Below are 55963 nucleotides of genomic sequence, written 5' to 3' on the forward strand. Positions count from 1 at the left end.
GCCCTCGGGGTGCTGGATGACCGGTTCAACCTCCGGGCCCGCTGGAAGGCCGCCGCAGGAGTGCTGGTGGCCATCCCCCTGGCGGCGGCCCACAGCCGGGAGCTCCTGCTGAGCGGGCGGAATGTGACCCTGTTCGGGCTCGACATCCCGGACCATGCCTACGTCTTCTTTCCGCTGCTGCTCCTCTGGTACTGGGGCATCCCTCAGGCCATCAACCTGATCGATGGACTCAACGGCCTGTCCCTCGGCTTCTCCTGCCTCGTGCTGGGGGCGCTCGGCCTGAGCACCAACAGCCCGCTGGGAGCGGGCTCGGCGCCGCTCTGGGGCGCCCTGATCGCCCTGCTGCTGCTGAACTATCCCAAGGCCCGGCATTTCATGGGGGATGCGGGTTCCCTGGGCCTGGGCAGCCTGTTGGCCATCCTGGTGATGGACCGGGCCCTGCTGTTCCATCGCGGGCTGGGCTTCTGGCTCATGGCCTATCCCATCCTGGACGTGGCCACGGTCGTGGCCATCCGCCGGTATTCGGGGCGCCCCCTGGGGCAGGCGGACCGCAGCCACCTGCACCACTGGGTGCTGGAGCATGCGGGCGGCAGGGCGTGGCTGGCGGTGCCCCTCCTGCTGGGCCTGGCCGCCCTCCCCATGACCCGCGACCTGCCCTGGGTGCATGCCAAGGCGGTCTCCATGCTGGGCCTCGGCGCACTGGTCCTCCTCGCCCTCTGGGTGTTCGTGGACAAGGCGATTCTCAACCCCCTCTCCGCCTTCGTGCCGCGGAAACCCCGCCATGCGTTCCTGAACGAACCTTCCGGCACACAACCGTCGGCCTTTCTGAACCAAGGATCCGGCACCCATCCAGCGGCCTGATCGCGTGCTAGCGTAGGGGCGAGGTTCTTTCGAACCTGCGATCAGGGGTTTGTTTATGCGTTCGAGGATGTTCCTGGGCTTGGTTTGCGTCTGCACGGCCGTTTTCGCCCAGCTCCCCCAGGGTTTGGACCTGCAGGCGCTCAAGCAGGCGGCGGCTGCGGCCGGCGTCCAGGGGATGAGCTCCCAGGGGGAGGTCACTCCATCCAAGTCGGCCGCGAGTCTGCCGGTCACCCAGGCCAACCCTGAGGAAGCCGCCCGGGAGCGGAGCGAAGACGAGAAGCTTGAGGCGGACATCAAGGCCCTGAAGGCCCGGGAGAAGGGCCCGCGCCGCTTCGCCTCGGACCTCTTCCTGGTGCGCCAGCGCGGTACGGCCGCCACCGAAGGCGGCATCGCCGAGGATTACGTGCTGGGCACCGGCGATCGGCTGAATCTCAATGTCTTCGGCAGCGCCACCTTCGACCTTCCCGTACAGGTGGATGGCCGTGGCGAGATCGTGATCCCCAAGGTGGGTACGGCCAAGGTGGGCGGCCTGACCCTCGGCAAGGCCAAGGCGGTGGTGCAGGGTCTGGTGGGCCGCAGCTTCTCGCGCTCCACGGTGGACCTGCAGGTGATCCAGCTGCGGGAGGTGCGGATCTTCGTGCTGGGTGAGGTCTACAAGCCCGGCAGCTACCTGGTGTCGAGCCTCAGCTCCCTGGTGAATGTGCTGGGCCTGGCCGGGGGGCCCACGGCCGTGGGCAGCTACCGGGACATCCGCGTCATGCGCGGTGGGAAGAAGGTGTTCAGCCTGGACCTGTATCCCCTCCGGGCCGAGGGCCTGGGGAACCCCAATGTGGCCCTGCAGAGCGGCGACACCATCTTCGTACCCCTGGCCCAGAACCAGGTGCTGCTGGAAGGGGCCTTCCAGCGGGTGGTGGGAGCCGCCGCCAGCCAGGAACAGGACGAAGGGCAGGGCCCGTTCCAGGCCATGGATGCACAGGAAGAGTTGCGCGCCCGGCTGTTGCGGGAGAAGAAGGCCGTGGAGACCCAGCTCGGGCTTGTCAGGGCTGAAGGGCGCAAGGCCGAGGACAAGAGGGAAACGGAGGGCAAGACGGATGTCGCGCCGGCCCCTTCGCTCGCAGAGCAGGCGGGCCTGGAGGATCGCCTCCAGGCCATCCAGTTCCAGCTGGAGGACCTGCGGTCCGCCCCGGTCTCAGATCACCGCCTCCGCCTCAACCCGGCGAACGGTCAGCCCCTGAAGGCCAAGGATGCAGCCACGCCCGATTGGTTGCGCCGGTGGACGGAGTACGGCACCGCGCCCCAGATGCAGTTCGAGATGCGCGAAGGGGAGACGGCCCAGGATGCCCTCCGCTGGGCGGGAGGTTTTGCCTCCGAAGCTGGGGCGGGCACCCTGACCCTGCGTCGGAGAGAACTGGATGGCATGATGACCGGGCGGGACATTCCGCTTGGGCAGGCGTCCGGGCTGGCCCTCCAGCGCGGTGACGTCCTGTCGTCGCTGCCCCGCCGCGAGCGGAGGGGCCCCGTCGTCGAAGTGGCCGGCTGGGTGCGCGTGCCCGGGGTCTTCGCCCGGACGGAGAACCTGCGGGTGGGGGACTTCCTGAAACGGGAGAACCAAGTGCTGCCGGATTCCTACCTGGGCCGGGGCGAGGTCGTGCACACGGGTCTCGACGGCACCCAGCGTCTGCAGGCCTTTGATGTGGCGAAGGCCCTGGCGGGGGATCCGGCCCACAACCTGCTGCTGGAGGACCGGGATCGCATTGAGCTCTTCCGCCTGGATGAGCTGCGCCTGCCCAGGACCGTCTCGGTGGTGGGGCCCGTGGCCCGCCCTGGGACCTATGGCTTTCTGGCGGGCATGCGCGCTTCGGACCTGATCTTCCGCGCTGGGATTCTCCAGAAGGACGCGGACGGCCTTATCGCTGAGCTGGCCCGCAGCCAGGATGGCAAGCCCAGCGAGGTGATCCGCCTGGACCTGGTGAAGCTGTTGTCCACCGAGGCTTCCAGCCCCGTCGCCCTGCTGGACGATACCGTGAACCCCCTGATCCGGCCGGACGACCAGCTGAGTCTCTTCGCCCGTCCGGATTTCAAGATCCATCGGACGGTTCGCGTCTCGGGCCAGGTGGCGCGTCCCGGCTCCTATGCCCTGGATCAGGACCGGCCGAAGCTGTCGGACCTGGTCAAGCGGGCGGGCGGCCTGACGGCCGAAGCCATGCCCAAGGCCGGCATCTTCATCCGGCGCCTGAGCCGGGATGTGTCCCGGCAGAAGGCCGCGGCGGCGACGGGGGTCACTCAGGACCCCACGGCCCAGGGGATCAACGACATCCTGGACCGGCTCAATGAGACCAAGCGCCAGCCCCTGACGGGCCAGCTCCTGAGGAACCCGATCATGCACGGTCTGGTCGCCGGGGATCTCAACCGCCTGGTGGTGGACTTCGACCAGGCCCTCAAGGGGAATGAGACCTACGACGTGGAACTGCAGGACGGGGACGAGATACTCATTCCCAGGCGGGTGGATGCCGCCTACGTGGTGGGGGAGACGGCCAGTCCCTTCGCTTCGTTCAAGGTGGTGCCGGGCGAGAAGGTGTCCGACCTGCTCAGGCTCGCCGGCGGGACCACCCGCAATGCGGACACCTCGAACATCCGCCTGCTCAAGGCCGACGGCCGCATTCTCGACAGCTGGGTGGAGGGGAAGCTGGTCGAGCCTGGCGATACGGTCCTGGTGCCCCAGCGCTTCCGCCGCGATACCAGTTGGCAGGAGAACCTGCAGGCTCTGACGCCGCTGGCCCTGATCCTGAACGCCATCAAATAAGGGCGCCTGGTACACTGAGGGGCCCCGCGACCGCGGGGCCCTTTTCTGCCGTGAGTGCCATGATCCTGCGCAAAGAATACTGGTTTGAAGCCGCCCACTTCATCTACAACCATCCCGGCAAGTGCCGGAACCTCCACGGCCACAGCTACAAGCTCTTCGTGTCCCTGGAGGGGAAGGTGAACCCCGGGACCGGCATGATCATCGACTTCGACGACCTCTCGAAGGTGGTGGTCGAGAACGTGATCTCGAAGCTGGACCACCGCTTCCTCAACGACCTCATCCCCCTGTCCACGGCCGAGAACATCTCGGTGTGGATCTGGGAGCAGCTCAAGCCCGCACTGCCCCAGCTCTGCCAGATCGAAGTCTACGAGACCACCGACAACTGCGTGATCTACCGCGGGGAATGACATGAAACGCGCCCTCGCCCTCTCGGCCCTCGTGCTCCTCGCCGGCTGCGACGCCATCAACCCGGCCCTGCAATACCAGGAGGCGGCTCGGCAGCTGCGTTTCTCGCTGGACCGTGTGGAGCCGCAGATCGAGCTGGCCTTCCCGCTGGAGCAGTCGCGGCTGCGGCTGCGGCTGGATGTGGGCGTGGACAACCCCACGGACCAGCGCCTCCGCACGCGGCGCGTGCGTGGGGATCTGCGCCTGGCGGCCCAGGGCGGCGACCACGCCCTGGGGGCCATCGGCTTCCCCGAGGGCATGGACCTGGCGCCGAGGGGCCGCAGCACCCTGCATGCCGAGGTGGTGCTGAGCTACGCGGACCTGAAGAGCGCCTGGGGGCCCCTCACGGCCGCCGCCACCCGCCGCGAGCCCGCCACCTGGAGCCTGAACGGCGAGGCCCGCTTCGAGGTGCTGGGCATCGAGTTCGGCGTACCCTTCCGCACGTCGAAGGCCTCCGGGCGATGAGCTTCGGGGCCGCATGATCCGCGCCGTCGTCTTCGATCTCTGGAACACGCTGGTCTTCAGCCCGGCGGGCAGCCCATTCCAGCGGTTGAAGGGCCTGCTGCGGCCGGAGCAGGAGCACCTGCACGCGGCGCTCATGCGGGATGGCATGATCCGGCCCTATGCGTCGGTGGAGGCCTTCCTGGAGGCCTGGCGGGAGCCGGCGAGGCTCGATCCGGAGCAGATGGAGGCCATGGCCCAGGCTTTCCGCGAAGCGGGCGAGCAGGCGGAGTGCTTTGCCGGCGCGCCCGAGGCGGTGGCCGCGGTGCGCGACCTGGCCCGGGTGGCACTGTTGTCGAACACCCAGAGCTTCGGCCTGGAGCTGCTCGACCGCCTGGGCATCTCCGAGCGCATCCGGTTGCAGCACCGCAGTGCCGACCTGGGTGCCCTCAAGCCCGAGGCCGCGGCCTACGAGGCGGTACAGCGACGGCTGGGCCTCTTCCCCGGCAACCTCGCCATGGTGGGCGACAGCTGGACGGATGACGTGCAAGGCGCGCTGGCCGTGGGCTGGACCGCGATCTGGGTGAACCGCGACGCCAAGCCGAGGCCCGAGCACGACCCGGATGCTTCCCTCTACGAGGTGCGCAGCCTGGACCGCGTGCCCGAGCTCATCGAGAACCTTCAGCTGGGCATGCGCTGTCCCACCTGCCTGGGGTGAACCCGCTCCGGTGCAGTGCGGGCTTCATGCGGGGCGTCAGGGCCGGGGCCAGGTCCAGCCCAGATCAATGAACCAGCGGAAGCCGATGCGCGCGTCGCCCTTCACATTGAGGTAGGCGTTCTGGCGCTGGGCGCTGACGCCGGCCTGGACACGCAGTACCGGGTCCGGTCGCCACTCCACGAGCTGCTGGAGGCCGAGGAACCGGTTGCGCACCGGGGTGGCGCCGGGGTGGTCCTGGAACCAGTCGGCCAAGTCATCCGGGTTTGCCGGGTCGATCCGGTGGTCAGGCTCTCGAAAAGGGCGGTCGCCCCAGAGCAGCCAGGTCCTCGTCGCCCACCGGGGCGTCCAATCGACCTCTGCGCGCAAGGTGACCGTCCGTGCTTCGCCGGCGGTGGCGTTGCCCAGGGGATCCCCCTCGAGGTAGAAGCCGGAAAGGTACGAGCCGTGCTCAAAGCTGCGGTGATTCGACATGCCAGGGTTGTCGGGATTCAACAGGCTATTGGCGCTGTCGAGGTACTCGATGCCAAGGCGCATCCGGTGCCAGCGGACCAGCAGGCCCACCGCATCGTTCGGGACAGGCGAGGTTGGCAGGACATACCTGGCGCGCTGGTTCCACGGATAGGCCGGGGCATGCCAAAAGCTCTTCCAGTCACGTTCGAGATCCTGGGAGAGCGCGTACCCAGGGCGATGGAGCAGGATTTGGGTGCGGGTATTGACGGCCTTGGCACCGCGGGACACGTAGAAACGGACATCCTCGGCTCCGAACAGGCGCTCGAACGGGCTCAACCGAACCCGGATTCCGACATCCGAAGTGGAGGCGCTTTTCACCCGTCCCGTACTCAGGGGCGAAAAGGATCCGGGGCCAGCATTGAAATCCACGTCCCCCTCAGCATAGGAGTCCTTCAGGCCGAAGAACGAGGCGATCCAGTGACGGGCCTGGTACCCGTCGGTGAGGGATTTCCCCTGGACACTGCCCCCGAACAGGTTGATGTAGTTGAGGTACAGCTCGGTGCTCTCACCCAGCTGGGATTCCAGCCGGAGGCCGGACAGGAAGGGGCGCTGCGGATCCCCCAAGTCGGCGATGGCACGCTTCCGGAAGGAGGGGTCCTGGCTGGCTTCCCCGACCACCTTGTGGCCTTCCACCTGGCCCAGGAAGATCTGTCCTTTCCAAGTGCCGAGGGGCATGCCGAACACGCGGATGTCCTTGAAGGGCGTCTCCACTCGGAATCTGGGGAAGGGGCGTGCGGCCTCGCCGAGGACATAGCCGCCGTTGAGGCCATAGCCCCACACGAGGGGCTCCTGCTCAAGGGCGGTGCGCCAGCCACCCTTGGAGGTGTAGGCGAAGTGGAAGCGCTGGATGATCAGCCGGGATTGGCCTTCGGCATCCCGCCAGGCGTTGACCTGTCCGGCCATATCCCAGCGGGTGCCGCTCCAGCCGGCCTCCAGGTGCGTGCCCTGGCCGGTGAGGGCGTTCCCGAGGCCCAGGCTGTCCACGAAGGTGGCCGGCGCTCCGTGTTTGTCTCCGGCCCAGACGCCTCCCCCGTACCAGGCGCCCTGCCGACCCGTTCCCAGGGGCTCTTGATGGAACCAGCCAGGCGGAACCTGGGCCACCAATGGCAGGCAGGCCAGAAGGCAAGGCAGAACAAACACTGGTCGGTCGTATCTCACGCGGGAACCCAACTCTGATGGCGCCCGGGAAATCGAAGGCCTGGCCGCCTGCAAGGCGGAGTTTCCGGCTCCGCATTCCGCGAGTCTATACGAGATTCGCATGTCAGCAGACTCGGGGGATCGGGAACGCCGACGCCGGGGATGACGCCTCCGATCAGGCGGTGGCGCTGTCCTGGCCGGCCAGTTGCACGTCCATCACCACCGCATGCCGCGGCGTGTCCTGGCGCTCGATCCACTGGATGCGGGCGCCGAGGAGGCGGGCCAGCTGCAGCAGGCCCTCGCGCGCCTCCTGGTGCAGGGCGCCGGACAACTCCGGATGCAGGGTCAGGCGCACATCGGCCCCGCGCAGGCGGTCGCCCAGGCGCACCAGCTCGCGGTAGGCCTTCAGCAGCGACGTCTCGGGGCTCGGGTGGCGGCCCGTGCCGTTGCAGGCGGGGCAGGGCTGGGTGAGCAGGCGTTCAAGGGAAGGCCCCGTGCGCTTGCGAGTGAGCTCCACCAGGCCGAACTCCGAGATGCCGCCGGCCCGCGCGTGGTTGCGGTCCCGCTTGAGCTCCTCCTGAAGCCGCGCCAGCACCTCCTCGCGGTGGCCCGAGTCCACCATGTCGATGAAGTCGATGACCACGATGCCGCCCAGGTTGCGCAGGCGCAGCTGGCGCACGACCTCCGGAATGGCCTCAAGGTTGGTGAGGTAGACCGTCTCCTCCAGATCCTTCTTGCCGACGAACTTGCCGGTGTTCACATCGACGCTGACCAGGGCCTCGGTCTGGTTCAGCACGATGGAGCCGCCGTGCTTGAGGAAGACCTTGGGTTGGCGCGCCGCCTCGATCTCCGATTCGATGCCGAAGGCCTCGAAGATCGGCAGGTCCGAGGTGAAGTGCTTCACCCGGTTGGCCCACTCCGGATGCAGCTTCTCCACGAAGGCCAGCACCTCGCGGTGGGCGTCGGGGTCGTCCACCCAGAAGCTGGAGACCTCCTCGCGGAAGATGTCGCGCAGCACCTTCTGGAGCAGCCGCAGGTCGTGCCAGACCAGGCCCGGAGCGGGCACGGTCTCGGCCTTGGCCTGGATCTCCTGCCAGGCCTGGCGGAGGAAGGCCACATCGCCCACCAGGTCCTCGTCCTTCTCTCCGATGGCGGCGGTGCGGACGATGTAGCCCTCGCCGGGCTGGGCGTGGCTGCGGATCAGGTCGCGGAGGCGCTCCCGCTCCTCGGGATCCGTGATCTTGCGGGAGATGCCGATGTGGTCGATGCCCGGCATGAACACCAGGAAGCGGCCGGGAAAGCTCAGATGCCGCGAGAGCCGCGGTCCCTTGGAGCCGATGGGGTCCTTCACCACCTGGACCAGCGTCTCCTCGCCCTCCTTGAGGGGGGGCAGGGGTGGCGGGGGGGGCGGCAGATCCTCGGCGACCTCCTCGCCTTCCTCGTCGGCGGACAGGTCGGCCCCCAGGCGCTGGGCCACAGGATCGTCCAGGTAGAGGAAGCCGTCCTTGGCGCTCCCGATGCCCACGAAGGCGCTCTGCATGCCGGGGAGCAGCTTGGCCACCCGGCCCTTGTACACATCCCCCACCTGGCTCTTGTTCATCGTCCGCTCGAGGAACAGCTCGCAGAGCTGGCCGTTCTCAAGCAGGGCGATGCGCGTCTCCAGGGGGGTCGAATTGACCACCAGGGACTTGCGGACTTCCATGGAACCAACCTTTCAGAACTTTGCAGGGGGGCTCCGTGCCCCGGCTGCGGGCCCCAGGGCCGTACCAGGCCGCAGGGTAGGTCATTTCTACCATGACCCTTGGATGCCGCGCCAACGGTCGAAGGTTCCTGGGCTGGATTTAATTGTTTCAGGGGGTTCTTTATTTGTTTGCATCACACAAGATGTGTCCAGATGAGCAGACCCGGAAGGGTCAGCGCCGCATCGACCGCCAGGGCCCCCAGGACCCCCCGTGCCGTCAGCCGGGGGAAGCAGGCCAGGAGGATCAGGGCCGCCCCGCTGGCCGCCAGGCCCGGGCGATGGGCCGACCCGGCGCGCAGCACCGCGCCCGCGGCCAGGACCGCTGCCACGATCGCAGTCCACCGGGCGCCGAACATCACCGGGAAGCTGCGGATGCCGGACTGGCCATCGGGGGCCTCATCCTTCAGGTCGCACAGCAGGCACCCGGCGGCCAGCAGCAGGAACAGGGTCAGCGCGACGGGTTCGAGCAGGGCGCGCCACCCGAACCAGGACTGGGGTTGGAACGGCAGGGTCAGGCCCGCCCAAGTCCAGGCCAGGGGCACCCCCAGGGCCTTGGCGAAGGGGAACCGCTTCCAGCGGCGGTAGCCCAGCGCCGAAGCCCCGAGGAGCAGCACCAGCGCGACACTCTGCGGGGGGAGGCGGGGGATCAGGCCGACCCCCAGGAGGGCGGACAGCCCGAACCCGACCGCGAGCAGTGGTCGGAAGGGGGCGCCCTCCGCGCCCGCCGGACCGTCGAGCAGGCGATCCAGGGAGTAGGCCGCGGCAATCCCCAGCAGGAGGAACGCCAGGCCCGGCAGGAACAGGGCCCGGCCGGTGGCCCGCTGGACGACGGTGGGGATCGACCCGCCCAGGGCGACGGGCAGGGCGTAGTGGAGCCACCGCACGCCCGGGGCCGCGCCGGGGCGGCCCGCCCACCGCGGGATCATCCCGCCTGGCCCGGTCGCGGGAGGGGCGCCCCGGCGTCCCGGGCCAGGGCCCGCTCCGAGTGGCGCAGCCGCTCGGCATGGGCTTCCAGCAAGTCACTCCGGGTGAGGATGCCCACCACCCGCTGGGCTTCGTCGAGGATCAGCAGGCGGCCGACCCGTTCGCGGACCATGTGGTCGGCGGCCTCCCGCAGGGAGTTGCCCTCCAGGGCGACGGCCAGCGGGCGGCCGATGAGCGACCGCAGCGGCGCGTCCGGAGTGCGGGCGGGGTCCAGGAGGTCGCGGCGGGTGAGCACGCCGAGGGCGCGCCCCTCCCCATCGATGACCGGGAAGCCGTGATGGGCCGCTCCGCGGGCGTCCGCCTCCAGCCAGGCCCTGGCTTCCCGGAGGGTGTCGTCGGCGTTGAGGGTCAGCACGTTCCGCGAGGCGAAGTCCCGCACCAGCAGCTGATCCAGGTAATCCGAGGCGTATTCCTCGGGAACCCGGACGCCGCGGCGCGCCAGCTTCTCCGTCATGATGCTCCGCCGCATGATCAGGGCCGAGACCAGGTAGGCCGCCGCACACCCGCCGAGCAGGGGCAGGAGGCCCAGCGGCTGGAGGGTGGTCTCGAACACGAAGATGGCGGAGGCCAGCATGGTGCGGGAGGCCCCGGCGAAGATGGCCGCCATCCCGACCAGGGCGCAGATCCGGGGATCCACCCCGAGGTGGGGGAAGAGGGCCGCGAGGAGTCCTCCGGTGAGGGCCCCCAGGGCTCCTCCCAGGGTGAAGAGGGGCGCAAGGGTGCCCCCGGAGGTGCCGCTGCCCAGGGCGATGGCCCAGGAGAGGAACTTGGCCACGAAGAGGGTGAGGAGGGTGGTCCCCACGAGCTGGGCGGAAAGAACTCCCTGGATGTTCTCGTAGCCGACCCCCAGCGTGCGGGGCACCCACAGGCCGATCAGCCCGACCGCGAGGCCGCCGAGGGCGGGCCACCACATCCAGTGGATGGGGAGGCGCTCGAAGGTGTCCTCGAGGTGGTACACGGCCTTGGTCACGCCCACCGAGGCCAGGCCCATCAGGGCGCCGACCGCGATGTAGATGCCGAGGGCCGTCCCCGTGGGCGAGGCCAGGATCGGCATCGAGAACACGGGCGCGGACCCCACCAGTGAATAGCGGACGGCGGTGGCGGCCACGCTGGCCAGCACCACCGGGATGATGGACCGGGGGTGGTACTCGAAGAGCAGCAGTTCGACGGCCAGCACCACCGCCGACACGGGGGAGCCGAAGGTGGCCGCCATGCCGGCGGCGGCGCCGGCCGCGAGGAGCGTCTTGCGCTCCAGGGCGCTCATCGCGATGAACTGGCCTACCAGCGACCCCAGGGCGCCACCCGTGGCGATGATCGGGCCTTCGGCGCCGAAGGGCCCGCCGGTGCCGATGGCGACGGCGGCGGACAGGGGCTTCAGCAGGGTGATCCGGGGCGGGATCCGGCTCTCGTTGAGGAGGATCTGCTCCATCGCCTCGGGGATTCCATGGCCCCGGATCGCGGTGGAGCCGTAGCGGGCCATGAGGCCGACGACCAGCCCTCCCGCCACCGGCACGAAGAGCGCGCCCCAGCCCAGGTGGTGGCCGGCCGGGGAGGTGAAGCTCGAGGAGAAGCGGTGGTAATAGGCCAGGTTCGTCACCAGTCCGATCAGCCGCAGCAGGCCCTCGGCGATGAAGCCCAGGGCCAGGCCGAGGGCGGTCGCCAGCAGGCCGAGGAAGGCCACCCGGCCGTCCAGGACCGCGGTGATGCGGGGCGTGCGCGCCTCCCCGGGCCGGAATGGCTGGCCAGTCCCGGCCGCCGCTCCCTCGCCCGGGGGGACCTGTGGAGGAATCCGGACGGGCTCAGACGGGGCCATGGCCGGCCTCCTTCCGGCTCGGGCGGCCGCGCTCCTCGAAGAACATCGGGGGCGGCTCCGAGCTCGGGGGCGCCAGGGCCTCTAGCAGGCCCGCGAGTTGGAGCAGCTCGTTCGCCTGCAGCGCCGCCATCCGCCGGACGAGGGTGTCCTGCACCGGCGGCGGAGCCTCCTGGAGCAGCCCGCGCCCTTCCGGGGAGAGGCTGATCTCCAGCCGGCGGCGGTCGTGGCCCGCGACCGCCTTCACCACCAGCTGCTTCTCCTCCAGCTTGCGGACCACCACCGAGACGGAGCTTTGATCGGTGAAGGTGGCGTCGGCGAGCTCGCCCAGGGACAGCCGCCCGTCCTTCCCAAGGACATGGAGGACGAAGACCTGGGCGCTGCTCAGGCCATGGTGCTTCCCGGTGGCGGCGGAGGCGAGCCGCAGCTCGCGCACGATGGACCGGAGGGCATCCAGGACGCGCCGGACCGTGGGGTCGGAGTCGAAGAGATTATTTGGGATCCCATTCATTTATGCAGCATAGCTTTCTCCCGGCCGGTCGGCAAGGCTCGGCCAGGTGCCACTGTTCCGGCCCGGTCAGTCCGGGAAGGCTGCCACGCAGAGGGGGGTGCGCTCCTGGCGGCGGCGCTCGGTGATGCGGTTGTGCTCATCCACGAAGACCACCTTCGGGGCCACCGTCTCCGCTTCCTCGGCGGTCATCCAGCCGTAGGCGGCGATGATCACCAGGTCGCCCTTCTGGACCAGGTGGGCGGCGGCGCCGTTGATGCCGACCTCGCCCGAGCCCGGCACGCCCGGAATCACATAGGTGGACAGGCGCGAACCGTTGGTCACGTCGTAGATGTCGATCTTCTCGTTCTCCATGAAGCCGGCGGCCTCAATGAGCAACGGATCGAGCGTGATCGATCCCACGTAGTCCAGATCGGCCCTCGTCACGGTGGCGCGATGGATCTTACCGAGCAGGAAGTGGCGCAGCATGCATCCTCCGGTCCAGGCTCCCGTCGGAGTCCCGGCCAACGCATAAGAATGGACCCAGGTGTACCCCGGGTCCATCCTCGATTTTTACCTGGTCGGGCAGGGCTCAGTTGAACAGCACCACGTGGAGGTTCAGGCCGAGCCTGGGCGGGGCCACGGGGGGCGGCGCCATGGGCAGCTGGAACGCGCCCTCCAAGTCCAGACGGGCCCGGGGGTCGCGGACCTGGCGCAGCACCCAGCGCCCCTCCAGGAATACATAGCAGCGGGAGGGGTCGCCGGGGACCAGGGCCACGTAGCGGCGCGTGTCGCCGGGACGCCAGTAGCCGTCCATCCAGGCCGGGGCGCGGTAGTGCCGCGGCCGGTCCCGGTCCCGGTCATCGTCGTCGTAGTAGCGGTGGCGCTCGTATTTGCGGGCTTCCTTGTCCCTTTCCTTCCAGTACTTGCGCTCGGCCTTGTCGCGCTCCTGCCAGTACTTCCGATCCTCGCGGCGGTCGTCACGACGGTCATCGCGCCTGTCCTCGCGTCGATCCTCCCGACGGTCCTCCCGCTCCCCGTAGCGGCCCCGGCGCTCATCGTCGGGGCGGGCGGCGGCAGGCAGGGCCGGCAGGAGGAAGGCGGCCAGCAGGGCGGCACTCAGGATACGGCGGTTCATGGAGCCTCCTCAGTTCAGTTGAACAGCACCACGTGGAGGTCCACGCCGATGCGGGGCAGGGGCACCGGCGGCGGCACGGGGGCCAGCCGCAGGGTGTCGCGGACATCGGCCTGGAGGCCGATGTTGAACCCCTTGCGGAGCTCCCAGCGGCCATCGATCAGGAAGTAGGCGCGGTCGGTGTAGCGGGGATCGACCGCGATGTAGGGACGCTCGGGAACCCGGGGGCCGAACTTCTTCGCGAGGCCGGGGGGGAGGCCGCCCTTCTTGGCCAGGCCGGGCGGCACGCCATCGCCCCCGCGGGCATGTCCCGGAGGGCCGCCGCGGTCCCCCTTGTCATGGCCACGCCCCTGGGGCATGGCGAGAAGGGCGGCGGAAATCAGGATCGGGACGAGCATGGAACCTCCCGGGATGGGCCCGCGGTGACTGGACGGACGGGACCCAGCCATTCTAACCCTGCGAGGGAGGGAGCACCCTCCACCCATGGGAGGAGGCTCTCCTAGTCCGAAGGGTGGGGCCGTTCGCCGGAAACCCGGCTCAGGCGCCCTGGCCTCCGCCGGTCCCGATTCCGTTCGGCGCGGGAGACAGGAGCACGTTGTCGATGAGGCGGGTGCTGCCCACGTAGGCGGCCACGCACAGGGCGACCGTGCGGTCCACCGGGCCCTGCAGCGGCTCCAGGGTCTGGGCGTCCACCAGCTCCAGGTACTGGATCGAATCCGCCCCGGTCATGTGCGAACGCGCCAGGGCCACCAGCTTGGCGGGCGCCGCTTCCCCCTCCTCGAAGGCCGCCTTCGCGGCCAGCAGGCCCTGGCTGAGGGTCAGGGCCCGCTGCCGGGCCTCCTCGTCCAGGTAGGTGTTGCGGCTGCTCAGGGCCAGGCCGTCCGCCTCGCGCACCGTGGGCACCACCACCACGTCCACGGGCAGGTTCAGGTCGCGGGCCATGCGGCGGATCACCGCCGTCTGCTGGAAGTCCTTCTGGCCGAAGAAGGCCAAGTCCGGCTGCACGATGTTGAAGAGCTTCGCCACCACGGTGGCCACGCCCCGGAAGTGGCCGGGCCGGTAGCGGCCGCAGAGCGTGTCGGCCAGGTGGCCGGGCTCCACATGGGTCTGGAAACCCGTGGGGTAGATTTCGGCCACCTCCGGGAGGAACAGCACCGTGGCGCCGGTCTCCAGGCAGAGGTTCTGGTCCCGCTCCAGGTCCCGCGGGTAGCTGGCCAGGTCCTCGCCGGGGCCGAACTGGTTCGGATTCACGAAGATGGACACCACCGTGGCATCGCAGCGCGCGGCGCTCTGACGGATGAGGGCCCCGTGGCCCTCATGCAGAAAACCCATGGTGGGGACGAAGCCGATGCGCTTGCCCTCATCCCGGAGGGGCCTCAGAAGCGCGCGGAGATCAGCAATGGTACGAACGACTCGCATGGACAAAAGCGGGATCCTTCAAATATCGCCTGCCAGTCTACCAAGGGCGCGATCAGGGATGCCACTGGGTCAGGACCGGACGAACGGCTTCTGGAAGGGTATAGGATTCCCGGCCATCGGGGAACCCTCCCGACCGCACATCCCCGGCCCAGGTCGCCAGGGCATCACGCAGGTCTTGGAATCCTTCGGCATAGCGCCGCACGAATTTCGGCGAGGAACCCGGCAGCAGGCCCAGCACATCGTGGAAGACCAGCACCTGGCCCGCGCACTGGGGGCCGGCCCCGATGCCGATGGTGGGAATCTCGAGGGTCTCCGTCACCTTGGCGGCCAGGTCGGCGGGGATGCCCTCCAGCACCAGGCTGAAGCAGCCGGCGTCCTGCAGCTTCTGGGCGTCCTCCAGCAGGCGGATGGCGTCGCCCTTGTGCTTGCCCTGCACCTTGAAGCCGCCCATGGGGTTCACGCTCTGGGGGGTGAGCCCCAGGTGGCCCATGACGGGGATCTCGGCGTCGATCAGGGCATGGATCATGGGCAGGCGCTTGGCCCCGCCCTCGAGTTTGACGGCCTGGGCCCCGCGCCGGAGGAAGCCCCCGGCGTTCCGCAGGGTGTCCTCCACGCTGAGGTGGAAGCTCAGGTAGGGCAGGTCGGCCACCAGCATGGCCGTGGGCTGGGTGCGAGCCACGGCCTCCAGGTGGTGGTTCATCATGGCCATGCTGACGGGCAGGGTGTTCTCGAAGCCCAGGCACACATTTCCCACGCTGTCGCCCACCAGGATCAGGTCCACGCCCGCCGCATCCGCGATGCGGGCCGTCGCGGCATCGTAGGCCGTGACCATCACGAGCTTCCGTCCCGCGTGGTGCCAGGCGTGCAGCTGGGGGAGGGTGACGCGGGGGCGCGCGTCCGCAGGCAGGTGGCTCATGGGGTCTCCGCTGGAAGGTCGAAGCCGTGGGTCTCCATGAAACCACCAAACAGTGGGAAAAGGACGAGTTGGATTTTCATTTCTAAGGTGTCGTCCTCGTCACGCCGATCCGGTGTCTGAAAGCCCAATTGGGCGAGGCCAGGGTATCGGAGCCTGGGGAGTTTTCTGTTTGTAATGAGAGGATATAAATGCCTAGTGATTGATTCAAGTGGTTAAAAATAAATGATATAGAAATATATTTTCCCATGTGTTTTCCAATGGAACTCCGGGTGTATTGAAGGTGCGGTGTTTAACCATTCCGAATGGTTGCGACTTTGGTCGGAGCGGGCCGAATCCTGTCTTTTCACACCGGTGCCCTCAGTGACCTGACCCAGAGCAGCAACCTCGCCGGATGGATGGAATGGGCCGTCCGACGCAAGCCTCAACCCACTCTTTACGGGAATGGAATGTCAGTGTGTCTCTCAATCTGTCAGCCCCTGGTATCCGCCACTTCGTCCCATGCGACCTGCCATCGGCGCCTTCCTCAGGTGTTCGTCCTTGGGTTGGCCCTCCTTCTGGGCGCCTGCCGTGCCCCGGGCATGAAATTCAATACCCAGACCTGTGACAAGGAAACCCATACCCAGGTGAATGGCCAGGACGTCACCCTGCATCCCTTGAACCCCGAGACCCTCAAGGCCTACGGGGCCCGAGCGGTCTTCGTGGAGATCAAGGAACTGCTGGCGACCAAAGTGGAGCCCTACCGCATCGGTCCCCAGGACATCCTCATGGTCACGGTCTGGGATCATCCGGAGTTGACCCTGCCCCTGGGCCAGTACCGCACCGACGTCGCCACGGGCATGGTGGTGAACGACTCCGGCTTCATGTTCTATCCGTACGTCGGCAGGGTGAAGATGGCCGGCCTTACGGTGGAGGACGCCCGCGACGCCCTCACCGCCAAGCTGGACGAGGTGCTCCAGCGGCCCCAGGTGGACCTGAAGGTGCTCGCCTACCGTTCCCAGAAGGTCTTTGTCAGCGGAGAGGTGCGCAATCCCGCCGTCTACAACATCACTGACGTCCCCTTCACCCTGGCGGAAGCCGTCAACCGTGCTGGAGGCTTCCTCCCCACGGCGGATCAGAGCCACGTGCTGGTCTCCCGCGGGAACCGCACCTGGTCCCTCGACTTCCTCGACCTGATGACCCGGGGCAACCGCATCGGCCAGATCCTGCTCAAGGATGGGGACTCGGTGCATGTGCAGAACCGGGACGAGGAACCCGTCTACCTCCTGGGCGAGCTGCGCAATCCCCGTTCCGTGCCCACCTACCACGGCAAGCTGTCCCTGGCCCAGGCTCTCTCTGATGCAGGTGGCATCAACAGCACCACGGCCGAGGCCCGGTCCATCTACGTGTTCCGCCGCGGTAAGACCGAAAACGCGGTGGATGTGTTCCACCTGGACGCCTACAACCCCGTGGCCATGGTGCTGGCGGACCGCTTCGCCCTCCAGCCCCGGGATCTGGTCTATGTCGACGCAGGCCCCCTGGTGCGCTGGAACCGCGTGGTGAGTCTGATCGTGCCCACGGTCTCCGCCCTCACCTCCACCGCCTCCGAAGTCAAGTACCTCAGCCAGTAGCCCATGCCGATCGCCATCCGCCGCATCCTCGTCCTGTGCGAAGGCAACCACTGCCGGAGCCCCCTGGCCGAAGCCCTGCTCCGGCGGGCCCTCGGCCCCGTCAGCGACGTGCGCTCCGCTGGGCTCAGGGCCCTGGTGGGAGAGCCGGCCCATGAGGAAACCCAGCGCCAGGGTGTGGAACTCGGGCTCGATTTGAGCGCCCACCGCGGCCGGCAGGTCACGCTCGATCTGGCCAAACGCGCGGATCTCATCCTGGTCATGGATCGGGCCCAGAAGGCTGCTTGTGAAGCCTTGGCCCCCAGTGTCCGAGGGCGGGTCTTCCTGCTGGGCCAATGGCTGTCACCTGATCGGCCGGAGATCCCCGATCCCATCCGCCGCAGCGCCGAAGACCACCGCAGGATCGGCGACCACATCCAGGGGGCCATCCAGACCTGGCTCCCCCGTCTGGCCAGAAGGAACCCATGAACGCCATTGATCCGTCATCCATGCCCTCCACCGGGGACTTCAGCGGTGCCAATGACGGGGAGGAGATCTCCCTGGAGGAACTTCTCGGCAACTTGTGGGAGGGGCGCAACCTCATCCTGGGGATCACCCTGGTGGCTCTGCTGCTGGGGGGCTACTACGCCTGGCGCAAGAGCCCGGTCTACCAGGTTCAGGCCATGCTCCAGGTGGAGGACAAGAAGGGCGGCAAGGGCGCCCTCGGCATGGAGGCTCTGTCCAGTCTGCTGGACCAACCCACCGTGGCCCAGGCCGAGGTCGAGATTCTCAAAAGCAACTTGGTGCTGGGCCGCACGGTGGAGGCTCTGGCCCTGGATATTGTGGCCCAACCGAGGTTCAACCCCCTGGTGGGGGATGCCCTGGTGCGGGACCGGGCTGACGCCCCCACCCTGCGCATCGAGCGCTTTGAGCTTCCTGCTGCGGTTCAGGGGAGACCCTTCCGCGTCATTGCCGGGGAGAACGGCGCCTTCCGTTGGGAGGATCCAGACGGCAAGGTGCTGGCCGATGGCCACGAAGGCGAAGAGCTCAAGGCTACCTGGCTGGGCCAGCCCCTGGTCCTTCAGGTGCGTCGCCTCGTGGCCCCTTCGGGTCAGCGCTTCAACCTGACCCGGCAGCCCTTCCTCAGGGCCATCGAGAACTTGCGCCTGGGCCTGCTGGTCGCCGAGAAGGGCAAGCAGACCAACATCCTGGGCCTCAGCTTCGAGGACCGCAGCCCCACTCGGGGAGCTGAGATTCTCAATGAGATCGTGGCCCAGTACGTGCGCCAGAACATCGAACGCAAGGCCGAGGAGGCCTCCAAGACCCTGGCCTTCCTCCAGGAGCAGCTGCCTCAGCTGCGGGCCAAGCTGGATGCATCCGAGAACCAGCTGAACCAGTACCGCATGCAGACCGGCTCCGTGGACCTGCCCGAAGAGGCGAAGCTGGTGCTTAAACAGAGCGTGGATCTCGAGGGCCAGGTTCTGGTGCTCAGACAAAAGAAGGAGGAGCTGCTGCGCACCTACAAGGAGCGCGCGGATGTGGTGGCGACCCTCGACCAGCAAATCGCCAAGCTGAGCGCCGAAGCCCGCCAGATTGATGGTCGGGTCCGCGGCCTCCCCCGTACCCAGCAGGAGCTGGTGCGCCTCATGCGCGAGGCGCAGGTGGGCACGGATATGTACACCGCCCTGCTCAACAACGCCCAGCAGCTGCAGGTGACCAAGGCCGGCGAGATCGGGAATGCCCGGATCGTGGACCACGCCCTGCCCAGCCTTGAACCGGTCAAGCCTCAGAAGCTCCTGGTGATCAGCCTGTCTGCCCTGCTGGGTCTCTTCGGCGGCATCGGCCTGGTCATGCTGCGCCGGACCCTGCTTCGGGGCGTGGAGGATCCCCGGCTCATCGAAGGCCGCCTGGGCCTGCCGGTGGTGGTGACCGTGCCCCACAGCGAACAGCAGGCGCTCATCCACCGGGACATGGAGCGCCGGAAGCAGGGCCTGCACCTGCTGGCCCAAGCCAATCCTGACGACCTGGCCGTGGAGAGCCTGCGCAGCCTGCGCACCAGCCTCCATTTCACCATGATGGACGCCAAGAACCCCGTGGTGCTGATCACCGGACCGACGCCGACCATCGGCAAGACGTTCGTGAGCAGCAATTTCGCGGCGCTGCTGGCCCAGGCCGGCGCGCGGGTACTGCTGGTGGATGGCGATCTGCGCAAGGGGTACCTGTACCGCCCCTTCGGCCTGCCGGAGCGTGGCCGGGGTCTCTCCGAGATCCTGTCAGGCCAGGTCGATTGGAGAGAGGTGCTGCACGCGGCCGTGCTGCCGGGCCTCGACCTCATCACCACCGGGGCGCTGCCCCCCAATCCGGCCGAATTGCTGATGACCAGCCGCCTGTCGGGATTCATCCAGGAGGTGTCCGCTGCCTACGACCTCGTAATCATCGATGCGGCCCCTGTCCTGGCGGCGACGGATCCCGTCATTCTGGCCAAGCACGTGGGTACGGTCCTCCTCATCGCCAAGGCCCGGGCCCACTCCCTGGAGGAGCTCCGCATCGCCCTCAAGCGCTTCGAAAGTGGTGGCACCAAGGTCAAGGGCTGCATCTTCAACGATGTGTCCGCCGTGTCGGTGGGGTATCAGCGCTACCGGTACGCCTACCATTACGAGTACACCAAGTAGCCCGCCCATCGCCTGAGTCTGTGATTCGGGGCTCCGCCTGGACTATGGGTACGCTGCCTTCACTCGCCGTCGGGCACGACCGGCAGGTTCATCTGGGTGGGGGTCCAGTCGTGGAGGGGGTCGGCGCGCTCGGGGAGGACCCAGCGGAGGCCGGCGGCTTCGACGGTCTGGCGGAAGCGGTGGAGGTCCTCGCGGCCCAGGAAGGCGGTGCCCTGGGTTTCGGGCAGGCGGGACCAGAGCTGCTGGAAGCTGGGGAAGGCATCCTGCAGGCGGGCCTTGGCGCCCAGCTTCTCGCCCCGCTGGAGCAGGAGCTGCGCCCCTTCCGTGCTGGCCTCCACCACCTGGGCTGGGAACTGGAGGTCCCGGGCGGCGGCCAGCACCTCGCTCCAGGCGTGCAGCGCCTCCTCCGCCACGGCCTCGGTGGGCGGCACCGTGGACAGCAGCAGCGCGTGGGCCCGGTGCCACTCCAGGTCCAGCCAGCGGGAACCGGCGCCTTCCACCGGGCCCTTCAGGTTCTCGAGGATGGCCCAGCCCTGCTCCGGGGCCTCCTGCCGGGTGCGCTGGGATTCCCGCGCCAGGGCCTGGGCCAGGCGGAGCCGGGCCAACCGGTGGCGCCAGAGCAGGCCGGCGGCCTCGAACTGGTCCGCGGCGGCCTTGAGCAGCCGGGCCGCATCCCGCCAGGCGCCGCGGAAGCGGGCGACCTCCCCCTGGAGCATGGTGTGGTCGCCCTGCTCCTCCGGCGCGAGGTGGGGCTGGCTGGTCCCGGCGGCCTGGAACTGGGCATGGTCGGCCGCCACGGGATCGCCCATGGCGGCGAAGGTGCGGGCCCGCCAGATCTGGATCATGGCCACCTGGCCAGCGTCCCCGAGCCGCTGGGCCTGGCCGAGGGCCCGGTCCAGATGGGTCTGGGCGGGGCCCAGGAACTGCTGGAGGCTGCGCACGGTGCCGAGGGCCAGGTGGCACTGGCACTGGAGGGCGAGGTCGCCCTGCAGACGGGCGGTCTGGAGGGCCTCCTGCAGCAGGCTGATGCAGGGATCCGCCTGGCCCTGGCCGAGGCGCACCTGGGCCAGGGCGATCTGGGCCGGTACGAGGCCGCGGAAGTCCTGGCCGTGCTCCAGGAGCCGCTGGGCTGATTCGAGGAGGTCCGCCGAGCGCTGGAACTGGCCCTGGGCGGCCAGGGCCCGGCCCAGGGCGGTGAGCAGGGCCGCCTGGTCCTGGGGCTGGGGCCGGCCGCCGCCACTCTGGCCTTGGGGGTGCAGGCCCTCCTCCAGGGCGCGGATCCCCTTGGTCAGGTGGCCCTGGAGCAGGTGGAGCTGGCCCAGGGCCAGCCGCAGCCGGGGCTGCTCGGGGTGGAGGGGGTGGTCCTTCAGGTGCTCGGCGGCGGCCATGACCGCCTCCTGCGCCTCGGCGGCCCGGCGCAGCTGGAGCAGCAGCATGGCCCGCTTCCGCAGCACCCGGGCCTCGGCCAGGCGGATGCCCTCGTGGAAGGCGGCCCGGCCCAGGGCCTCGAGCGCGTGGTCGAGGGCGGCGAGGGCGCGCTCGGCCACGGAGGGCGCGGATCCTTCCCCTTCGGCGGGAGGGGCCTGGGAACCCGCGGCCCAGGCATCCGCCAGGTGCTCGTGCAGGCGGGCCTCGTCCCAGGGGCGGGGCTGCAGCTGGAGGGCCTGGTCCACCATGCGCTGGGCCTCCAGGGGTGGCGCGGGCGGATGGTGGTCCAGGGCCTCCAGCACGGCGGCGAGGGCCGTGGCTTCGTCCGAGGCCAGGGCCTGGAGCGTCACCGAGTGGGCCACGGGACCGCCCTGTTCCTGGATGACGGCCAGGAGGGCGCGGGCCAGCCGCTTGAGTTCGGCCAGGGGCGTGTGGGCCAGCACCAGCTCCCGCCAGCGGGGATCGGGCAGCAGGGCCTGGCCGCCCTGGAGCTGCACCAGCCGTGAGCCCACGGCGCCCTGCTGGGCATCCTCCAGGGCATCGCCCGCCAGGCCCAGCAGGCGGCCGAGGGAGCTGGAGGGCATGGGCCGCTCGGCCAGGGCCAGCAGGCGCACCAGGGTGGCGGCCGCGGGCGTCAGGCGCTGGAGGCGGCCCAGGAAGACCTGCTGCACGAGGTCGGCCTGGGCTTTGAGGGTCGCGGGGCGGCCGGGGGCAAGGATCCAGTGGTCCTGGTCCCAGGCCAGGGCGCCCTCCTGCTGGGCCAGCTCCAGGACGTTCCGCAGCAGGCCGGGGTTGCCGAGGCTCTGGGTGAGCAGGTCGGTCACATAGGAGGCGGGCAGGGCATGGCGGCCCAGGAGGTCGTCGAGGATGCGGCGGAGGTCCTCGTCCTCCAGGCGGTTGACGCCCACCAGGGCGGCGGAGGCCTCCTGCCGCAGGTCGGCGATGAGGGGCTTCAGCCCGGCGCCCTGGGCCCCGGTGGTGAGGGAGAGCAGCCAGGGCAGGTCCGAGCGGTGGACCAGCTCCCGCACCAGGGCGAGGACTTCGGGGGTGCTGCGCTCCAGGTCGGACAGGTGGATGAGACGGGGATGGAGGAGGCGCGCGAAGTCGAGGGCTTCGAGGGCAGCCTTCACCTCCTCGGGCTCGGGGCCGGCCTCCTGGCGGTTCAGGCCCCGCCCGCCGGTGAGGAAGGCGAAGGCCTGCAGGCGCAGGGACAGGGCCCGGGCGGCCTCGGGGCGCTGGGCGTAGAGGTCGGCCTCGCTGCCGGCGAGCAGGGCCTCCAGCAGCCGGCCCAGGAAGCGCCCGGCGGATTCGTCCGTGGAAGCCTGCAGGTGGTGCACCCAGATGCCCTCGCCTTCGGCCACGGCGCAGGCCCAGGCGGCCAGGTGGGCCTTGCCGACGCCCTCCTCGCCCTGGAGGAGGACGATGCGCTCCATGGGGATGGGGGCATTGAGGCCCAGCATGAGGGACTTGAGGTAGGGCAGCTCCTGGACCCGCCCCCGGAGGGGCCGGGAGATGAGCTCGGACAGGTCCCGCGCCTGAGTCCAGGGCCGGTCCTCGGACAGGGCCGGGGTGGGCACGGTGGCGGGCAGGAGGGCCGTCAGGGCGAGCAGGTCCCGGGGGGCCTCGCCGAGGGTCCGGGGGATCTGGAGGAGACCGGGGCGGAGGGTGATGGCCTCGGGGTGGAGGAACCGGGGGTGGAGGTCGCGCTCCAGCTGCTGCGCCAGGTGCTGGACTAGGGCCTGGCGCTGGGCGGGGCCCCAGCCGGGCCAGAGGCGGGCGAGGGGCGTGCCCTGGAGGGCCTGGAGGTGCCAGGCCTGCTCGCCATCGAAGCCGAAGTGGCCGAGGACGGGATCGAGGGGATCGGCGTCGAGGAAGCGGGCCAGGAAGGTGTCGCGCAGCTGGTCGAGGTCGCGGTCCGGGGGCAGGGGCGACCAGAGCTGGGCGAGAAACCGGGCCCCGTCCAGTTCCCGCCGAAGCAGCTGGAAGGTGCAGCCGGGCCCACGGCCCAGGTCCATGAGCCAGGCGTACCGGTGCGTCCCGAGGAAGCGCGTCACATCCACGGATGCGGCTTTCGCGCGGATTCGGCGGGGCGGACGGGCATGGCCGAGAGTGTACCCCAGCGCGGCCCGCGGCTACCGGCTGAAGAAGGGATCCAGGATGACGGCGGCGGTGAGGACGAGGGCGAAGAGGTTGATGTTCATGAACACGCGGCGGTAGAGGGGGGCGTCCTGGCCTTCCTTCAGCAGCGGCAGGGAGCCGGCGATGAGCCAGGCGGCGCCGAGGCCCAGCATGACTTCCGACGGCCAGGAGACCAGCACCCGGAACAGCGGCAGCAGGCCGCAGGCGGCGGCGGTGCCGCAGGTCCAGGTGAAGGTGAGGCGCGAGAGCCGGGGCCGGCCGAAGACCGACACCAGGGTGGGGAAGCCCGCCTTCTCGTAGCCTTCAGCGTGGAGGCCCACCAGCAGCCAGAAGTGGGGCACCTGCCAGATGAAGAAGACGAAGGCCAGGGCCAGGACCGAGGGGTCCGCCACGCTGCCGCCCGCAGCGGTCCAGCCGATGGCCGGAGGCAGGGCCCCGATGAGCGAGCCCGGCACCACCGCGAAGGCGCTGATGCGCTTCAAGGGCGTATAGAAGCCGTTGTACCAGCCCAGGGCCAGGGCGCCGAGAAGCGCCGAGGTGAGGTTGTGGGCGGCCAGCAGCACCCCGAAGCCCGATACCGCCAGGATCACCGCCACGAGGGTGGCTCGGCCCGCCGAGATGTCGCCGTGGGGGATGGGCCGTCCCGCCGTGCGGGGCATCATGGCGTCGTAGCGGCGCTCCTGTACCTCGTTGAGGGCGCTGGAGCCCATGGCGAGGAGCAGGATGCCGATCAGCGTGGTGACCAGCCCGGCGTCCGCGCCCCGGAGGAAGGCCACATAGCCCGCCGCCGCCGTGAAGGTGGAGGCCCCGGAGATGCGCAGCTTGGTCAGCTCGAGGAAGGTCGAGACGGGGCTGGGCTTGGTCAGGGGGAGGGCGGCCACGCTCAAATCATCGCTCCTGGTTAAGCCGGAGCCCAGCTTGGCTGGGCGAGGGCGGGGGTCCGGGGGTGTAGGGCGCAAGCCCGGTCCCCCGGGGAGTGTGAGCCGGAGCCCAGCTTGGCTGGGCGAGGGCGGGGGTCCGGGGGTGTAGGGCGCAAGCCCGGTCCCCCGGGGAGTGTGAGCCGGAGCCCAGCTTGGCTGGGCGGGGGCGCGGGGAGCCGGGGGTGCAGGGCGCGAGCCCGGTCCCCCGGATCGTTAGAGGGTCTTGATGTAGCGGACGACCTCAGCCAGTTCCTGCTCCGTCATGGGCGTCTGGGGCATGGCCGGCGGATAGCCGCGCACCACTTGCTCCATGGGGTTGGTGATGGCCCGGCGCAGGTAGGATTCGTCCACGGTGATGGCGCGCATGGTCCCGGCCACGAGGACTTCCTCCTGCTTGCCGTACAGGGCCTTGAGGGTGGGGCCGACTTTCGGCTTGCCGTCCACGGAATGGCAGGCGAGGCAGCCCTTGGAGGTGAGCACGGCGAGGCCGGGCGGCAGATCCTTGAGGTCCGGGTGGGCCTCGGCGGCGCGGATGGCCTTGCCGGGTTCCGGGGCATCCTCCCCACCGAAGTACCAGGCCTTGAACTCGTCCTCGGGCACGACGACGACCTTGCTCAGCATGAGGCTGTGGTCCACGCCGCAGATGACGGTGCACTCGATGTCGTAGGAGCCGAGCTTGGTGGCCTGGAACCAGGTGGTGTTGGTGCGGGCGGGCACGGCGTCGATCTTCAGGCGGAACGAGGGGATGAAGAACCCATGCACGACGTCGGCGCTGTGGACGTCCATCTTCATGGGCTTGTTGAGCGGGGCGAAGAGGACCTTGCTCTTCTTGCCGTTGGGATATTCGAAGGACCAGGCCCACTGGCGGGCGGTGACGTTCACGACCATGGCATCCCGCGGAGCCTGGCGCATGTATTCGTAGTTGGTCCAGCCGTAGTAGAAGATCGACAGGAACAGCACAAGGGGGACGCTGGTCCACAGGATCTCCAGGCCCAGATGGCCTTCGATCTGCTCGGCGACCGGGTGGCGCTTCTTGCTGTAGCGCACCACGAAATAGATCATCAGCGCCGTGATGAAGACGAGGAACGCGACGGAGAGGCCGAACACGTAGAAGAAGACCGCATCGGACTTCTGGGCCGAAAGGGCGGCTTGATTCATCCAGTCCATGGGTGCCTCAGTGGAAAGCGACGTCGGAGAAGAGCAGGGCGAAGAAGATCAGCAGCGTGCCCAGGGTCACCAGGATCACGATCTTGAGCAGCGGGCCCTCGTATTTCAGGTGCATGAAGAAGTAGAACACCAGGCCCGCCTTGAGGGGGGTCAGGGTCAGCAGCCCCCAGACGGCGTAGGTCTGGCTGACGTGGCTCATGCCCACCAGACAGGCGGTGAGGATCAGCAGGGCCACCCAGACTTTGATGAAGGTGCCGTAGCCCGGGTGCTCGGCCGGGTGCTCGGGCTGCTGGACGGTGTTGAGATCGGCGGAATGCTCGGCGTGTTGGCTCATGGTCATGCCCTTACGCGGCCAGGTAGAACAGCGGGAGGAGGAAGATCCAGATGACGTCCACCAGGTGCCAGTAGAGGCCGCTGTTCTCCAGGTGCACGTAGCGGTCCGGCCTGACGCGGTCCGTGGCCACCCACCAGAGCATGACGCTCAGGACCGAGAGCCCGGCGATGACGTGGAGCCCGTGGAGGCCGGTCATCGTGAAGTAGAGGCCGAAGAAGACCTGCTCCCCCGGGGGCAGCGTGCCCAGATGGGGGGCATTCGGGTAGAGGCCGTGATGGAACTTGGCGGCCCATTCGAAGGACTTGATGATCAGGAAGGTGACGCCCAGGGCCAGGGTGGTGCCGAGGAAGGCCATGGCCCGCTTCTTCTCGGCCCGCTGGATGGCCACGATGGCGAGCACCACGGTGAGGCTGCTGGTGAGCAGTACCACGGTGTTGATGATGCCCAGGGTGGCGTTCAGCTCGGCGCCGCCGTGGTGGAACTCCATGGGGTACTTGTACCGCATGTACGAATAGCCGATGAAGAGGCCCCCGAAGAGGACGATCTCCGTCACCAGGAACAGCCACATGCCGAGCCGGGCGCCGAAGTCGTCGCGATGGACGTGCTCACTCATTTGGACTCCTGCTCGAAGTGGTAGGGGCCGTGGGTGATGGTGGGGATCGTCTCGAAGTTCTCCTGGATGGGCGGGCTGGGAAGGGTCCATTCAAGCGTGACGCCACCCCAGGGGTTGTCCTCCGCCTTCGGGCCCTTGAAGAGCGCGTAGAGCAGCGTCCCGAAGTAGGTCAGCAGGCCCAGCACCAGGAACCAGCTGCCGACCGTGGCCACCACGTGCATGGTGTGGAACTGGGGCAGGTGGACGTAGTAGCGGCGGGGCATGCCCATCATGCCGAGGATCAGCATGCCGAAGTAGAGCATGTTGAAGCCGATGAAGATGGGGAACCAGGAGACGTAGATGGCCTTCTTGGAATACATCTTCCCGAACATCTTGGGGAACCAGTAGAGCAGGGCCGCGAAGAACCCCATGCCGGTGCCGCCGAACATCACGTAGTGGAAGTGGCCCACGATGAAGTAGGTGTCGTGGATGTGCACGTTGATGGCCAGCGCGCCCTGCATGACGCCCGTGAGGCCGCCGATGGCGAAGAGGAAGATGAAGGTGAGCGCGAACAGCAGCGGCGGCTGGAAGTCGATGCTGCCTTTGTAGAGGGTGCTCACCCAGTTGAAGACCTTGATGGCGCTGGGCACCGCCACGATCATCGTCAGCAGCGAGAAGAGCAGGGTGGCCAGGTTGCTCATGCCGGAGGTGAACATGTGGTGGGCCCACACCAGGCTGCCGACGCCGGCGATGGCCATGCTGGAGAACGCGATGGCCTTGTAGCCGAAGATGGTCCGCTTGGCGAAGGTGGGGATGATCTCGGTGATGGCGCCCATGGCCGGCAGGATCATGATGTAGACGGCCGGGTGCGAGTAGATCCAGAAGAGGTGCTGGTAGAGCAGCGGATCACCGCCCTTGGCGGGGTCGAAGATGCCAATGCCGAAGAAGCGTTCGAGGATCACCAGCACCAGGGTGATGGCCACGATGGGGGTGGCGAGGAGCTGGATCCAGGAGGTGGAGTACAGCGCCCAGCACATGAGGGGCATGCGGAACCACTTCATGCCCGGGGCCCGCAGGCGGTGGATGGTGGTGATGAAGTTGATGCCCGTCAGCATGGACGAGAAGCCCAGCACGAAGGCCGCGAAGACCGCCAGGCTCACGTTGGTGCCCGTCTTCAGGCTGAAGGGGGCGTAGAAGGACCAGCCCGTGTCCGGGGCGCCGCCGCCGGTGAACAGGGACAGGACGGCGAGGATGGCGCCCGCCATGAAGAAGTACCAGGAGGCCAGGTTCAGCCGCGGGAACGCCACATCCTTCGCGCCGATGAGGATCGGCAGGAAGAAGTTTCCGAAGACGGCGGGCAGGCCCGGGATGACGAACAGGAAGATCATGATCACGCCGTGCAGCGTGAACAGGGCGTTGTAGGTCTGGGCGGTGATGAGCTTCTGGAAGGTGGTCAGCTGCACCAGGCGCATGACGAAGCCGACGCCCATGGCGATGAGGAAGAAGCTGATCATCGAGTAGAGATAGAGCACCCCGATGCGCTTGTGATCGGTGGTGGTCAGCCAGGCCAGCAGGCCCTTGCGCTTGCCGGTGTCCACCAGATAGCTGGGCTGTGCGGTGGCAGCGTGGGTGGTCATTCGGCCTCCTCGGACTTGGACTTGCGGCCCCGGCGGACGAGGGCCACCACGAAGATCAGGGCCGCGAGGATGATCACGGTGGCGCCGATGCTGGTGGTGTTCAGGACATACCTGCGTCCCGCGGGGTCATAGCTGAAGCAGAACTTCAGGAACTTGTTGATGGTGGGCTGGGCCTCGCCGCGGGCGGCCTCCTGGGCGGCCAGCTGGAGGTCGGCGGGCAGGTAGGTCACGCCGTACATGTAGCGCGTCACCTTGCCCTGGGGGCTGATGAAGATGATGGCGGCGGCGTGGACGAAGTCCTCGCCCACCTTCTTGTATTTGAATCCGACGGCATCCGCCAGGGCCCGGGTGGTGGCGCCGGGACCGGTGAGGAAGCGCCAGGCGGCGGGGGGGAAGGGCCGGGTGAGCTCGCCGAGGTAGTTGGTGCGCTTCTGGGCGGCGATTTCGGGCTCGTCCCGCTCGTCGAAGCTGACCGTGATGACCTGGAAGTCCTTTCCGGGAACGGCCTCGGTGCGGTTGAGCACCTCGACCACGCCGTTGAGCTGGGGCGTGCAGATGCCGGCGCAGCGGAAGTAGTTCAGGGTCAGGATGGTGGGCTTGTCGATGAGTTGGCGGAGGGTGACGGGCGTGCCGTCCTCGGCCTTCAGGACCAGGTCCAGGGGCACGGTGGCGCCGAGCTTCTCGTCGATGCCCACTTCCTGGGGCGTGAACGAGGGTGTGGCCGGACCCTCGACCTGCGTGGGAGCGGGGGCCGGGGGCGGCTTGGGGGTCTGGGCCTGGACGGGAACGCCCAGGAGCGCGGCGGCAAGGGCCAGGGGCGCAAGGGTGGTGCGGATCTGGCAGAGGTTCATGGCCGGCCTTCTGGATGGGTCTCGGCGTACTCGCGGCAGAGGATGTCGACGGCGCGGGCGACGGGGATGCGGTTGGGGATCACCTCGCCGGCGCTGGCGAAGAGCTGCTCCATGGCCGCGATGGCCTTGGGATCGCTGGCGCCGTGATCGAAGGCGCCCAGGGACTGCACCACATGGACCAGGGCCATGCGGTCCTTCTTGGAGAGGTCGTTGTAGGACACCATGGAGCTGCCCTTGATGCCCTCGTTGAGGGTCTTGTAGATGTCCTCGATGCGGGTGCCGTTCTTCCAGCCTGCGTTCAGGGTGAAGTTGCGGGGCTTGGGATTCAGGCCGGTGCCGCCGGGGCCGTCCCCCTTACCATCAGGGCCGTGGCAGGTGGCGCAGGTCTGGGCGTAGATCGCCTTGCCGCGGGCCATGAGGGCCGGGTTGGGCGTCATCACGGTCTTGGGATCGATGGGCGGGATGGTCTGGCTGGCCTGGGCGGGGTAGTCCGTGGGATCCAGCCAGCCGGTCTCGCCCTGCACGGCCTTCACGGGAGTCCCCGTGGTGGCCGTGTGGGCCTGGTAACGCAGGCCGGGCAGCACGGTGAAGCCGAAGAAGGCGGCGATGAAGATGAAGCAGATCACCACCAGCAGGGCGGAGAGCAGGCGCTTCAGTTCCTCGGGGGAAAGGTAGTCGTGGATCTTCATAGGCGGAACTCCAGACCCTCACGCAGGAAGGGATCGCCGACGGGCATGTCCTCGCCCTTCTGCATGGCACCGCGGATCCACAGGAGGATCCCGCCCAGGAAGAAGAGGGCGAAGCTGAGCTCGGGCCAGGAGAAGCGGGGGCTGGCGCCGAGGATGGGGAAGATGAGCCAGTAGACGTCCAGCACGTGCGCTCCGAGCATCAGGAAGGCCACGCGGCGGAGGCGCCGGGGATCCTTCTTCGAGTCCCGGGTCACCAGGGCGAAGAAGGGCAGGACGAAGTGCAGGCCGGCCAGAGCGAGGGTGATGAGCCGCCAGGATCCGGCCAGGCGTACCTTGTACCAGATGACCTCGTCCGGCAGGTTCGCGTACCACATGAGCATGTACTGGGCGAAGCCGATGTAGGACCAGAACACCGTGAAGGCGAAGAGGAAGCCGCCCAGGTTGTAGAGGTGGTCGCCCTTCACGCCCTCCAGGCGGCCTTCGTCCTGGAGGTGCAGGACGCAGAGGGCCGTGGTCGCGAGGCCGCTGAGGAAGGCGCCGGCGAAGACGTAGACACCGAAGATGTCGCTGTACCACTCGGGCGTAAGGCCAGAGAGCCAGTCGAAGGCGATGAGGGTGATCACCAGGGCGAAGATGGCCATGAAGGCCGGGGCGAACTTGCGGGCCCGGAAGTTGAAGGCGGGATCCTTCGTGGCGTCCTGCTTCAGCGAGCCGCCCACCAGCACCCAGAGGCCCAGGAGGCAGAGGGCCAGGGCCACGATGGTGCGGGCCGAGAAGAAGGGCAGGCTCAGCCAGAAGGCCTTGCCGGCCAGGAGCGGGTGGTGGGCCGCCTCGGGCCGCGCGCCGGGGTAGAGCACGGGAATGGCCGCCAGGGCGATGAGGCCGACCGGCACCGCGGGGATCAGGAGGGTGGCCAGGCGCTCGGGGATGCGCCGCACGGGCACGCTCCACTTGGCGCTGACGAGGTGCTCCAGGGCCACGATGAACAGCGAGCCCAGGCCCAGGGTGAAGAGCAGCACGAACCAGAGGATCCAGTTGGCCCAGAAGCGCTCGGGGCCGGCGGCGGCGTAAGCGCCGAGGACGCCGAGGGCACCCAGGGCCGTGGCGCCCCAGAGGAGGTTGGAGGTGTTCTTGGTCTGGCTCATCGGGCGGCCACCTTCAGGTCCTCGTCCTTGGCGTTCTGGGCGCGCTGGAGGGCGCGCACGTAGTGCACCACCGCCCAACGCTCCTGCTCGGAGAGGTAGGGAGCATGGGAGGGCATGGCGTTCTTCCCGTTCACGATGGCCCAGTAGATCTTGCCATCCGGGTAGTCGCGGAACTGCTGGGCCTGCAGGTTGGCGGGCTTGGCACCGTAGGCGGCGGTCAGGCTGCCCACACCGTTGCCGACGGCCCCGTGGCAGACCTCACACCGGTTGGTGTAGACCTTGCGGCCGGTGGCGAAGACGGCCTTGGTGCGGGGCAGGGGGTTCACCAGGGCGGCGGCCTCCTCCTGGGTGCCCGTGGCCGTGGGCAGGTAGCCCCGGGCCACGGTGCCCGGCACCGGCAGCTGCATGCCGTGGCCGTCCTTGAAGAAGGTGGAGGCCTTCTGCGCGTTGAGACGGGGCTGATCCTGCATGTTGGCCATGGGCTTGAGCAGGGGGAACCACTTGGTGGCGAAATACATCCCCAGGCCCGCCACCACGCAGGCGGCGAAGATGCCGCCCAGGGTGCGCAGGATGTAGTCGCTGGTGAGGAAGGGGCTGCGATCGGGCGCGGGCAGGGTTTCGATCTCGATGGCACCGGCATCCCGGAGGGTCTTGGCGGCGGCCTCGCTGTCGAAGGCTTCGTTCTCGGCCTCCAGGGCCAGGACGTAGCGATCCCGGGTGATGCCCTTGATGGACTTGGAGGACAGCACCGGGTGGCCGAAGAAGGGCAGCTTGTTCAGCAGGTGCAGCATCCCCAGTCCCGCCGTGAAGGTGGCGAAGAGCACCGTCACTTCGAACATGATGGGGATGAAGGCTTCCCAGGAACCGGCCCCCTTGCCGCCGGTGATGATGGGGTAGTCGATGGCGCTGATCCAGTACTGGAAGCCGAAGGCTGTGAGGGCCCCCAGGATGCCCATGACCAGCACCATGCCGCCCAGGGGGGAGCGACGGAGGCCCAGGGCCTCGTCGATGCCGTGGATGGCGTAGGGGGTGTAGGCCTCCACGGTGCCCAGCTTGCTGGCGCGCACCTTGAGAATGGCCTGCATCAGGGCATCGGGCGTCTCGAAGACACCGAGAACCGAATACGAGGTCTCAGGCATGGTGGTCGTCTCCATGGTGAGAGGGCTGCGCGTCCGGCAGGATCGCCTTCACTTCCGTGGTGGCGATGACCGGCAGAACCCGGGCGAAGAGCAGGACCAGGGTGAAGAAGATCCCGAAGGTGCCCAGGAGCACGCCGAAGTCCACCATGGTGGGCTTGTAGATGCGCCAGGCGGAGGGCAGGTAGTCCTGGTGCAGCGAGATCACGATGATCACGAAACGCTCGAACCACATGCCGATGGTCACGCCGACGGCCACCAGGATCATCCAGAAGTAGCTGGAGCGGGCCTTCTTGAACCAGAGGATCTGGGGGATGAGGATGTTGCAGCTGATGGTGACCCAGCCGGCCCAGCCGTAGGTGCCCGTGATGATGTTCATGAAGGCGTGGTGGAGGTACTCGTTCATGGAATACCAGGCCGTGAAGCCCTCCATCATGTAGCTGTAGCCCATGATGCAGCTCATGGCCAGGATCACCTTGTTCATCACATCCAGGTGCCGCATGGTGATCAGGTTCTTGAGCTGCATGGTCTCGCGCACCACCACCAGCACCATGACCACCATGGCGAAGCCGGCGAAGATGGCGCCCGCCACGAAGTAGGGCGGGAAGATGGTCATGTGCCAGCCCGGCACCACCGAGGTGGCGAAGTCGAAGCTCACCACGGAGTGCACGGAGAGCACCAGGCCCGTGGCCAGGCCCGCCAGCAGCAGGTAGGCCTTCTCGTAGTGCTGCCAGTGGGTGGCGGCGCCGCGCCAGCCCATGGCCAGCACGGTGTAGATGACCTTCCGCAGCTTGCTGGTGGTGCGGTCGCGCATGGAGGCGATGTCGGGGATGAGGCCCAGGTACCAGAACATCAGGGACACGGAGAAGTAGGTGTTCACCGCGAAGACGTCCCAGAGCAGCGGCGACCGGAAGTTGGTCCAGAGGGCGCGCTGGTTCGGGTAGGGGAAGAGCCAGTAGGCCAGCCAGGGGCGACCCACGTGGATGAGGGGGAAGATCACGGCGCAGATGACCGCGAAGATGGTCATGGCCTCCGCGAACCGGGCGATGGCGTTGCGCCAGCGCTTGCGGAACAGGAAGAGGATGGCCGAGATCAGCGTGCCGGCGTGGCCGATGCCCACCCAGAACACGAAGTTGATGATGTCGAAGGCCCAGAACACGGGGCTGGTGTTGCCCCAGGCGCCGATGCCCAGGTAGAAGGTGTAGCCGATGGAGATGACGCCGATGAGGGCAGCGGTCAGGGTGATGGCCAGGGCGAAGTACCACTGCCTGGGGGGCCGGGTCTCCGGGAAGGCCAGCACCTGGTCATCGAGGCTGCCCGGCGTGACCTTGCCCACGTAGAGGGAGGGTTCAACCAGGCCCTCCGGGATGTCGCCGGCGGACGTGGCGGCATCAAGCTTCATGGTGACCTCCCTCGACAGCGGGGTTCTTCAGATCGGCCAGGTAGGTGATGGCGGGCTTGACGCCCAGCTCCTCCAGCACCCGGTAGGCGCGGGACGCGGCCACCAGCTGGGAGACCTTGCTCTTGGGATCCTTCAAGTCGCCGAACACGATGGCGTCCGAGGAACAGCCGGCCATGCAGGCGGTGGTGATCTCGCCGTCGAGGATGGCGCGACCATCGCCCTTGGCCCGGATCTTCACATCGTTGATGCGCTGCACGCAGAAGGAGCACTTCTCCATGACGCCGCGGGGACGGACGGTGACCTCAGGGTTGTAGGCCAGGGTCTCGGGCTCGGTCTTGTAGGCGGTGTACTCGAGGAAGTTGAAGCGGCGCACCTTGTAGGGGCAGTTGTTGGCGCAGTAGCGGGTGCCCACGCAGCGGTTGTAGGCCATCTGGTTCAGGCCCTCGGGGCTGTGGTTGGTGGCGTTCACCGGGCAGACGTTCTCGCAGGGCGCGTTGTCGCAGTGCTGGCACAGCATGGGCTGGTGGACGACCTTGGGGTTCTCCAGCTCCCCCTCGTAGTAGCGGTCGATGCGGATCCAGTGCATCTCCCGGCCGCGGGCCACCTGCTCGGGGCCCACCACCGGCACGTTGTTCTCGGACTGGCAGGCCACCACGCAGGCGGAGCAGCCCGTGCAGGCGGCCAGGTCGATGACCATGCCCCACTTGTGGTCGGGGAACCGCTGCTCTTCGTAGAGGGTGACCAACTCGGGACCGTGGTGGTGGCCCTGGGGGTTGTGGGCGAACTCATCCATGGTGAGGGAGCGGACGAGGTCCCGGCCCTCCATGCGGTGGTGGCTCTGGGTGCGGGAGAGCTCCTTCCGGCCGCCGGCCTTGGCCAGGCGGGCGCCGGTGCGCGCGTTGGCGGAGGCGGGGTCCAAGCCCAGGAAGGGGAAGGCGTCGACGCCCACACCCTTGGCCACGCCGCCGGTCGTGCGGCCGTAGCCCAGGGCCAGGGCCAGGACGCCCTGGGCCTGGCCGGGCTGGATGACGGCGGGCAGCTTGACGGTGACCCCGTCCAGGGAGAGGGTCACCAGGTCGCCTTCCTCGATGCCCAGGGCCTTGGCGTCCTGCACGGAGACGGCCACGGGGTTGTCCCAGGTCATCTTGGTGATGGGATCCGGAGTCTCCTGCAGCCAGCTGTTGTTGGCGTGGCGGCCGTCGTGGGTGGCGAAGCCGGGGAAGAGCACCAGCTCCAGTCCTTCAGCCTTCGAGGCTGCGGCCTTCTTCGCGGCGGCGGCCACCGAGGCACCCTTGAACGCGGGGGCGGGGGTCTTGGCCTCGGCCTTCACCAGGCCGTCATGGAGGGCCTGTTCGAAGGAGGTGCCGAAGGGCAGTTCCTTCTTCCAGCGGGCCTGGAGGTAGGCGTGGTAGCCGTCGGGGGCGTTGGTGCCCAGGGCCTTGAGGGCGCCGAGGAGGATGTCCTCGCCCGGGCGCGTGTCGTAGAGGGTGCCGATGGCGGGCTGCTGGAGGACGGCGGCGCCGGGGGTGGCGTAGTCGCCCCAGCTCTCCAGCCAGTGGTTCTCGGGCAGGAGCAGCTGGCACTGGGCGGCGGTCTCGTCCTCCACCTGGCCGATCCAGGCGCGGACGGGCACCTTGGCCACGGCGGCCTTCCAGGCGGCGGCCTTCGGGAAGGTGTAGGCGGGGTTCACGTCCCAGAAGATCGCGGCGGCGTAGGCGCCGGAGGCCATCTTCTGGGCGGCGGCTTCGAGTTCCTTCACCGTGGCGAGGGGCTCGGTGGCGCGGACTCCCACGGCCTCGGAGCCCAGCATGGCGTTCAGCAGGTGGGCGGCCTGGTGGGCCTCGGCGGGCATCTGGGCCCCGCAGAGCACCACGGCGTTCCGGCCCGCGGTCCGCAGGTCCTTCACCAGGCTGGACCAGGTGGCCGCCGGGAACCCCGCGGGCGCGCCCGCGGGAATTCCGGACAGATCCGTGCCGGCGGGAAGCGCCACGCCCTTGGCGGCCAGCTCCTTCGCCAGGGCGAAGGCCGCGGCCCCGAGGCGCGAGGGCGCCACGGGCACGCGCTGGTCGGCGTTGGTGCCCGTCAGCGTGAGGGGGCCTTCCAGCACCCACAGGCGGTTGATGGGATCGTGGGCGCTCTTGAGGCGGCGCTGGGCGCCCCAGGCGGCCTGGGCCTCGGGATCCTCGCCGTTCAGGAAGTCCGCGCCGAGCGACAGGATGACCTTGGCCTTGTCCAGCCGGGGCTGGAGGTCCACGGGCTGGCCGTAGCTGGCCAGGCCGGCCACCTCGGCGGCGTCGCCGGCGGCGGGCTCGTAGGCCAGGTGCTCCAGGGTGGGCAGGGCGGCCTTGAGGTCCGCCAGCAGGGCCTTGCGGCTGGGCGAGGCCACGGCGCCGGAGATCAGCAGCACGGGCTTGCCGGCAGCCTTGGCGCCCGCCAGGGCCGCGTGGAGGCGGGATTCGGCGTCCGACCATCCGATGATCCGACCCTCCGCCTTCGGAGCCCGCAGGCGGTCCGGATCGTAGAGGCGCAGCACGTCGGCCATGGTGCGGGGGCTGGTCTTGCCCTTCACGCCGGGGTGTTCGTCATTGCCCGTGAGGTGGATGGGGCGGCCTTCGCGCGTCTTCACCAGCAAGGGGTAGACGCGGCGGCCCTCATGGGTGGCGCTGGCGTAGTAGTTGGCCACGCCGGGCACCACTTCGACCGGGCGCTTGGTGTAGGGCACGACGGTGCCCTGGCCCTTGCGGTCGCAGGCCACGGTGGCCGCGAGCGCCGCGGCGGCGCTCACCAGGCCCAGGAAATCGCGGCGGGACACGCCGCTCTGGGGGGGCAGGCCGTGGACATCGTCGTAGCTGGGTCCGGTCGGGATGGCGCCCGGCAGGAACTCGTCATGGGCGGCCTGCTGGGCCTCGGGCGTCTCGATGCGCTCCTCGAGGGTCCGCCAGAAGCGCGGGGTCTCGAGGGGGCCGTGATCAGGAAGTCGTGTCTTCATCGGGTCATCCGCGGCGCTTGATGGCGTGTTCAGGGGGGGTGACGGTGATGCGGAGCGGGGCCGGGGGCGCCCCCGGGGATGCCTCCGGGTCCGGCCGGAAGACGAGGTTCATGGCCTCGCGCCCGAGCAGGAGGGGGCCGGCCACCAGGGCGGCCATGCGGTCGAGGATCGGCTTGCGGGTCTCGTCGGCCATCGTCGGATCTCCCGGCCTAGCGGTGGCAGGCGGCGCAGTTCTCGGCGCCCCTGGTGATCTTGGAGCCGGCGGGCAGCGCGGCGTGGGGATCCCGGTGGCAGGCCAGGCAGTTGCCCATTCGCATGCCCATCTCGCGGGTGACCACCTTCATGGTCTGCACCTCGCCATGGCAGCTCTGGCAGGTGATGCCCGCGTTCACGTGGGGGCGGTGGTCGAAGAAGACGTGGTCCGGCAGGGTGTGGACCCGCTGCCAGAGCAGGGGCTGGCCGGAGTTGGCGATCTGGGTCAGCTTCTGGATGGCGGGGGTCTCGGTCCTGGTGACCTTGTGGCAGCCCATGCAGAGATCCACGCTGGGGATGCCCGCCGTCCGGGACTTGTCCACGCCCGAGTGGCAGTACTGGCACTGCATCCGGAGGGTGCCGGCATGGAGCTCGTGGGAGAAGGCGATGGGCTGCTCGGGGGCGTAGCCCTTGGCGAAGCGGTCCGGTTGGGTGAACCAGCCCACGGTCAGGACCGTGAGGAGGACCGCCACGGCCCCCGCCGGCAGGACGAAGCGGAACGCCTGATCGAATCGGTGCATGCACAACCCCATGGAAAGCGCGGTCTCACGAAGGGAGCGGGAGGGCCATCGGGAACGGTGGGACGGGTGGGCGCAGGCCGGATCGGGAGGTGGGGATCGCCGGAGATTCTGGCATGCGCCTAGGTCCGGGGAAGGGTTTTCCCCGAAATCCGGCACCTCCGCCCGGGGGCGCCGGTGGGATGTAGGTCGAATCAATCAATTCGGCCGCATCCGAAGCCAGGGGGCTGGGCCCGCTGGGGGCGACATTCTGATGAGTTGTGCCGCAGGTCACGATCATAGATCAATGGACTTAGATTGTTTACCTATTTTTTCTGAGGAAGTTCCACGCACTAAGGGGATTTTTGGGTGGTTTATCTTGGGCCGTCTGGGACAGGGCGATTTCCTCCATGGCGGGTGCTGACGACTCGGGCCCGCCTTCCCCCAGGGCGGAGGAGGCAGCTTCCGCCTGAGATTCCTCCCCAGAACCTCTTCTTTGCCAGCGATTTCGGAGTTTTCCGACGGGTCCGGGCCTACCTGGGCAGGCCCATCCAGGGCCAGAGGAGGCCCAGCTGGAGGAACAGGTCACCCATGCGCTCCACAGGCAGGCCCATGACGGTGGAGAAGCTGCCCTCCACACCTTCGATGAACAGGGCCCCGATGCCCTGGATGGCGTAGGAGCCTGCCTTGTCCATGGGCTCCCGGGTGGCGATGTACCAGCGGATCTGGGCCTCCGACAGGGGGCGGAAGACCACCTGCGCCGTGTCCACGAAGCTGTAGGTGTCGTCATTCCTCTGGAGGCAGAAGCCGGTGTGCACCTGGTGGGCGCGGCCCTGGATCAGGGTCAGCATCCGGACGGCATCCTCCACGTCCGCGGGCTTGTTCAGGGTGTGGTGGTCCACGGCCACCGTGGTGTCCGCAGCCATGACCCAGCGGTCGGGGTTGCGGCGGGCCACCACCTCGGCCTTCAGTTCCGCCAGGCGCAGCACCAGGTCGCCGGGCTCCTCGTCCAGCAGGGGGGTCTCATCCACCTCGGGGGTCTGGATCTCGAAGGGGAGGCGCATGGCCTCCAGCCAGTGGCGGCGGCGCGGGCTGCTGCTGGCCAGGATCAGGGGCTGCAGGGGCATGGCCGGCAGGCCGGGCTGGGTTTCGGTCATCGCAGGCCCCGCTGCTCGAGCTCGGCGAGGCCCACCCGCATGTGGAAGCTGTCGACCTCCGCCCCCAGGCGGAAGCCGAAGCGCGGATAGAAGTCCGCCGCATCGCGGGTCTCGAGGACGTAGCGCTGCACCTCGCCGGCCCAGGGATGCCGCAGGGCCCACTTCACCAGTTCGGAGGCGATGCCCTGGCCCATCAGGTCACGGGCCGTCACCACGTCGTAGAGCTTGGCCTCGTAGGCGTGATCGGACCACAGCCGGGTGGCGCCCACCAGGCGGCCGCCCCGGTGGCCTTCGGGCACGAGCCGGGCCGTCAGCAGGCGGGAGCAGGCCAGCAGCCGCCGCCACTGGCCGATGGTGCGGTCCGCGGTCCAGTAGACCTCCTCCGCCTGGAAGAAGATCTGCAGCTCCCGGGGGTCCACGCTCCAGGTCTCGTCGAAGAAGGCCACGGTGCCGTGGGGGGTGGACATCGGCTCGGGTACGAGGAGATCGCGGTCCATCAGGCCTTCCGGGACAGGGCCTTCCAGCCTAGCAGCACCAGCAGCCCCGCCATGAGTCCCGGCAGCAGCCATGCGGATCGGGCCGGAGTGCGTACGGGCCGCCAGCGCAGCGGCACGGCGTAGGCGCCCTCGCTGAGGGGCTCCCCCCAGAGCTCGAAGCGGCCATCCTCGTGGAAGACGCCGGACTTGCCCGTGAGCGTGGCCCGGAGCAGGGGCACGCCCAGCTCCGGCGCGCGCAGGCGGATCTGCGCGGCGTGCAGGTCCGTGGCGATGCTGCGGTCGAACCAGCCGTCGTTGGTGTGGTTGCTCAGCAGGTCCGCCCGGCCCAGCTCGAAGCCGCGGCGCGCCCGCCCGGACATGAGGGCCTCGCTGCAGATCAGGGGATGGACCCGCAGGTCGCCGGTGGGGGTCGGCACGGCGAAGGCGCAGCCCGCTTTGAGTGCTCCGGCCTCCTGGGAGACGAAGCCCATCTTCTGGTCCAGCCACCGGCGGAAGGCCTCGGGGCCCGGCGTCCGCTCGCCGAAGGGCATGGGCTCGGTCTTGGCGAAGACAAAGGCGGGTCGTCCCGCGGCTTCGCCGCGCACCAGGTTGTAGGGGCCGCCCTCGGTGCCGAAGAGCCAGGCCACGCCGCGGGTGGCGGCCTCGGAGGCCAGCCGCGGTTCCGGGCGGCGGTCGTCCCGGCCCAGGACGGAACTCTCGGGCCAGAGCAGCAGGGTGGAGCGCCCCGTGCGGGGCCAGCCCTGCGCCTTCAGCAGCGCGTCGCTGCGCCGCCACATCTCGGCCTCCATGCCCAGCCAACGCTCGCCGGCCGGGAAGTTCGGCTGGATCATGGCCACGTCCAGGGTGCGTTCCGGTCCCCGTGGCAGCAGGAACCAGGCGCCGCCCAGGAGGAGCATCAGGCCCACCGCGAAGCCGGGACCCGCCAGGGTCCGCCGCCAGGGAGCGCCCCCCGCCAGGCCCGCCGCAGCCCACGCGCCGGCACCCCAGGCCAGGGCCGACAGCCCGGAGGCGCCCAGGAAGGCGGCCGAGCGCGCGGTCCACGGGAAGGAGCCGAAGGCCGCCCCCCAGGTCCAGGGATAGACATGGAAGGCCCAGGCCTCCCAGCCGATCAGCAGCAGGGCCGCCGCGCAGGCGGCCGCCAGGGCGCCGAGGCGCCGGAAGGCCCAGCGGGAGCCCAGGGCCACCAGCCAGAGCCCGGTGGCCTCCCAGAGACTGAGCAGCACCGTCCCCAGGACGGCCAGGCCGAACGGCAGCCCGCCTTTGGAGGCCAGGGTCTGCGGCACCCAGAGGTAGAGCAGGAGCAGCCCCGCCAGGATGGCGGCCCAGGTCCAGCCGGCGTGGCGCCCCCTGAACAGGCCCTCCAGCAGCAGCAGCGGGAAGAGCAGCGCCATGGCCGGCTCCAGCCACCCCCCCAGCGCGCCGGGAAAGCGGAAGGCCAGCACGAAGATCCCCGCCAGCACGGCGGTTTCCGGGGGGCGGAGGAGGGAGGTGCGGGTCAACGCATGGACCTCCGGGCGACTTCATAGCAGGCGATCCCCGCGGCCACCGCGGCGTTGAGGCTTTCCACCCCCTGGATGGGGATGGCGAGGCGCTGCACGCCCTCGGGCAGGGCCACGCCCTGCCAGCCGTGCCCCTCGTTGCCCACCCAGAGGCGCAGGGGCTCCGAGAGGTCCGCTTCGGCCAGGGGCACGGCCCCGGGGCCGCCGTCCAGGGCGTACCAGCGGCCCGGGTCGGGCTCCAGGCGGGCCACCCGGCGCAGGGGCAGGAGGAAGGCGGCGCCCATGCTGCCGCGCAAGGCCTTGGGATGGAAGGGATCGGTGCAGCCCGGGCCCAGCAGGACTTCCTGGAAGCCGAAGGCGGCGGCGCTGCGGAGGAGGGCGCCCAGGTTGCCGGGATCCTGGATGCCCCAGGCGCCGAGGACCCGGTCCGCCAGGGGGCCGGCGGGCTCGGGCCCCAGCTCCATGAGCAGGGCGTGGTCCGGCGGGCTGCCCGCGTCGGCCAGCTCGCGCATGAGGGCCTCGCCCAGGACCAGGGTCTCCGTGCCCAGGACCGCCGCCAGCGGATGCGGATCGGTCTGTTCGAGCCTCAGCCACAGGGCCGGGCGCAGGCGCTTCCCGGCGGTGGTCTGTCGTGCCTCGGCCCAGGCCTTGATGAGCTTCTCCCCCAGCAGCAGCGAGGCCTCGCGCCGCGCGCCGCCCGGCCGGAGACGGGCCAGGAGGTCTCTGAAGCGCGGATTGGCCTTGCTGGTGAGGGTGGGCATGGGATGAATCAAACGGCGATGTATTAGACTAACCGCTCCATCCGACCTTTCTTTTCTTCCTACGTGCCTTTTCAGGAGCACCGATGCAACCCTTTGTCCCCTCCGACCAGAACCTGCGGGAGTTCTCCCTGCGGGCGGTGCTCATCGGCCTCGTCATGGCCGTGGTGCTGGGTTCCGCCAACGCCTACCTGGGCTTGAAGGCCGGCATGACCATCGCCGCCACCTATCCCGCGGCGGTCATCGGCATGGCCCTCATCAAGCTGATGAAGGGCACCATCCTGGAAGAGAACATGGCCCGGACGGTCGGCAGCATCGGCGAGTCCGTGGCCGCTGGCGCCATCTTCACCGTTCCGGCCTTCGCCATCAGCGGCATCTGGCCCAAGTTCTTCACGGCTGGCAACTACGTCACCAGCGCGCTGATCATGTTCGCGGGCGGCGTGCTGGGCATCATGTTCGTGGCCCTGCTCCGCCGGGTGATGGTCGAGGACGCCGAGCTGCCCTACCCCGAGAGCGTGGCCGCCGCCGAGATCCACAAGGCCGGCGCCCGCGGGGGCAGCGGCACGAAGTTCCTGTTCGGCGCCATGGGCATCGGCGCCGGCATCCAGGCCCTGGTGCAGATCTCGGTCTTCGCCAGCACCTGGGAGCGGTTCGTGGCCTTCAAGACCACCACCATCAACCTGGTCGGCACCTGGAAGGCCAAGGTGGCGGGCGGCATGCTGCTCAGCTCCCCCGGCATCAGCCCCGCCTACATGGGCGTGGGCTACATCATCGGGCCCAAGCTCGGCGCCCTGAACTTCTCCGGCGGCATCATCGCCTGGGGCCTGCTGGTTCCCATCATCACCTACTTCCTGGCGCCCGGCGTCCTGCCTGAGGGCGCCTCCCAGGGCGACTGGATTGCGCTGTCCTACTCCGTGTGGAAGTTCATCGTCCGCCCCATCGCCATCGGCGGCATGCTCGTGGGCGCCGGCTTCACCCTCTTCAAGATGCGCAAGAGCCTGGCCACGGGCCTCACCCGCTCGGTCTCCGACATGAAGAAGGCCGCGGCCGGCGAGCACGTGGTGGATCGCGTCAACAAGGACCTGCCCTTCACGAACGTCCTGTTCGGCCTCGGCTTCGCGGCCCTGGTGACCTTCTTCATCACCTGGCGCATCTTCCAGGTGAGCCCGCTGGTCTCCTTCGTGGCGGCCCTGGTGGTGGTGATCCTCGGCTTCTTCTTCGCGGCCATCAGCGGCTACCTGGTCGGCATCATGGGTTCGAGCAACAACCCGATCTCCGGTCTGACCCTGACGGCCCTGGTGATCACGGCCCTCGTCATGGTGCTCCTCGGCGTGAAGGGCAAGGAAGGCGTCGCGGCGGTGCTGGGCGTGGCCGCCGTGGTCTGCGTGAGCGCGGCCGTGGCCGGTGAGATGCTCCAGGACCTCAAGGCCGGCCACATCCTCGGTGGCACCCCCTGGCGCATGGAGATGGGTGACCTCATCGGCGTGGCCCTGGCCTCCGTGGTGCTGTTCATCCCCCTCATGGTGCTGCACGAGGGCGACATCTCCGCCCAGGGCACCAAGCGCATCGCCGAGTTGACCGCCCAGCAGGTGCAGGTCGTCACGGCGCCTGATGGCAAGACCTACACCCTGGACCAGGTGAAGCAGCTGCCCGCGGACCAGAAGAAGGCCGTGCTCTCCCTGGATGCCGGCTTCGGCTCCAAGCAGCTGGCGGCACCCCAGGCGGGCCTCATGGCCCTGCTCAGCAAGGGCATCGTGGAAGGCAAGATGGCCTGGCCGCTCATCATCGTGGGCATGATGATGGGCTTCGCCTTCATCCTCATGCAGGTGAAGAGCCCCATGCTGGTGTCGGTGGGCATGTATCTGCCCCTGGAGACCACCTTCGCCATCTTCCTGGGCGGCCTCATCAAAGGCGCTGTGGAGATGTTCGGCGCCAAGCGGGGCCTCAACGAAGCCCAGAAGGTGCGCGTCGAGAACAACGGCGTGCTCCTGGCGGCGGGCCTCATCGCCGGCGAGGCCCTGGTGGGCCTGCTCTTCGCGTCCTTCGCTTTCTTCGAGGTGAAGTACAAGATCTTCGCCGATCCCGGGATGTTCTGGATCAGCCTGCTGATCCTGGCCGGCATCGCCGTCTACCTGGTGAAGGTGCCCCTGGCCAACGCCGGCGAAGCCGACGAGCCCGCGCCACCCAGCGCCAATTTCTAAGGCACTGATCTTCACCACCAAGGCACCAAGACACCAAGAAGGACTTGTTCTTTTCTTGGTGCCTTGGTGTCTTGGTGGTGAGCTTTTTCTTTTGAAGGCCTGACGAATGACCTCCTTCCCCGATGAATCCTTCCTGGCCCTCGTGCCGGTCCAGGCCCTGGCCTCAGAACCCGGCGAGGGCGGCAACCTGGTGCTGATCCGGCCCAAGGTCCTGTCGCCACGCTGGGGCTGGGTGCTGAAGCTGATACGGAAGCCCGTCTTCCGGGTGAAACTCGATGCCCGCGGCACGGCCGTGTGGCAGGCCTGCGACGGGACGCATACTGTGGCGCAGGTGATGGAGGCCATGGCCCAGGCCCACCCCGGCGAACCCGATGCCGGTTTCCGCGCCGCCCTGTTCCTGCGCGAGCTGGCGCGAGGGGGGTTCGTGCGCCTCAATCCGCTATCCTGATGCCCTGGAGGCGTCACCCATGGCCAGGCAGGTGAAGGAGGCGGGCCAGGTCCTCACCCGCCAGCGGGCGAAGGTGAAGGAGCCCGGCCTGTGGAAGGTGCTCCTCCACAATGACGACTACACCACCCAGGAGTTCGTGGTGTGGCTGCTGAAGACAGTCTTCCGCAAGGCCGAGCCCGAGGCCACGGCGATCATGCTGGCGGTGCACCGGGCCGGCGTGGGCGTGGCGGGCGTCTACACGAAGGATGTGGCCGAGACCCGCGCCGAGCGGGGCCGCCAGCTGGCCGAGCGCGAGGGCTTCCCCCTCCTGCTGACCGTGGAGGCGGAAGATGTCTGAATCTCCCAACATCAGCGCAGACCTGAACCAGGGCTTCCAGCGGGCCTTCGAGCTGGCCAAGGCGCGCCGCCACGAGGACGTGGCCCTGGAGCATCTGTTGTTGGCTTTGCTGGACGACGCCCAGGCTGCCAAGGCTCTCAAAGCCTGCGGGGTGAAGCTGGACGCCCTCCGACGCGACCTGGAGGCCGCCCTGGAGCGCCTGTTCGAGCCGGTCCCCGAGGGCGAGGAGGTCCAGCCCCACAGCACCCTGGGTTTCGTGCGGGTGGTGGAGCGGGCCCTGGTCCACGCCTTCAGCGCCGGGCAGAAGGAGGTCCGTGGCGGGGAGCTGCTGCCGGCCTTCCTGGAGGAGGAGGCCAGCCACGCCCGTCATCTGCTTGAGAAGCACGGCGTGAAGCGGTTGGCCCTGCTGAAAGTGCTGAGCCACGGGCCCGCGGCCGCGAAGGCCAAGCCCTCCGCGAAGAAGCGGGTCGAGGAAGCGCCCGAGGAAGAAGGCACCGTGGCCGAGAACCCCCTGGAAGCCTACGCCACGGACCTGGTGGCCCGGGCCGCGGCGGGGCGGCTGGATCCCCTGGTGGGTCGCGACGCCGAGATCACCCGCATGGCGCAGGTCCTCTGCCGGCGCCGCAAGAACAACCCCCTGCTGGTGGGCGAGCCCGGCGTGGGCAAGACCGCCATCGTGGAGGGCCTGGCCCGCCGCATCCATGAGAAGAAGGTGCCCGATCCCCTCAAGGCGGCCCGCATCTTCGCCTTGGACCTGGGCGCCCTGCTGGCCGGCAGCCGCTACCGGGGCGACTTCGAGGAGCGTCTCAAGGCCGTGCTGAAGGCCCTGGCCGATGAGCCCGGGGCCATCCTCTTCGTCGACGAGCTGCACACCCTGGTGGGCGCGGGGGCCACGAGCGGCGGGGCCATGGATGCGGCCAACCTGCTGAAGCCGGCGCTCGCCTCCGGCGACCTGCGCTGCATCGGCGCCACCACCTTCCAGGATCTCAAGGGCTCCCTGGACCGGGACCGGGCGCTGGCCCGTCGCTTCCAGGTGGTGGAAGTGAATGAGCCTTCCGCAGAGGATGCCCTGGGCGTGCTCCAGGGCCTGAAGGCCGCCTACGAATCGCACCACGGCGTGACCTACTCGGACGAGGCCCTGGCAGCCGCCGTGCGCCTGGCGTCCAAGCACCTGACGGACCGCAAGCTGCCGGACAGTGCCCTGGACGTGGTGGACGAGGCGGGGGCTGCGCAGAAGCTGCTGCCGAAGAAGGCGCGCGCCAAACAGGTGGGCTCCGCCGAGATCGAGGCCGTGGTGGCCCGCATGGCGCGGGTGCCCGTCAACTCGGTGAGCGCGGATGACCGCGAGGCTCTGGCGAACCTGGAGGGGGCCCTCAAGGGCCAGATCTACGGCCAGGACGCGGCGTGCGAGGCCGTCGCCGGCGCCATCAAGCTGGCCCGGTCCGGGCTGCGGGATCCGCTGAAGCCCATGGGCTGCTTCCTCTTCGCCGGGCCCACGGGCGTGGGCAAGACGGAGCTGGCCAAGCAGCTGGCGAAGGCCCTGGGCATCGCCTTCCTCCGCTTCGACATGAGCGAGTACCAGGAGAAACACACAGTTGCGCGGCTCATCGGCGCGCCGCCCGGGTACGTGGGCTACGAGGAGGGCGGCCTGCTGACGGACGCCGTGCGCAAGCAGCCTCATGCTGTGCTGCTGCTGGACGAGCTGGAGAAGGCCCACCCGGACCTCTTCGGCATCCTGCTCCAGGTGATGGACCACGCCGCCCTCACGGACAGCCACGGTCGCAGCGCGGACTTCCGCCACACGGTGCTGGTGATGACCACCAACGTGGGCGCCCGCGAGCTGTCGGCCCGGCAGGTGGGCTTCGCCGAGGCCGGCGGCCGGCGCTCGGCCACCGGGACCATCGAAAAGGCTTTCAGCCCCGAGTTCCGCAACCGCCTGGACGCCATCCTCCAGTTCGCGCCGCTGGGCCGGTCGGAGATGGAGCGCGTGGCGGACAAGCACCTGCGGGAGCTGGAGGAGCAGCTCAAGGAAAAGGGCGTCAGCCTCGTCTGCACGCCCCCGGCGCGGGCCTGGCTGGCGGAGAAGGGCTACGACCCGGCCTTCGGCGCCCGGCCCATGGCGCGGCTCATCGAGCGCGAGCTGCGCCGGCCCCTGGCGGAAGCCATCCTCTTCGGGCCCCTGGCCAAGGGCGGCACCGCCACCGTGGACCTCAAGGACGGCCGGCTGTGCCTGTCTTTCGGCTGACAAAGGCGCTGGTCTTTCCGGACCCGGAGCTGGCGGAGGACGGGCTGCTGGCCATCGGCGGCGACCTCAGCGTGGAGCGCCTCCTGCTGGCCTACCGCAGTGGCATCTTCCCCTGGTACGGCGAGGGCGATCCGCTGCTCTGGTGGTCGCCGCCGGAGCGGGCCCTGCTGCGCCCAGGCCACCTGCACCTGTCGGCCCGCACCCGCCGGAGCCTGCGCCACAGGCCCTTCGAGATCCGCTTCGACACGGCCTTCGCGCAGGTCATCGGGCATTGTTCCCTGGTGCCGCGTCCCGGCCAGGACGGCACCTGGATCACGCCGGAGATGCGGGAGGCCTATGTCGCCTTGCACCATGCGGGCCACGCCCACAGCGTGGAGGCCTGGCGGGACGGCGAGCTGAAGGGCGGCCTCTACGGCGTGTCCCTGGGTCGGGCGTTCTTCGGCGAGAGCATGTTCAGCCTCGAGCCCGAAGCCAGCCGCGCCGCCCTCCAGGCCCTGGACGCCCAGCTCCAGGCCTGGGGCTTCGCCATGATCGACGGCCAGCTGCCCCACGAGGGCCTGACCGGCTACGGCTTCCAGGTCGTGCCCCGCGCCCTGTTCCTGGCGGAGCTGGCGGAGGCGCTCCGTGCGGAAGGGCGGCCGGGGAGTTGGTCAGGCGCCTGACCGGATCTCTGTCGACCGCAGCCGGATCAGGCTGATCTCGCCCCGTCGCCACAGCCGCATGCGCGGGCCCCAGGTGCCGGTACCCCGGCTGACGATCAGGGTCATGTCCCCCACCTGGGCCCGTCCGGCCAGGGTGGGATAGGCCCTTGCCACGAGGTGCCCGAAGGGCCAGATCTGGCCGGCGTGCGTGTGGCCCGAGAGCATGAGCCCCACGCCCGAGCGGGCCGCTGCCTCCACCTGGGTGGGCCGGTGGGACAGGAGCACCAGGGCGCCCTCCGGCCGGTCCCGGGGCGCGGTCCACGCGGCCTGGCGGAGGTTCCGGCCGGCATCCGCCCGACCGGCCAGGACCAGGCCGGGCAAGGGGCTGGCGAGGGCGTTCCGCAGGACCCGCACCCCCGCCGCCTCCATGGGAGCCCCGGCAACGCCGTAGTGCTCGTGGTTCCCATCCACGCCCCAGACGCCCAGCGGGGCCTGCAAGCCTCCGAGGGCCTGGATCGCGCGGGGGTCGGGCCGGCCGTGCCCCTCGAAGATGTCCCCGAGGAGCACCACCAGGTCCGGCCGCAGGGCCTGGACCTGCGCCACCCGGGCCGCCAGCCAGTCCGGTCCCAGGATGGCGCCGACGTGGAGGTCCGACAGGGCCGCCACCACAAGGCCGTCCTGCTCCGGCGGCAGGCCGCGCAGGCCCACCTCGTAGGCCACGACTTCGGGCGGGCGCAGGCCCTGGACGGTCGCGAGGCCGGCCAACCCGAGACTGGCCAGGAGGGCCCAGCCGCGCAGGCGGGGCGCCGCGGCGCGGAACCACAGGCCGAACCCCGTGGCCAGGTCCACGGCCAGGAGGCCGACGAAGGCGAGGAAGAGGAGGCCCAGCAGGGTCATGCCCGCGAGGGCCACCCAGCCCGCGCCCGGGAAGGCGGCCTCATGGCCGAGGATCCCTCCGGCGAGCATCAGGACCCAGGCCCCCGTGAAGGTGGCCCGGAGGCGCCGCCGCGACCCTCGTGCGAACCAGGGCACCGAGGCGGTGCGCCAGGCCACGTAGGCCAGCACCAGGGCCGATACCAGGAGCAGGATGACGATGAACATGGCCCAGCCTCCGGCCGGGGGCCCTCCCGGGCTACTCGATGGGCAGCCGCCCCTGGCCCAGCCGGATGATGGCGGGGACATGGAGGTCGTCGTTGCCGCCGGGCAGCTCGCCGCTGGGGGTGGGCGCCTGGGGAAGGAGGCGGGTGGGCGTGGGCCCCTGCTGCTCGCCGGCGGGCACCTCGCCGTAGACCCGGCCGCTGACGCCGTTCACGGGGAGGATGGCCTGGCCGTCGATGGGCTGGACCGCGAAGGCGGGCGCGGCCAGGGACGCGGAGCTGGCTTCCACGGCACCACCCAGGTGGAGGCTGGACCTGCGGTCCTCCAGGAGCTTCTCCTCCTGGTCGAAGCCGCTGGCCAGGACGGTGACGAGCACGCGGTCCTCCATGCCCTCGCCTTCCACGGTGCAGGCCTTGATGTCGGGGCGGCCGTTGTAGTGGTCCTGCAGGTAGTTCATGGCGGTCTCGATCGCCGAGGCCTCCATGACCTCCCAGTCGGCGGTGATGGACACCATGACGTTGGCCGCCGCGCCGGTCTGGGCGCGCTCGAGCAGGGGGCAGGCCAGGGCCTTCTTGAGGGCGTCCATGACAGCCTCCTCGCCGCGCCCGGCGCCGGTGCCGATGAGGGCCTCGCCGCCGTTGCGCAGCACGGCCTCCACGTCCGCGAAGTCGCCGTTGATGATGCCCGGCTTCAGGATGAGGTCCGCGATGCCCCGCACGCCCTGGATGAGCACGCCATCCGCCACGCGGAAGGCCTCTTTCATGGTCACGCGGGCGTCGCAGACATTCTTCAGGCGCTCGTTGCTGACCACGATGACGGTGTCGGCGGTGTCCCGCAGGTTGGCCAGGCCGGCCAGGGCCAGATCACCCTTCTTGCGGCCCTCCCAGGCGAAGGGCGTGAGCACCACGGCCACGGTGAGGGCGCCCAGTTCTCGGGCGTAGCTGGCCAGCACGGGCGCGGCGCCGGTGCCCGTGCCGCCGCCCATGCCGCCGGTGATGAAGATCATGTCGGCGCCCTGGAGGGCCGCCAGCACTTCCTCGCGGCTCTCCTCGGCCGCCACGGCGCCGCGCTCGGCGCTGCCGCCCGCGCCCAGGCCCCGGCTGCTCTGGGGCCCCAGGGGCAGCTTCAGGTGCGCCTTGCTCTGGGAGAGGCTCTGCTGGTCGGTGTTCATGGCGATGAACTGCACGCCGGTCACGCCGCTCTCGATCATGCGGTTGATGGCGTTGCAGCCCGCGCCCCCCACGCCGAGCACCTTGATGTTCGCGCCGGGCAGACTGTGGGGGCAGGGGAGGAAGGGGGTCTCGGACATCGGAACTCCCGAAGAGGGCATCGCGGAAGGCATGGCTAGAACATCTTCTTGATACGGCCGAGGAAGCCATCGCCCCGGTCCTGCTTGCCGCGGGTCTCGCCCATGTCGCGGGCGAGGGCTTTCACCGCGCCCAGGGCGTTCACGAAGTAGGGGTTGCCGGTGGCCTGGGGCAGGCCGGTGACGCCCAGGATGCGGCCCAGCACCACGCGGGGGCGGCCCAGGATGGTCTGGGCCAGGATGGCAAGGTGCGTGAGGAGCGCACCGCCGCCCACCAGGTGCACGCCGCCATGGATCTCATGCATGAGGCCGGTGCGGCCCATTTCGGCCAGCACCAGGTTGAGCAGCTCCGCCGCCCGGGCCTGCAGCACCTCGGCAATCTCGCGGCGGGACACCAGGCGTCCCTCCTCCTCGAGCTCGACGGATTCCTCGACGGGCACATGGCTGTGCAGCACCGTGCCGAAGCGGATCTTGATGCGCTCGGAGGCGGCGATGCCGCCCAGGTGCTTGGTGATCTCGAGGTCGCGGGTGAAGTGCATCCCGCCGATGGGGATGACCGCGGAATGGAACAGGGTGCCGTGCAGGAAGATGCCCAGGTGGGTGAGGTGCTCGCCGATGTCCACCACCACCGCGCCGTTCTCGCGATCCTCGCGGCTCAGCACGGCCTCGGCGCTGGCCAGGGGCGAGTACATCAGCTCGGCGCCGTGGAGCCCCGCGTTCTTGAGGGCCAGGTTGATGTTCATGATGACGGGGCTGGGCGCCACGATGATGCGGACTTCGGCCTCCAGCGACTCGCCGAACATGCCCACGGGGTTGCGGATGTCGCGCTGGCCCTTGATGTGGAACATCTGGGGGATGCGGTGCAGGACCAGTTCCTCCTTGGCCAGCTTGCAGCCGTTGGTGGCCTGCTCCAGCACGCGGTCGCGGTCCGAGGCGGTGATGATCTTGTCGCCGCTGCTGATGGTGATGGAGTCGCGGAGGTTCTCGCCCTTGAACTGGATGCCGTCCACGGCCACGCGGATGCCGTCCACCTTGGTCTGGCCGGCGGTGTTCATGGCCTCTTCCACGGCCCGCACGATGGCGCGGGTGCAGAGGTCCATGTCCGTGATCTGGCCCTGAGTGAAGCCGCCCTGGGGCGACGCCTGCCCCGTGCCGGTCACATTCAGCGTCCCGTCTTCCTCCTGGACGGCCACCACCGCCACCACTTTGCTTGCACCAAGGTCGAGGCCTAGGAGAACGGCACGCTGAGGCATGAAGATCCTTTTCCTTGCTCTAGGTTTACACCAGTTCCGTGCCGGGTTCGAGCCTTTGCGCGTGGAAAAAACGCCGCTTTCTTCCCGCGCGGGTCAGCGTGGCGTCTTGGCGGGGGCCGGGGCGTCCTCGGGTTCCCCCACGGCGACCTCCTCGTCCCAGCGCAGGTCGATGTAGCGGAGCCGGGCCAGATCCGGCCGCTGGGACAGGCGATCCACGAACAGACCCTGGAAATTGGGCACGTTTTTCGTCACATCCTGGCGGGACAGGAAGATCGGGGCCGGGAGGCCCTCGATGTAGGCCACAGGCCCCTTGGGGCTCCATCTCAGCTCGGTCACCCGGTCATAAAATCCAGCCTGCTTTTCCCTCAAAGTCCGTGCAGCGCTCACGAGCCGGGCCAGGCCCTGGTCTGTCTGGCTGGCGGGATCCACCACCACGGGAATGGGACTTAGGTTGGCCTGATTCACCCGATCCAGCAGGATGCCGTCGTCCGAGACCAGGAACACCCCGTTGCTGCGCACCAGCCAGAGGACGGGGCGCCGTTCCTCCACCACCAGGCTCAGGCGGTCCGGGGGGTCCTTGCGGATCTGGAGGTTGCGCACCCAGCGCTTGGCCTCGATCCGGGCCCGCAGTTCCTCCGCGTCGACCCAGAAGAGGGGCTTGCCCAGCACCAGCTTCTCGGCGAGAGCCTGGATCTCGGCCTGGCGCTCGCCCCGGCAGCCGCTCACGTTCACCTGCTCGATGGTGAGTTTCTGCAATCCGAGGTACCGCGTGCCCAGCTCCATCAGGGCCCAGGCGCCCCCGCCCAGCACCGCCACGGTGATCCCCGCCCGCACCCAGGGGAACCAGGGACGCTTGGGGCGGGTGCGGGGGAGCATGGACATGGGGGCCAGTCTACCGCCTGGGGGCGGCGGTCTGGATGGCCTGGAAGCCTCCTATATGCTCTATGACCTGGGAGGGTGCCCCTTGGCCTCGATCGTCCCCGAAGGCATTCCGGATCTCCTCGATTCGCTCTTCCGAGAGGAGTCGCGCCGGATCCTGGCCTCCTTGATCCGGCTGCTCGGGGATTTCGACCTGGCCGAAGACGGCCTGCATGATGCCTTCGCAGCCGCCTTGGAGGTCTGGCCCAGGGACGGGGTGCCGGACCATCCCCGCGCCTGGCTGGTGTCCACCGGGCGCTTCAAGGCGATCGACCGCCTGCGGCGGTCCGCGCGCTTCAGCACCTCGCTGGAGGCCGTGGCGGAGTTGCCCGATGAGGGCCCCACGGGAGGGGTGGAAGAAGACGGGGTTGAAGATGACCGCCTGCGGCTCATCTTCACCTGCTGCCATCCGGCCCTGCCCCCGGAAGCCTGCACCGCGCTGACCCTCCGGGAGGTGTGCGGCCTGACGACGGAGGCCATCGCGCGGGCCTTCCTCACCGCTCCGTCCACGCTGGCCCAGCGGATCGTCCGGGCCAAGGCGAAAATCCGGGAAGCAGGCATCCCCTATGAGGTCCCCGGCCGGGCCGACCTGCCGGACCGGCTGGACGCGGTGCTGAAGGTCGTCTACCTGGTATTCAACGAGGGCTACTCCGCCTCCTCCGGGGAGACGCTGATGCGTCCGGACCTCTCGGGGGAGGCGATCCGCCTGGGACGGTTGCTCCTTGAGTTGCTGCCCGATCCGGAGGTGATGGGCCTCCTCGCCCTCATGCTGCTGCAGGAGTCCCGGAGGGCCGCGCGGGTCTCGCCGGAGGGGGATCTGGTGCTGCTGGAGGACCAGGACCGCTCCCGGTGGGACCGGGCCCTGATGGCCGAAGGGAAAGCGCTGGTAGACCAGGCGCTGGCGTCCCGCCGGGTGGGTTCCTACACGCTCCAGGCCGCCATCGCCGCGGTCCACGCCGAGGCGGCCGAGGCCTCGGCCACGGACTGGGACCGGATCGTCGGGCTGTACACCCTCCTGGCCCGGGTGGCGCCTTCCCCCGTGGTGGACCTCAACCGCGCCGTGGCGGTGGCCATGCGGGGTGGTCCCCAGGCCGGTCTGGACCTCGCCGACGCCCTCCTGGCGCGCCGCGACATGGCGGAGTACCACCTGGCGCACGCGGTTCGCGCGGACCTCTGCCGCCGCCTGGGGAGGACGGAAGAGGCGCTCGCCTCCTACCGCCAGGCCCTCGGACTGGTCCAGCAGGGGCCCGAGCGCCGGTTCCTCGAGCGGCGGGTGGCCGAGCTTGAAAAATAATTCGCAGGCCCCTGTCGAAAAGGGCCCTCCCCAATCGACCAGGGGGTGAAGGCGGTCCGAACGACCCCCCATAGGAGCCACCATGAAATACATCTGCTTCGGGTACCTCGACGTCCAGCAATGGTCGACCCTCTCCCAGAGCGAGCAGAACGCCAGGTTCGACGCGTGCTTCACCTACGATGAGGGCCTCAAGAAGGACGGCCACTGGGTGGGCGGGGAGGGGCTGCAGGGCCCGGATACCGCCGTCATGGTGCGCCTCGAGCAGGGCAAGGTGTCCGTGACGGACGGCCCCTATGCCGAGACCAAGGAGCTGCTGGGCGGCCTCCTGATCCTGGAGGCCAGGGATCTCAACCACGCCATCCACCTGATCTCGAACCACCCGGGCCTGAAGATGGGGCCTTGGGAGATCCGGCCGGCAGCGGACCTGGACAAGATGATTCGCGAAAGCGAGGCACGACGTGCCAAGGCCAAGGGGAAACCTGCTTCCTGAGCAGGGCGCATCAGGCCCGCCAAATCTCCACTTCGGATTCCAACTCCCTGCCTTGGTTTGCATGCACTTTCTTCTGCACGCGGATCATGAGTTCAACGAGTTTTTCCTTGCCGTAATCCCGAGCTTGCATGGCATCTAAACATACGAGAGGAAAATCATGAGCAAGGTATTTGTGAACATCGCGCTTAGCCTCGATGGCTACATGGCGCCGGAAGGAATGACCATGGAGAACCCCGCGTATAAGAACTGGGGTGCCAAGTGGGGTGCGCTGATGGCTTGGCTCATCAATCAACAGTACTTTCGCGAGAACCTCCTCAAGCTCGAATCAGGAGGAGAAACCGGACCGGTCAATGACCTGGTTCGCAGGACCACCGAGCGCATCGGTGCCAACATCATGGGCAAGCGGATGTTCGACCAAGGCGAGCGCGCCTGGCCAGAAGAGGCTCCGTTTCACACACCGGTATACGTTCTTACCAATGAGAAACGCGAGCCCTGGATGCGCCCCGGTGGCACGACCTTTTTCTTCGTCAATGAAGGGCCAGAGCGCGCCCTAGAACTGGCTCGGGAATCCGCAGGCAGTCGTGATATTCGTGTCGCGGGTGGACCGGATGTGATCCAGCAGTATCTGAACCTAGGTGTCGTTGATGAGCTGGAAATCGCCTTGGCACCCGTGTTTTTCGGCGGCGGGCGGCGTCTCTTCGAGAACCTAAGCGAGCCTGGGCCGCAGTTTCGCATAGACAAGGTTCTTGATGGTCCAGCCGCCACACACCTGCGCTATGTCCGTCAGTGAGGGCGGCCTAACCCCGCTTAACTGGCCATCAGATCTCGAGGCGCTGGCCGTTGGAAATCAAGGGTGCTCCCGCCAGATCTCCACTTCGGGTTCCAGCTCCACGCCATGCCTTTCCCGCACCCTCGTTCGCACCTGTTCCATCAGTTCCGCGAACTCGGCGGCGGTGGCATGGCCGTGGTTGATGAGGAAGTTGGCGTGCTCGGAGCTCACCTCCGCATCGCCCACGCGCAGGCCCTTGAGGCCCGCCTGGTCGATGAGGCGGCCGGCGCTCCCGCCCGGAGGGTTCTTGAAGATGCAGCCGGCATTGCGCTTCGACAGGGGCTGACTGGTGCCGCGCTTGGCCCGGTACTCCGCTACCTGGGCGCGGATGGCGGTGGGATCGCCCTCCGCCAGCTGGGCCGTGGCCGACAGGACCACACGGCCCCCGGTGAGGAAGCTCCAGCGGTACTTGAACTCGCCGGGGTCGGGGGCCTTCTCCACCAGGTCGCCATCGGGGGTGAGGAAGCGGTAGCGCGCCAGCACATTCACCCACTCGCGGCCGTAGGCCCCGGCGTTCATGCGGATGGCACCGCCCAGCGAGCCCGGAATCCCGCTGGCGAACTCCAGGCCCGACAATCCCGCGGCGGCGGCGGCCTCGGCCAGGGCGATGTGGCCGTGGCTGGCGGGCGCCGTGAGCTGCGTGCCGTCGCGCTGGACGGTCTTCGGCAGGGCGAGGCGCAGGACCGGGGTCTCGACATTCCCCAGCACCACCAGGTTCGAGCCGCCGCCCAGCACCCGCCAGGGCAGGCCCTCCCGGGCGCAGGCGCGCACGAAGGCCTGGGCCTCGGCTTCCGTGGTGGGCTCGAAGAGCCAGCGGCAGACGCCTCCGACGCCCAGCGTGGTCAGGCGTGCGAAGGGCACGCCCTGGCGGTGGGGGACCTTCAGCAGATCATCGGGCAGGGGGCGCGTCATCGGGTCCAGTATGGACTCATGGCCTCATGGGCCGGCAGGGGGCCGGAGGGAGGCCAGCACCATCTCGAGCAGCCCGTCGATCATGGCGCGAAGCTCGTCGGCATCCCTGGCGGACTCCTTGAAGCCATGGACGGCACGGGTGAGGACCCGGGCGATCTGCTCGGGAGGGAGGGCTTTCGCCGGGGCGCTCGCGCTCAAGGGCGCGAGGATGCCCACCAGCTCGGCCTCGAAGGCCGCGATGGCCTGGTCGATGGCCTCCCTGGCGAAGGCGAGGCCGCCGTGGAGGGGCTCGCGCAGTTCCGGTGAGGCCTCGAAGAACCCGAAGGGACGCACGGCCCAGAGGTCGAAGGCGAAGCGGAGCTTCTCCAGGGGAGTGGGGTGGGCGTCCAGGCCCTGCCGGATCTCCTCCAGCGTGCGGGCGGTGAAGGCGCGGAGGACGGCCTCGAAGACCTCCTCCTTGTTGCAGAAGACCAGGTAGAGGGCCGGCCGGGACATGCCTGCGGCGGTCGCGAGGTCGCCCATGGTGGTCCGCCGGTAGCCGAACCGCAGGAACACGGATTCGGCGGCCGCCAGCACCCGGGCCTTCTTCTCGTTTCCCATGAAAAGAGTGTTGACAATATTTGTCCGATTGTCAATATTGGCTTTCTGACATTATTGGTCAATATGTCAAATTCATCATGGAGAACGACATGGCGCAAAATGATTGGACCTGGGCCCAGATCCCCGATCAGACCGGTCGGGTGGCGGTGGTCACCGGGGCCACCTCCGGCACCGGCTTCGAGGCGGCCCGCATCCTGGCGGCCTGTCGGGCCACGGTGGTCCTGGCCTGCCGGAACCTGCCCAAGGCCGAGGGGGCCGCGCAGCACATCCGGGCGCTGCATCCCGGCGCCCGGGTCGAGGTCCAGGCCCTGGATCTGGCCTCCCTGGCCTCCGTACGGACGGCGGCTGCGAACCTCCTCGCGCGGTTCGATCGGCTGGACCTGCTCCTCAACAACGCCGGCGTGATGGTCCCGCCCTACGGGAAGACCGAGGACGGGTTCGAGCTGCAGATCGGAACGAACCACTTCGGGCCCTTCGCGTTGACCGGCCTCCTGCTGGGGCGACTGCTGGCCACCCCGGGTTCCCGCGTGGTGACCATGAGCAGCGGGGCCCACCGGATGGGCCGCATCTACGCCGATGACATGCACTTCGACGGCGGCTACCGGGCCTGGGCCGCCTACGGCCAGTCGAAGCTGGCCAAC

The 55963-nt window shown here is 69.0% G+C and carries 51 protein-coding genes (2 of these 51 cut by a window edge); 17 read left to right on the top strand and 34 right to left on the bottom strand.

Going from position 1 to position 55963, the window contains the following annotated elements:
- The 5 genes in view from MLE43_RS09240 to MLE43_RS09260 are tightly spaced (at most 59 nt apart) and all read left to right on the top strand, a layout consistent with a single transcriptional unit that may run on beyond the window.
- Nucleotides 1-861, top strand: partial view of a glycosyltransferase family 4 protein gene (locus MLE43_RS09240; RefSeq protein ID WP_243303402.1) — the 3' portion only. It extends 246 nt beyond the left edge of the window; only the last 861 of its 1107 coding nucleotides appear in the window; the start codon falls outside the window, past its left edge; the stop codon is at nucleotides 859-861.
- Between the two features lie 55 nt (nucleotides 862-916).
- The gene (locus MLE43_RS09245; RefSeq protein WP_243303404.1) at nucleotides 917-3664 is read left to right on the top strand and encodes an SLBB domain-containing protein; all 2748 of its coding nucleotides are present in this window, start codon (nucleotides 917-919) and stop codon (nucleotides 3662-3664) included.
- A gap of 59 nt (nucleotides 3665-3723) precedes the next feature.
- Nucleotides 3724-4071 carry a 6-carboxytetrahydropterin synthase QueD gene (gene queD / locus MLE43_RS09250; RefSeq protein WP_243303406.1) on the top strand — a complete coding sequence of 116 codons (348 nt, stop codon included), beginning with the start codon at nucleotides 3724-3726 and terminating at the stop codon, nucleotides 4069-4071.
- Nucleotide 4072: 1 nt separating this feature from the next.
- Nucleotides 4073-4573: an LEA/WHy family protein gene (locus tag MLE43_RS09255; protein WP_243303407.1), complete on the top strand. Its 501-nt coding sequence runs from the start codon at nucleotides 4073-4075 to the stop codon at nucleotides 4571-4573.
- A gap of 13 nt (nucleotides 4574-4586) precedes the next feature.
- A complete protein-coding gene (locus MLE43_RS09260) occupies nucleotides 4587-5267 on the top strand; it encodes an HAD family hydrolase (protein WP_243303409.1) in 681 nt (226 codons plus the stop codon).
- Nucleotides 5268-5303: 36 nt separating this feature from the next.
- On the opposite strand, the gene MLE43_RS09265 is transcribed toward MLE43_RS09260, so the two are convergent.
- The 10 genes from MLE43_RS09265 to panB all read right to left on the bottom strand — a co-directional run bounded on the left by MLE43_RS09265 (nucleotide 5304) and on the right by panB (nucleotide 15406).
- Complete coding sequence (locus MLE43_RS09265) at nucleotides 5304-6761, bottom strand: capsule assembly Wzi family protein (protein WP_243303411.1); 1458 nt, start codon at nucleotides 6759-6761, stop codon at nucleotides 5304-5306.
- Nucleotides 6762-7089: 328 nt separating this feature from the next.
- Nucleotides 7090-8616: an Rne/Rng family ribonuclease gene (locus MLE43_RS09270; RefSeq protein ID WP_243303414.1), complete on the bottom strand. Its 1527-nt coding sequence runs from the start codon at nucleotides 8614-8616 to the stop codon at nucleotides 7090-7092.
- 173 nt (nucleotides 8617-8789) lie between these two features.
- Nucleotides 8790-9581 (bottom strand): UbiA family prenyltransferase, encoded by a 792-nt coding sequence (locus tag MLE43_RS09275; RefSeq protein WP_243303415.1) that lies wholly within the window; start codon nucleotides 9579-9581, stop codon nucleotides 8790-8792.
- A complete protein-coding gene (locus MLE43_RS09280; protein ID WP_243303416.1) occupies nucleotides 9578-11452 on the bottom strand; it encodes a chloride channel protein in 1875 nt (624 codons plus the stop codon). The genes MLE43_RS09275 and MLE43_RS09280 overlap by 4 nt, the downstream gene beginning before the upstream one ends.
- Nucleotides 11439-11960, bottom strand: coding sequence for a MarR family winged helix-turn-helix transcriptional regulator (locus MLE43_RS09285; protein ID WP_243303417.1), 522 nt, complete (start codon nucleotides 11958-11960; stop codon nucleotides 11439-11441). Before MLE43_RS09285 ends, MLE43_RS09280 begins: the two co-directional genes overlap by 14 nt.
- Nucleotides 11961-12026: 66 nt before the next feature.
- Nucleotides 12027-12425 (bottom strand): aspartate 1-decarboxylase, encoded by a 399-nt coding sequence (gene panD / locus MLE43_RS09290; protein ID WP_243303418.1) that lies wholly within the window; start codon nucleotides 12423-12425, stop codon nucleotides 12027-12029.
- Nucleotides 12426-12528: 103 nt separating this feature from the next.
- Nucleotides 12529-13074, bottom strand: a complete 546-nt coding sequence (locus tag MLE43_RS09295) for a hypothetical protein (RefSeq protein WP_243303419.1) — start codon at nucleotides 13072-13074, stop codon at nucleotides 12529-12531.
- Nucleotides 13075-13088: 14 nt separating this feature from the next.
- The gene (locus MLE43_RS09300; RefSeq protein WP_243303420.1) at nucleotides 13089-13469 is read right to left on the bottom strand and encodes a hypothetical protein; all 381 of its coding nucleotides are present in this window, start codon (nucleotides 13467-13469) and stop codon (nucleotides 13089-13091) included.
- A 139-nt stretch (nucleotides 13470-13608) separates the two neighbouring features.
- A complete protein-coding gene (gene panC / locus MLE43_RS09305) occupies nucleotides 13609-14490 on the bottom strand; it encodes a pantoate--beta-alanine ligase (protein WP_243303421.1) in 882 nt (293 codons plus the stop codon).
- A gap of 52 nt (nucleotides 14491-14542) precedes the next feature.
- On the bottom strand, nucleotides 14543-15406 hold the full coding sequence (gene panB, locus MLE43_RS09310; RefSeq protein WP_243303423.1) for a 3-methyl-2-oxobutanoate hydroxymethyltransferase: 864 nt from the start codon (nucleotides 15404-15406) through the stop codon (nucleotides 14543-14545).
- A gap of 578 nt (nucleotides 15407-15984) precedes the next feature.
- Between panB and MLE43_RS09315 the strand changes: the two genes are divergently transcribed.
- From MLE43_RS09315 to MLE43_RS09325, 3 genes are read left to right on the top strand one after another with little or no spacing between them, the layout of a single operon-like run.
- On the top strand, nucleotides 15985-17013 hold the full coding sequence (locus tag MLE43_RS09315) for a polysaccharide biosynthesis/export family protein (RefSeq protein WP_243303424.1): 1029 nt from the start codon (nucleotides 15985-15987) through the stop codon (nucleotides 17011-17013).
- Nucleotides 17014-17016: 3 nt separating this feature from the next.
- Complete coding sequence (locus tag MLE43_RS09320; protein ID WP_243303426.1) at nucleotides 17017-17478, top strand: low molecular weight protein-tyrosine-phosphatase; 462 nt, start codon at nucleotides 17017-17019, stop codon at nucleotides 17476-17478.
- Nucleotides 17475-19661, top strand: coding sequence for a polysaccharide biosynthesis tyrosine autokinase (locus tag MLE43_RS09325; RefSeq protein WP_243303428.1), 2187 nt, complete (start codon nucleotides 17475-17477; stop codon nucleotides 19659-19661). The genes MLE43_RS09320 and MLE43_RS09325 overlap by 4 nt, the downstream gene beginning before the upstream one ends.
- Before the next feature lie 59 nt (nucleotides 19662-19720).
- Here MLE43_RS09325 and MLE43_RS14870 read toward each other — a convergent pair whose 3' ends face one another.
- From MLE43_RS14870 to MLE43_RS09415, 18 genes are all read right to left on the bottom strand, one after another.
- Nucleotides 19721-23149: an ATP-binding protein gene (locus MLE43_RS14870; protein WP_275976147.1), complete on the bottom strand. Its 3429-nt coding sequence runs from the start codon at nucleotides 23147-23149 to the stop codon at nucleotides 19721-19723.
- A 72-nt stretch (nucleotides 23150-23221) separates the two neighbouring features.
- A complete protein-coding gene (locus MLE43_RS09335) occupies nucleotides 23222-24109 on the bottom strand; it encodes a protoheme IX farnesyltransferase (RefSeq protein WP_243303429.1) in 888 nt (295 codons plus the stop codon).
- A 252-nt stretch (nucleotides 24110-24361) separates the two neighbouring features.
- Nucleotides 24362-25315, bottom strand: a complete 954-nt coding sequence (gene coxB, locus MLE43_RS09340) for a cytochrome c oxidase subunit II (RefSeq protein WP_243303430.1) — start codon at nucleotides 25313-25315, stop codon at nucleotides 24362-24364.
- A 7-nt stretch (nucleotides 25316-25322) separates the two neighbouring features.
- Nucleotides 25323-25649 (bottom strand): cytochrome C oxidase subunit IV family protein, encoded by a 327-nt coding sequence (locus MLE43_RS09345; RefSeq protein ID WP_243303431.1) that lies wholly within the window; start codon nucleotides 25647-25649, stop codon nucleotides 25323-25325.
- Nucleotides 25650-25659: 10 nt separating this feature from the next.
- On the bottom strand, nucleotides 25660-26262 hold the full coding sequence (locus MLE43_RS09350) for a cytochrome c oxidase subunit 3 family protein (RefSeq protein WP_243303432.1): 603 nt from the start codon (nucleotides 26260-26262) through the stop codon (nucleotides 25660-25662).
- Nucleotides 26259-27878 carry a cytochrome c oxidase subunit I gene (locus MLE43_RS09355; RefSeq protein WP_243303433.1) on the bottom strand — a complete coding sequence of 540 codons (1620 nt, stop codon included), beginning with the start codon at nucleotides 27876-27878 and terminating at the stop codon, nucleotides 26259-26261. The genes MLE43_RS09350 and MLE43_RS09355 overlap by 4 nt, the downstream gene beginning before the upstream one ends.
- Nucleotides 27875-28729 carry an SCO family protein gene (locus MLE43_RS09360; protein ID WP_243303434.1) on the bottom strand — a complete coding sequence of 285 codons (855 nt, stop codon included), beginning with the start codon at nucleotides 28727-28729 and terminating at the stop codon, nucleotides 27875-27877. The genes MLE43_RS09355 and MLE43_RS09360 overlap by 4 nt, the downstream gene beginning before the upstream one ends.
- Nucleotides 28726-29418 carry a c-type cytochrome gene (locus MLE43_RS09365; protein ID WP_243303436.1) on the bottom strand — a complete coding sequence of 231 codons (693 nt, stop codon included), beginning with the start codon at nucleotides 29416-29418 and terminating at the stop codon, nucleotides 28726-28728. The genes MLE43_RS09360 and MLE43_RS09365 overlap by 4 nt, the downstream gene beginning before the upstream one ends.
- Nucleotides 29415-30563 (bottom strand): hypothetical protein, encoded by a 1149-nt coding sequence (locus tag MLE43_RS09370; protein ID WP_243303438.1) that lies wholly within the window; start codon nucleotides 30561-30563, stop codon nucleotides 29415-29417. The genes MLE43_RS09365 and MLE43_RS09370 overlap by 4 nt, the downstream gene beginning before the upstream one ends.
- Nucleotides 30560-31702: a quinol:electron acceptor oxidoreductase subunit ActD gene (locus MLE43_RS09375; RefSeq protein WP_243303441.1), complete on the bottom strand. Its 1143-nt coding sequence runs from the start codon at nucleotides 31700-31702 to the stop codon at nucleotides 30560-30562. The genes MLE43_RS09370 and MLE43_RS09375 overlap by 4 nt, the downstream gene beginning before the upstream one ends.
- On the bottom strand, nucleotides 31695-33101 hold the full coding sequence (gene nrfD / locus MLE43_RS09380) for an NrfD/PsrC family molybdoenzyme membrane anchor subunit (protein WP_243303443.1): 1407 nt from the start codon (nucleotides 33099-33101) through the stop codon (nucleotides 31695-31697). Before nrfD ends, MLE43_RS09375 begins: the two co-directional genes overlap by 8 nt.
- A complete protein-coding gene (locus MLE43_RS09385) occupies nucleotides 33091-36090 on the bottom strand; it encodes a TAT-variant-translocated molybdopterin oxidoreductase (RefSeq protein ID WP_243303445.1) in 3000 nt (999 codons plus the stop codon). The genes nrfD and MLE43_RS09385 overlap by 11 nt, the downstream gene beginning before the upstream one ends.
- A 4-nt stretch (nucleotides 36091-36094) precedes the next feature.
- Nucleotides 36095-36283: a hypothetical protein gene (locus MLE43_RS09390; RefSeq protein ID WP_243303446.1), complete on the bottom strand. Its 189-nt coding sequence runs from the start codon at nucleotides 36281-36283 to the stop codon at nucleotides 36095-36097.
- 16 nt (nucleotides 36284-36299) lie between these two features.
- Nucleotides 36300-36863, bottom strand: coding sequence for a cytochrome c3 family protein (locus MLE43_RS09395; protein ID WP_243303447.1), 564 nt, complete (start codon nucleotides 36861-36863; stop codon nucleotides 36300-36302).
- 509 nt (nucleotides 36864-37372) lie between these two features.
- A complete protein-coding gene (locus tag MLE43_RS09400) occupies nucleotides 37373-37996 on the bottom strand; it encodes a Maf family protein (protein WP_243303448.1) in 624 nt (207 codons plus the stop codon).
- Nucleotides 37993-38493: a GNAT family N-acetyltransferase gene (locus tag MLE43_RS09405; RefSeq protein ID WP_243303449.1), complete on the bottom strand. Its 501-nt coding sequence runs from the start codon at nucleotides 38491-38493 to the stop codon at nucleotides 37993-37995. The genes MLE43_RS09400 and MLE43_RS09405 overlap by 4 nt, the downstream gene beginning before the upstream one ends.
- Nucleotides 38493-39992 (bottom strand): apolipoprotein N-acyltransferase, encoded by a 1500-nt coding sequence (gene lnt / locus MLE43_RS09410; protein ID WP_243303450.1) that lies wholly within the window; start codon nucleotides 39990-39992, stop codon nucleotides 38493-38495. The genes MLE43_RS09405 and lnt overlap by 1 nt, the downstream gene beginning before the upstream one ends.
- Nucleotides 39989-40753, bottom strand: coding sequence for a TrmH family RNA methyltransferase (locus MLE43_RS09415; protein ID WP_243303451.1), 765 nt, complete (start codon nucleotides 40751-40753; stop codon nucleotides 39989-39991). Before MLE43_RS09415 ends, lnt begins: the two co-directional genes overlap by 4 nt.
- Nucleotides 40754-40836: 83 nt before the next feature.
- On the opposite strand from MLE43_RS09415, the gene MLE43_RS09420 reads away from it, so the two are divergent.
- The 5 genes from MLE43_RS09420 (at nucleotide 40837) to aat (ending at nucleotide 46643) form a co-directional block, all read left to right on the top strand.
- Nucleotides 40837-42951 (top strand): OPT family oligopeptide transporter, encoded by a 2115-nt coding sequence (locus MLE43_RS09420; protein ID WP_243303452.1) that lies wholly within the window; start codon nucleotides 40837-40839, stop codon nucleotides 42949-42951.
- Between the two features lie 106 nt (nucleotides 42952-43057).
- Nucleotides 43058-43399: a PqqD family protein gene (locus MLE43_RS09425; protein WP_243303453.1), complete on the top strand. Its 342-nt coding sequence runs from the start codon at nucleotides 43058-43060 to the stop codon at nucleotides 43397-43399.
- Between the two features lie 19 nt (nucleotides 43400-43418).
- Nucleotides 43419-43736 (top strand): ATP-dependent Clp protease adaptor ClpS, encoded by a 318-nt coding sequence (locus MLE43_RS09430; protein ID WP_243303454.1) that lies wholly within the window; start codon nucleotides 43419-43421, stop codon nucleotides 43734-43736.
- Complete coding sequence (gene clpA, locus MLE43_RS09435) at nucleotides 43729-45981, top strand: ATP-dependent Clp protease ATP-binding subunit ClpA (RefSeq protein WP_243303455.1); 2253 nt, start codon at nucleotides 43729-43731, stop codon at nucleotides 45979-45981. The genes MLE43_RS09430 and clpA overlap by 8 nt, the downstream gene beginning before the upstream one ends.
- Nucleotides 45963-46643 carry a leucyl/phenylalanyl-tRNA--protein transferase gene (aat, locus tag MLE43_RS09440; RefSeq protein WP_243303456.1) on the top strand — a complete coding sequence of 227 codons (681 nt, stop codon included), beginning with the start codon at nucleotides 45963-45965 and terminating at the stop codon, nucleotides 46641-46643. The genes clpA and aat overlap by 19 nt, the downstream gene beginning before the upstream one ends.
- On the opposite strand, the gene MLE43_RS09445 is transcribed toward aat, so the two are convergent.
- From MLE43_RS09445 to MLE43_RS09460, 4 genes are all read right to left on the bottom strand, one after another.
- The gene (locus MLE43_RS09445) at nucleotides 46632-47723 is read right to left on the bottom strand and encodes a metallophosphoesterase (RefSeq protein ID WP_243303457.1); all 1092 of its coding nucleotides are present in this window, start codon (nucleotides 47721-47723) and stop codon (nucleotides 46632-46634) included. The two genes, aat and MLE43_RS09445, sit on opposite strands and share 12 nt — an antisense overlap.
- Nucleotides 47724-47754: 31 nt before the next feature.
- Nucleotides 47755-49029, bottom strand: a complete 1275-nt coding sequence (ftsZ, locus tag MLE43_RS09450; RefSeq protein ID WP_243303458.1) for a cell division protein FtsZ — start codon at nucleotides 49027-49029, stop codon at nucleotides 47755-47757.
- Between the two features lie 35 nt (nucleotides 49030-49064).
- Entirely contained in the window at nucleotides 49065-50279 is a 1215-nt protein-coding gene (gene ftsA, locus MLE43_RS09455) for a cell division protein FtsA (protein WP_243303459.1), read from the bottom strand.
- A gap of 93 nt (nucleotides 50280-50372) precedes the next feature.
- The gene (locus MLE43_RS09460) at nucleotides 50373-51161 is read right to left on the bottom strand and encodes a cell division protein FtsQ/DivIB (RefSeq protein WP_243303461.1); all 789 of its coding nucleotides are present in this window, start codon (nucleotides 51159-51161) and stop codon (nucleotides 50373-50375) included.
- 91 nt (nucleotides 51162-51252) lie between these two features.
- Here MLE43_RS09460 and MLE43_RS09465 point away from each other — a divergent pair, with 91 nt between their 5' ends.
- The 3 genes from MLE43_RS09465 to MLE43_RS09475 all read left to right on the top strand — a co-directional run bounded on the left by MLE43_RS09465 (nucleotide 51253) and on the right by MLE43_RS09475 (nucleotide 53771).
- Complete coding sequence (locus tag MLE43_RS09465) at nucleotides 51253-52491, top strand: RNA polymerase sigma factor (RefSeq protein ID WP_420843194.1); 1239 nt, start codon at nucleotides 51253-51255, stop codon at nucleotides 52489-52491.
- Between the two features lie 82 nt (nucleotides 52492-52573).
- The gene (locus MLE43_RS09470; protein WP_243303465.1) at nucleotides 52574-52981 is read left to right on the top strand and encodes a YciI family protein; all 408 of its coding nucleotides are present in this window, start codon (nucleotides 52574-52576) and stop codon (nucleotides 52979-52981) included.
- A gap of 157 nt (nucleotides 52982-53138) precedes the next feature.
- Complete coding sequence (locus MLE43_RS09475; RefSeq protein WP_243286882.1) at nucleotides 53139-53771, top strand: dihydrofolate reductase family protein; 633 nt, start codon at nucleotides 53139-53141, stop codon at nucleotides 53769-53771.
- Nucleotides 53772-53828: 57 nt separating this feature from the next.
- On the opposite strand, the gene murB is transcribed toward MLE43_RS09475, so the two are convergent.
- On the bottom strand, nucleotides 53829-54722 hold the full coding sequence (gene murB / locus MLE43_RS09480) for a UDP-N-acetylmuramate dehydrogenase (protein ID WP_243303468.1): 894 nt from the start codon (nucleotides 54720-54722) through the stop codon (nucleotides 53829-53831).
- 24 nt (nucleotides 54723-54746) lie between these two features.
- A complete protein-coding gene (locus MLE43_RS09485) occupies nucleotides 54747-55322 on the bottom strand; it encodes a TetR/AcrR family transcriptional regulator (protein ID WP_243303469.1) in 576 nt (191 codons plus the stop codon).
- An 89-nt stretch (nucleotides 55323-55411) separates the two neighbouring features.
- On the opposite strand from MLE43_RS09485, the gene MLE43_RS09490 reads away from it, so the two are divergent.
- Nucleotides 55412-55963, top strand: the 5' portion of a protein-coding gene (locus MLE43_RS09490; RefSeq protein WP_243303470.1) for an oxidoreductase. Its footprint extends 366 nt past the window's final position; 552 of the gene's 918 nt are visible here — the first part of the coding sequence; it begins with the start codon at nucleotides 55412-55414; the stop codon falls past the right edge of the window.

The sequence above is a fragment of the Geothrix oryzisoli genome, from assembly GCF_022808865.1.
Lineage (GTDB): Bacteria > Acidobacteriota > Holophagae > Holophagales > Holophagaceae > Geothrix > Geothrix oryzisoli.

Excerpts from the sequence above, each read along its gene's own strand:
- MLE43_RS09245 (WP_243303404.1), top strand. The coding sequence starts at position 917 with ATGCGTTCGAGGATGTTCCTGGGCTTGGTTTGCGTCTGCACGGCCGTT.
- queD (WP_243303406.1), top strand. The coding sequence starts at position 3,724 with ATGATCCTGCGCAAAGAATACTGGTTTGAAGCCGCCCACTTCATCTAC.
- MLE43_RS09255 (WP_243303407.1), top strand. The coding sequence starts at position 4,073 with ATGAAACGCGCCCTCGCCCTCTCGGCCCTCGTGCTCCTCGCCGGCTGC.
- MLE43_RS09260 (WP_243303409.1), top strand. The coding sequence starts at position 4,587 with ATGATCCGCGCCGTCGTCTTCGATCTCTGGAACACGCTGGTCTTCAGC.
- MLE43_RS09270 (WP_243303414.1), bottom strand. The coding sequence starts at position 8,616 with ATGGAAGTCCGCAAGTCCCTGGTGGTCAATTCGACCCCCCTGGAGACG.
- MLE43_RS09275 (WP_243303415.1), bottom strand. The coding sequence starts at position 9,581 with ATGATCCCGCGGTGGGCGGGCCGCCCCGGCGCGGCCCCGGGCGTGCGG.
- MLE43_RS09280 (WP_243303416.1), bottom strand. The coding sequence starts at position 11,452 with ATGGCCCCGTCTGAGCCCGTCCGGATTCCTCCACAGGTCCCCCCGGGC.
- MLE43_RS09285 (WP_243303417.1), bottom strand. The coding sequence starts at position 11,960 with ATGAATGGGATCCCAAATAATCTCTTCGACTCCGACCCCACGGTCCGG.
- panD (WP_243303418.1), bottom strand. The coding sequence starts at position 12,425 with ATGCTGCGCCACTTCCTGCTCGGTAAGATCCATCGCGCCACCGTGACG.
- MLE43_RS09295 (WP_243303419.1), bottom strand. The coding sequence starts at position 13,074 with ATGAACCGCCGTATCCTGAGTGCCGCCCTGCTGGCCGCCTTCCTCCTG.
- MLE43_RS09300 (WP_243303420.1), bottom strand. The coding sequence starts at position 13,469 with ATGCTCGTCCCGATCCTGATTTCCGCCGCCCTTCTCGCCATGCCCCAG.
- panC (WP_243303421.1), bottom strand. The coding sequence starts at position 14,490 with ATGCGAGTCGTTCGTACCATTGCTGATCTCCGCGCGCTTCTGAGGCCC.
- panB (WP_243303423.1), bottom strand. The coding sequence starts at position 15,406 with ATGAGCCACCTGCCTGCGGACGCGCGCCCCCGCGTCACCCTCCCCCAG.
- MLE43_RS09315 (WP_243303424.1), top strand. The coding sequence starts at position 15,985 with ATGAAATTCAATACCCAGACCTGTGACAAGGAAACCCATACCCAGGTG.
- MLE43_RS09320 (WP_243303426.1), top strand. The coding sequence starts at position 17,017 with ATGCCGATCGCCATCCGCCGCATCCTCGTCCTGTGCGAAGGCAACCAC.
- MLE43_RS09325 (WP_243303428.1), top strand. The coding sequence starts at position 17,475 with ATGAACGCCATTGATCCGTCATCCATGCCCTCCACCGGGGACTTCAGC.
- coxB (WP_243303430.1), bottom strand. The coding sequence starts at position 25,315 with ATGGACTGGATGAATCAAGCCGCCCTTTCGGCCCAGAAGTCCGATGCG.
- MLE43_RS09345 (WP_243303431.1), bottom strand. The coding sequence starts at position 25,649 with ATGAGCCAACACGCCGAGCATTCCGCCGATCTCAACACCGTCCAGCAG.
- MLE43_RS09350 (WP_243303432.1), bottom strand. The coding sequence starts at position 26,262 with ATGAGTGAGCACGTCCATCGCGACGACTTCGGCGCCCGGCTCGGCATG.
- MLE43_RS09355 (WP_243303433.1), bottom strand. The coding sequence starts at position 27,878 with ATGACCACCCACGCTGCCACCGCACAGCCCAGCTATCTGGTGGACACC.
- MLE43_RS09360 (WP_243303434.1), bottom strand. The coding sequence starts at position 28,729 with ATGAACCTCTGCCAGATCCGCACCACCCTTGCGCCCCTGGCCCTTGCC.
- MLE43_RS09365 (WP_243303436.1), bottom strand. The coding sequence starts at position 29,418 with ATGAAGATCCACGACTACCTTTCCCCCGAGGAACTGAAGCGCCTGCTC.
- MLE43_RS09370 (WP_243303438.1), bottom strand. The coding sequence starts at position 30,563 with ATGAGCCAGACCAAGAACACCTCCAACCTCCTCTGGGGCGCCACGGCC.
- MLE43_RS09375 (WP_243303441.1), bottom strand. The coding sequence starts at position 31,702 with ATGCCTGAGACCTCGTATTCGGTTCTCGGTGTCTTCGAGACGCCCGAT.
- nrfD (WP_243303443.1), bottom strand. The coding sequence starts at position 33,101 with ATGAAGCTTGATGCCGCCACGTCCGCCGGCGACATCCCGGAGGGCCTG.
- MLE43_RS09385 (WP_243303445.1), bottom strand. The coding sequence starts at position 36,090 with ATGAAGACACGACTTCCTGATCACGGCCCCCTCGAGACCCCGCGCTTC.
- MLE43_RS09390 (WP_243303446.1), bottom strand. The coding sequence starts at position 36,283 with ATGGCCGACGAGACCCGCAAGCCGATCCTCGACCGCATGGCCGCCCTG.
- MLE43_RS09395 (WP_243303447.1), bottom strand. The coding sequence starts at position 36,863 with ATGCACCGATTCGATCAGGCGTTCCGCTTCGTCCTGCCGGCGGGGGCC.
- MLE43_RS09400 (WP_243303448.1), bottom strand. The coding sequence starts at position 37,996 with ATGACCGAAACCCAGCCCGGCCTGCCGGCCATGCCCCTGCAGCCCCTG.
- MLE43_RS09405 (WP_243303449.1), bottom strand. The coding sequence starts at position 38,493 with ATGGACCGCGATCTCCTCGTACCCGAGCCGATGTCCACCCCCCACGGC.
- MLE43_RS09415 (WP_243303451.1), bottom strand. The coding sequence starts at position 40,753 with ATGCCCACCCTCACCAGCAAGGCCAATCCGCGCTTCAGAGACCTCCTG.
- MLE43_RS09420 (WP_243303452.1), top strand. The coding sequence starts at position 40,837 with ATGCAACCCTTTGTCCCCTCCGACCAGAACCTGCGGGAGTTCTCCCTG.
- MLE43_RS09425 (WP_243303453.1), top strand. The coding sequence starts at position 43,058 with ATGACCTCCTTCCCCGATGAATCCTTCCTGGCCCTCGTGCCGGTCCAG.
- MLE43_RS09430 (WP_243303454.1), top strand. The coding sequence starts at position 43,419 with ATGGCCAGGCAGGTGAAGGAGGCGGGCCAGGTCCTCACCCGCCAGCGG.
- clpA (WP_243303455.1), top strand. The coding sequence starts at position 43,729 with ATGTCTGAATCTCCCAACATCAGCGCAGACCTGAACCAGGGCTTCCAG.
- MLE43_RS09445 (WP_243303457.1), bottom strand. The coding sequence starts at position 47,723 with ATGTTCATCGTCATCCTGCTCCTGGTATCGGCCCTGGTGCTGGCCTAC.
- ftsZ (WP_243303458.1), bottom strand. The coding sequence starts at position 49,029 with ATGTCCGAGACCCCCTTCCTCCCCTGCCCCCACAGTCTGCCCGGCGCG.
- ftsA (WP_243303459.1), bottom strand. The coding sequence starts at position 50,279 with ATGCCTCAGCGTGCCGTTCTCCTAGGCCTCGACCTTGGTGCAAGCAAA.
- MLE43_RS09460 (WP_243303461.1), bottom strand. The coding sequence starts at position 51,161 with ATGTCCATGCTCCCCCGCACCCGCCCCAAGCGTCCCTGGTTCCCCTGG.
- MLE43_RS09470 (WP_243303465.1), top strand. The coding sequence starts at position 52,574 with ATGAAATACATCTGCTTCGGGTACCTCGACGTCCAGCAATGGTCGACC.
- MLE43_RS09475 (WP_243286882.1), top strand. The coding sequence starts at position 53,139 with ATGAGCAAGGTATTTGTGAACATCGCGCTTAGCCTCGATGGCTACATG.
- murB (WP_243303468.1), bottom strand. The coding sequence starts at position 54,722 with ATGACGCGCCCCCTGCCCGATGATCTGCTGAAGGTCCCCCACCGCCAG.
- MLE43_RS09485 (WP_243303469.1), bottom strand. The coding sequence starts at position 55,322 with ATGGGAAACGAGAAGAAGGCCCGGGTGCTGGCGGCCGCCGAATCCGTG.